Annotated in this window: 55 protein-coding genes and 3 tRNA genes (2 of these 58 cut by a window edge); 38 read left to right on the top strand and 20 right to left on the bottom strand. The window is 56.2% G+C overall.

All coding sequences use genetic code 11. The annotated features are described in order from the left end of the window. The 3 genes from mscM to rsgA form a co-directional block, all read right to left on the bottom strand. Positions 1-2,652, bottom strand: partial view of a miniconductance mechanosensitive channel MscM gene (mscM, locus tag APT89_RS21570; RefSeq protein ID WP_028015244.1) — the 5' portion only. Its footprint begins 672 nt before the window's first position; 2,652 of the gene's 3,324 nt are visible here — the first part of the coding sequence; its start codon is at positions 2,650-2,652; the stop codon falls past the left edge of the window. Positions 2,653-2,671: 19 nt separating this feature from the next. Continuing rightward, entirely contained in the window at positions 2,672-3,640 is a 969-nt protein-coding gene (gene asd, locus APT89_RS21565) for an archaetidylserine decarboxylase (protein ID WP_028015245.1), read from the bottom strand. Positions 3,641-3,737: 97 nt separating this feature from the next. Further along, positions 3,738-4,790 carry a small ribosomal subunit biogenesis GTPase RsgA gene (gene rsgA, locus APT89_RS21560; RefSeq protein WP_032644955.1) on the bottom strand — a complete coding sequence of 351 codons (1,053 nt, stop codon included), beginning with the start codon at positions 4,788-4,790 and terminating at the stop codon, positions 3,738-3,740. A 107-nt stretch (positions 4,791-4,897) separates the two neighbouring features. Here rsgA and orn point away from each other — a divergent pair, with 107 nt between their 5' ends. The 4 genes from orn to APT89_RS21540 all read left to right on the top strand — a co-directional run bounded on the left by orn (position 4,898) and on the right by APT89_RS21540 (position 5,939). After that, positions 4,898-5,443, top strand: a complete 546-nt coding sequence (orn, locus tag APT89_RS21555; RefSeq protein WP_028015247.1) for an oligoribonuclease — start codon at positions 4,898-4,900, stop codon at positions 5,441-5,443. A 196-nt stretch (positions 5,444-5,639) separates the two neighbouring features. Then, positions 5,640-5,715 (top strand) — tRNA-Gly (locus APT89_RS21550). Between the two features lie 36 nt (positions 5,716-5,751). Next, positions 5,752-5,827 (top strand) — tRNA-Gly (locus tag APT89_RS21545). A gap of 36 nt (positions 5,828-5,863) precedes the next feature. After that, positions 5,864-5,939: transfer RNA gene (locus APT89_RS21540), tRNA-Gly, on the top strand. A 270-nt stretch (positions 5,940-6,209) separates the two neighbouring features. Here APT89_RS21540 and queG read toward each other — a convergent pair. After that, entirely contained in the window at positions 6,210-7,349 is a 1,140-nt protein-coding gene (queG, locus tag APT89_RS21535) for a tRNA epoxyqueuosine(34) reductase QueG (RefSeq protein WP_028015248.1), read from the bottom strand. Between queG and nnr the strand changes: the two genes are divergently transcribed. The 14 genes from nnr to rlmB all read left to right on the top strand — a co-directional run bounded on the left by nnr (position 7,348) and on the right by rlmB (position 23,114). Then, the gene (gene nnr, locus APT89_RS21530; protein WP_048961000.1) at positions 7,348-8,871 is read left to right on the top strand and encodes a bifunctional ADP-dependent NAD(P)H-hydrate dehydratase/NAD(P)H-hydrate epimerase; all 1,524 of its coding nucleotides are present in this window, start codon (positions 7,348-7,350) and stop codon (positions 8,869-8,871) included. The genes queG and nnr overlap by 2 nt on opposite strands. Continuing rightward, the gene (gene tsaE, locus APT89_RS21525; RefSeq protein WP_028015250.1) at positions 8,864-9,325 is read left to right on the top strand and encodes a tRNA (adenosine(37)-N6)-threonylcarbamoyltransferase complex ATPase subunit type 1 TsaE; all 462 of its coding nucleotides are present in this window, start codon (positions 8,864-8,866) and stop codon (positions 9,323-9,325) included. The genes nnr and tsaE overlap by 8 nt, the downstream gene beginning before the upstream one ends. A 16-nt stretch (positions 9,326-9,341) precedes the next feature. Next, positions 9,342-10,676 carry an N-acetylmuramoyl-L-alanine amidase AmiB gene (amiB, locus tag APT89_RS21520; RefSeq protein WP_060573533.1) on the top strand — a complete coding sequence of 445 codons (1,335 nt, stop codon included), beginning with the start codon at positions 9,342-9,344 and terminating at the stop codon, positions 10,674-10,676. A gap of 9 nt (positions 10,677-10,685) precedes the next feature. Beyond that, positions 10,686-12,530: a DNA mismatch repair endonuclease MutL gene (gene mutL / locus APT89_RS21515; protein WP_047364110.1), complete on the top strand. Its 1,845-nt coding sequence runs from the start codon at positions 10,686-10,688 to the stop codon at positions 12,528-12,530. Continuing rightward, on the top strand, positions 12,523-13,473 hold the full coding sequence (gene miaA / locus APT89_RS21510; RefSeq protein ID WP_028015253.1) for a tRNA (adenosine(37)-N6)-dimethylallyltransferase MiaA: 951 nt from the start codon (positions 12,523-12,525) through the stop codon (positions 13,471-13,473). The genes mutL and miaA overlap by 8 nt, the downstream gene beginning before the upstream one ends. A gap of 85 nt (positions 13,474-13,558) precedes the next feature. After that, positions 13,559-13,870 (top strand): RNA chaperone Hfq, encoded by a 312-nt coding sequence (gene hfq, locus APT89_RS21505; RefSeq protein ID WP_013095287.1) that lies wholly within the window; start codon positions 13,559-13,561, stop codon positions 13,868-13,870. A gap of 73 nt (positions 13,871-13,943) precedes the next feature. Then, positions 13,944-15,224, top strand: coding sequence for a ribosome rescue GTPase HflX (gene hflX, locus APT89_RS21500; protein WP_023331851.1), 1,281 nt, complete (start codon positions 13,944-13,946; stop codon positions 15,222-15,224). A 56-nt stretch (positions 15,225-15,280) separates the two neighbouring features. After that, positions 15,281-16,540: an FtsH protease activity modulator HflK gene (gene hflK / locus APT89_RS21495; RefSeq protein ID WP_028015254.1), complete on the top strand. Its 1,260-nt coding sequence runs from the start codon at positions 15,281-15,283 to the stop codon at positions 16,538-16,540. Positions 16,541-16,542: 2 nt separating this feature from the next. Then, positions 16,543-17,547, top strand: a complete 1,005-nt coding sequence (gene hflC, locus APT89_RS21490; RefSeq protein ID WP_028015255.1) for a protease modulator HflC — start codon at positions 16,543-16,545, stop codon at positions 17,545-17,547. A 71-nt stretch (positions 17,548-17,618) separates the two neighbouring features. Further along, on the top strand, positions 17,619-17,816 hold the full coding sequence (locus APT89_RS21485) for a DUF2065 domain-containing protein (RefSeq protein WP_047364109.1): 198 nt from the start codon (positions 17,619-17,621) through the stop codon (positions 17,814-17,816). A 104-nt stretch (positions 17,817-17,920) separates the two neighbouring features. Beyond that, positions 17,921-19,219 carry an adenylosuccinate synthase gene (locus tag APT89_RS21480; RefSeq protein WP_006178975.1) on the top strand — a complete coding sequence of 433 codons (1,299 nt, stop codon included), beginning with the start codon at positions 17,921-17,923 and terminating at the stop codon, positions 19,217-19,219. Between the two features lie 192 nt (positions 19,220-19,411). Further along, positions 19,412-19,837 (top strand): nitric oxide-sensing transcriptional repressor NsrR, encoded by a 426-nt coding sequence (gene nsrR / locus APT89_RS21475; RefSeq protein WP_028015256.1) that lies wholly within the window; start codon positions 19,412-19,414, stop codon positions 19,835-19,837. A 38-nt stretch (positions 19,838-19,875) separates the two neighbouring features. Further along, entirely contained in the window at positions 19,876-22,317 is a 2,442-nt protein-coding gene (gene rnr, locus APT89_RS21470; RefSeq protein WP_060573530.1) for a ribonuclease R, read from the top strand. A 65-nt stretch (positions 22,318-22,382) separates the two neighbouring features. After that, positions 22,383-23,114 (top strand): 23S rRNA (guanosine(2251)-2'-O)-methyltransferase RlmB, encoded by a 732-nt coding sequence (rlmB, locus tag APT89_RS21465; RefSeq protein WP_060573529.1) that lies wholly within the window; start codon positions 22,383-22,385, stop codon positions 23,112-23,114. 91 nt (positions 23,115-23,205) lie between these two features. Here the strand turns inward: rlmB and APT89_RS21460 are convergent, their stop codons facing one another. Then, a complete protein-coding gene (locus APT89_RS21460; RefSeq protein ID WP_059354436.1) occupies positions 23,206-24,480 on the bottom strand; it encodes an MFS transporter in 1,275 nt (424 codons plus the stop codon). 194 nt (positions 24,481-24,674) lie between these two features. Here APT89_RS21460 and APT89_RS21455 point away from each other — a divergent pair, with 194 nt between their 5' ends. Next, a complete protein-coding gene (locus APT89_RS21455) occupies positions 24,675-26,297 on the top strand; it encodes an isovaleryl-CoA dehydrogenase (protein ID WP_060573527.1) in 1,623 nt (540 codons plus the stop codon). On the opposite strand, the gene APT89_RS21450 is transcribed toward APT89_RS21455, so the two are convergent. From APT89_RS21450 to bsmA, 3 genes are all read right to left on the bottom strand, one after another. Then, the gene (locus tag APT89_RS21450) at positions 26,294-28,225 is read right to left on the bottom strand and encodes a methyl-accepting chemotaxis protein (RefSeq protein ID WP_047364087.1); all 1,932 of its coding nucleotides are present in this window, start codon (positions 28,223-28,225) and stop codon (positions 26,294-26,296) included. The genes APT89_RS21455 and APT89_RS21450 overlap by 4 nt on opposite strands. Positions 28,226-28,396: 171 nt before the next feature. Continuing rightward, the gene (yjfN, locus tag APT89_RS21445; protein WP_032644956.1) at positions 28,397-28,684 is read right to left on the bottom strand and encodes a DUF1471 family protease activator YjfN; all 288 of its coding nucleotides are present in this window, start codon (positions 28,682-28,684) and stop codon (positions 28,397-28,399) included. A 136-nt stretch (positions 28,685-28,820) separates the two neighbouring features. Further along, positions 28,821-29,150, bottom strand: a complete 330-nt coding sequence (gene bsmA, locus APT89_RS21440) for a biofilm peroxide resistance protein BsmA (protein ID WP_028015263.1) — start codon at positions 29,148-29,150, stop codon at positions 28,821-28,823. Positions 29,151-29,287: 137 nt separating this feature from the next. On the opposite strand from bsmA, the gene yjfP reads away from it, so the two are divergent. Continuing rightward, positions 29,288-30,010, top strand: a complete 723-nt coding sequence (yjfP, locus tag APT89_RS21435; RefSeq protein WP_041911482.1) for an esterase — start codon at positions 29,288-29,290, stop codon at positions 30,008-30,010. Here the strand turns inward: yjfP and ulaR are convergent. Both ulaR and ulaG read right to left on the bottom strand, forming a co-directional pair. Next, complete coding sequence (ulaR, locus tag APT89_RS21430) at positions 30,007-30,762, bottom strand: HTH-type transcriptional regulator UlaR (protein WP_024907324.1); 756 nt, start codon at positions 30,760-30,762, stop codon at positions 30,007-30,009. The genes yjfP and ulaR overlap by 4 nt on opposite strands. A gap of 110 nt (positions 30,763-30,872) precedes the next feature. After that, positions 30,873-31,937 (bottom strand): L-ascorbate 6-phosphate lactonase, encoded by a 1,065-nt coding sequence (gene ulaG / locus APT89_RS21425; RefSeq protein ID WP_045631264.1) that lies wholly within the window; start codon positions 31,935-31,937, stop codon positions 30,873-30,875. 358 nt (positions 31,938-32,295) lie between these two features. Here ulaG and ulaA point away from each other — a divergent pair, with 358 nt between their 5' ends. Genes ulaA through APT89_RS21395 form a run of 6 tightly spaced genes read left to right on the top strand, consistent with a single transcriptional unit; the run spans position 32,296 to position 36,703 of the window. Further along, entirely contained in the window at positions 32,296-33,696 is a 1,401-nt protein-coding gene (gene ulaA, locus APT89_RS21420; protein WP_041911480.1) for a PTS ascorbate transporter subunit IIC, read from the top strand. A gap of 12 nt (positions 33,697-33,708) precedes the next feature. Beyond that, positions 33,709-34,014, top strand: coding sequence for a PTS ascorbate transporter subunit IIB (gene ulaB, locus APT89_RS21415; protein WP_003856022.1), 306 nt, complete (start codon positions 33,709-33,711; stop codon positions 34,012-34,014). A gap of 9 nt (positions 34,015-34,023) precedes the next feature. Further along, entirely contained in the window at positions 34,024-34,491 is a 468-nt protein-coding gene (gene ulaC, locus APT89_RS21410) for a PTS ascorbate transporter subunit IIA (RefSeq protein ID WP_045259633.1), read from the top strand. 12 nt (positions 34,492-34,503) lie between these two features. Continuing rightward, the gene (gene ulaD, locus APT89_RS21405; RefSeq protein WP_023334265.1) at positions 34,504-35,154 is read left to right on the top strand and encodes a 3-keto-L-gulonate-6-phosphate decarboxylase UlaD; all 651 of its coding nucleotides are present in this window, start codon (positions 34,504-34,506) and stop codon (positions 35,152-35,154) included. A 9-nt stretch (positions 35,155-35,163) separates the two neighbouring features. Beyond that, positions 35,164-36,024 (top strand): L-ribulose-5-phosphate 3-epimerase, encoded by an 861-nt coding sequence (locus APT89_RS21400; protein ID WP_048957683.1) that lies wholly within the window; start codon positions 35,164-35,166, stop codon positions 36,022-36,024. Further along, positions 36,017-36,703, top strand: a complete 687-nt coding sequence (locus APT89_RS21395; RefSeq protein ID WP_060573525.1) for an L-ribulose-5-phosphate 4-epimerase — start codon at positions 36,017-36,019, stop codon at positions 36,701-36,703. The genes APT89_RS21400 and APT89_RS21395 overlap by 8 nt, the downstream gene beginning before the upstream one ends. A gap of 139 nt (positions 36,704-36,842) precedes the next feature. On the opposite strand, the gene yjfY is transcribed toward APT89_RS21395, so the two are convergent. Continuing rightward, entirely contained in the window at positions 36,843-37,118 is a 276-nt protein-coding gene (gene yjfY / locus APT89_RS21390; RefSeq protein WP_041911476.1) for a DUF1471 family protein YjfY, read from the bottom strand. Between the two features lie 340 nt (positions 37,119-37,458). Here yjfY and rpsF point away from each other — a divergent pair, with 340 nt between their 5' ends. The 5 genes from rpsF to APT89_RS21365 all read left to right on the top strand — a co-directional run bounded on the left by rpsF (position 37,459) and on the right by APT89_RS21365 (position 39,980). Beyond that, positions 37,459-37,854, top strand: coding sequence for a 30S ribosomal protein S6 (rpsF, locus tag APT89_RS21385; protein WP_014068637.1), 396 nt, complete (start codon positions 37,459-37,461; stop codon positions 37,852-37,854). 6 nt (positions 37,855-37,860) lie between these two features. Continuing rightward, positions 37,861-38,175 (top strand): primosomal replication protein N, encoded by a 315-nt coding sequence (gene priB / locus APT89_RS21380; protein ID WP_028015270.1) that lies wholly within the window; start codon positions 37,861-37,863, stop codon positions 38,173-38,175. Between the two features lie 4 nt (positions 38,176-38,179). Continuing rightward, positions 38,180-38,407, top strand: a complete 228-nt coding sequence (rpsR, locus tag APT89_RS21375) for a 30S ribosomal protein S18 (RefSeq protein WP_000135199.1) — start codon at positions 38,180-38,182, stop codon at positions 38,405-38,407. A 41-nt stretch (positions 38,408-38,448) separates the two neighbouring features. After that, positions 38,449-38,898 (top strand): 50S ribosomal protein L9, encoded by a 450-nt coding sequence (rplI, locus tag APT89_RS21370; protein ID WP_006810372.1) that lies wholly within the window; start codon positions 38,449-38,451, stop codon positions 38,896-38,898. Positions 38,899-39,050: 152 nt separating this feature from the next. Next, positions 39,051-39,980, top strand: a complete 930-nt coding sequence (locus tag APT89_RS21365; RefSeq protein WP_041911475.1) for a DMT family transporter — start codon at positions 39,051-39,053, stop codon at positions 39,978-39,980. A gap of 46 nt (positions 39,981-40,026) precedes the next feature. Here the strand turns inward: APT89_RS21365 and APT89_RS21360 are convergent, their stop codons facing one another. After that, positions 40,027-40,665 (bottom strand): OapA family protein, encoded by a 639-nt coding sequence (locus tag APT89_RS21360; RefSeq protein WP_028015272.1) that lies wholly within the window; start codon positions 40,663-40,665, stop codon positions 40,027-40,029. Between the two features lie 233 nt (positions 40,666-40,898). Between APT89_RS21360 and fklB the strand changes: the two genes are divergently transcribed. Together fklB and cycA are read left to right on the top strand one after the other, a co-directional pair. Beyond that, positions 40,899-41,519, top strand: a complete 621-nt coding sequence (gene fklB, locus APT89_RS21355; RefSeq protein ID WP_008502892.1) for an FKBP-type peptidyl-prolyl cis-trans isomerase — start codon at positions 40,899-40,901, stop codon at positions 41,517-41,519. Between the two features lie 312 nt (positions 41,520-41,831). Further along, positions 41,832-43,241: a D-serine/D-alanine/glycine transporter gene (gene cycA / locus APT89_RS21350; protein ID WP_041911474.1), complete on the top strand. Its 1,410-nt coding sequence runs from the start codon at positions 41,832-41,834 to the stop codon at positions 43,239-43,241. An 86-nt stretch (positions 43,242-43,327) separates the two neighbouring features. Here cycA and ytfE read toward each other — a convergent pair whose 3' ends face one another. After that, positions 43,328-43,990 (bottom strand): iron-sulfur cluster repair protein YtfE, encoded by a 663-nt coding sequence (gene ytfE / locus APT89_RS21345; RefSeq protein WP_060573523.1) that lies wholly within the window; start codon positions 43,988-43,990, stop codon positions 43,328-43,330. A 244-nt stretch (positions 43,991-44,234) separates the two neighbouring features. Here ytfE and APT89_RS21340 point away from each other — a divergent pair, with 244 nt between their 5' ends. Then, positions 44,235-45,884 carry a methyl-accepting chemotaxis protein gene (locus tag APT89_RS21340; protein WP_045631259.1) on the top strand — a complete coding sequence of 550 codons (1,650 nt, stop codon included), beginning with the start codon at positions 44,235-44,237 and terminating at the stop codon, positions 45,882-45,884. 38 nt (positions 45,885-45,922) lie between these two features. On the opposite strand, the gene APT89_RS21335 is transcribed toward APT89_RS21340, so the two are convergent. The 3 genes from APT89_RS21335 to APT89_RS21325 form a co-directional block, all read right to left on the bottom strand. Then, the gene (locus APT89_RS21335) at positions 45,923-46,888 is read right to left on the bottom strand and encodes a DMT family transporter (RefSeq protein ID WP_060573522.1); all 966 of its coding nucleotides are present in this window, start codon (positions 46,886-46,888) and stop codon (positions 45,923-45,925) included. A 75-nt stretch (positions 46,889-46,963) separates the two neighbouring features. Further along, positions 46,964-47,788, bottom strand: coding sequence for an AraC family transcriptional regulator (locus tag APT89_RS21330; protein WP_060573520.1), 825 nt, complete (start codon positions 47,786-47,788; stop codon positions 46,964-46,966). Positions 47,789-47,869: 81 nt separating this feature from the next. Further along, complete coding sequence (locus APT89_RS21325; RefSeq protein ID WP_041911470.1) at positions 47,870-48,718, bottom strand: SDR family oxidoreductase; 849 nt, start codon at positions 48,716-48,718, stop codon at positions 47,870-47,872. Between the two features lie 84 nt (positions 48,719-48,802). Between APT89_RS21325 and APT89_RS21320 the strand changes: the two genes are divergently transcribed. Then, positions 48,803-49,189 carry a winged helix-turn-helix transcriptional regulator gene (locus tag APT89_RS21320; protein WP_028015279.1) on the top strand — a complete coding sequence of 129 codons (387 nt, stop codon included), beginning with the start codon at positions 48,803-48,805 and terminating at the stop codon, positions 49,187-49,189. Between the two features lie 40 nt (positions 49,190-49,229). On the opposite strand, the gene APT89_RS21315 is transcribed toward APT89_RS21320, so the two are convergent. Next, positions 49,230-51,173, bottom strand: coding sequence for a bifunctional 2',3'-cyclic-nucleotide 2'-phosphodiesterase/3'-nucleotidase (locus APT89_RS21315; protein ID WP_060573518.1), 1,944 nt, complete (start codon positions 51,171-51,173; stop codon positions 49,230-49,232). Between the two features lie 190 nt (positions 51,174-51,363). On the opposite strand from APT89_RS21315, the gene cysQ reads away from it, so the two are divergent. Further along, the gene (cysQ, locus tag APT89_RS21310; protein ID WP_028015281.1) at positions 51,364-52,104 is read left to right on the top strand and encodes a 3'(2'),5'-bisphosphate nucleotidase CysQ; all 741 of its coding nucleotides are present in this window, start codon (positions 51,364-51,366) and stop codon (positions 52,102-52,104) included. On the opposite strand, the gene APT89_RS21305 is transcribed toward cysQ, so the two are convergent. Next, the gene (locus APT89_RS21305) at positions 52,098-52,655 is read right to left on the bottom strand and encodes a YtfJ family protein (RefSeq protein WP_028015282.1); all 558 of its coding nucleotides are present in this window, start codon (positions 52,653-52,655) and stop codon (positions 52,098-52,100) included. The two genes, cysQ and APT89_RS21305, sit on opposite strands and share 7 nt — an antisense overlap. A 323-nt stretch (positions 52,656-52,978) precedes the next feature. Between APT89_RS21305 and APT89_RS21300 the strand changes: the two genes are divergently transcribed. Next, the gene (locus APT89_RS21300) at positions 52,979-53,185 is read left to right on the top strand and encodes a DUF1107 domain-containing protein (RefSeq protein WP_008501430.1); all 207 of its coding nucleotides are present in this window, start codon (positions 52,979-52,981) and stop codon (positions 53,183-53,185) included. Positions 53,186-53,260: 75 nt separating this feature from the next. Here APT89_RS21300 and APT89_RS21295 read toward each other — a convergent pair whose 3' ends face one another. Together APT89_RS21295 and msrA are read right to left on the bottom strand one after the other, a co-directional pair. Then, positions 53,261-54,598: a hemolysin family protein gene (locus APT89_RS21295; protein WP_028015283.1), complete on the bottom strand. Its 1,338-nt coding sequence runs from the start codon at positions 54,596-54,598 to the stop codon at positions 53,261-53,263. A gap of 211 nt (positions 54,599-54,809) precedes the next feature. Continuing rightward, positions 54,810-55,451: a peptide-methionine (S)-S-oxide reductase MsrA gene (gene msrA / locus APT89_RS21290; RefSeq protein ID WP_028015284.1), complete on the bottom strand. Its 642-nt coding sequence runs from the start codon at positions 55,449-55,451 to the stop codon at positions 54,810-54,812. Positions 55,452-55,674: 223 nt separating this feature from the next. Between msrA and tamA the strand changes: the two genes are divergently transcribed. After that, positions 55,675-56,137, top strand: the start of a protein-coding gene (gene tamA, locus APT89_RS21285; RefSeq protein ID WP_045631255.1) for an autotransporter assembly complex protein TamA. 1,271 nt of this gene lie beyond the right edge of the window; 463 of the gene's 1,734 nt are visible here — the first part of the coding sequence; its start codon is at positions 55,675-55,677; its stop codon lies off the right edge, out of view.

Raw genomic sequence — 56,137 nt, 5'->3', positions numbered from 1 at the left:
AAACAGCAGTATCAGGTATTTCGTAATGGTCGTAATGGCGTATCCCGTGCCGGGGGTTAAATCCAGATGCTGCAGCAGCGCCAGCTCCAGCAACGCCGGGAAGTTACGCACCAGCTGGGTGGTGATGATCAGCACCAGAATGGCAATCAGCACCGCGCCTAAGGTGATCGGCTCCAGGCTTTCAACGCCCTGCACCGTGGACGTCACGTCCCACAGAGAGATGTTCTCCAGGAAGCCAAACGCGGAGTGAATTTCCGACCACAGGAAGATCACCGACAGAAGGGCAATCAGCATCAGGAGGGAGCGCACCAGGCGCAGAGACTGGGTACTGATGGCATCCAGATCCAGTTCGACCTCGTCCGCATCCATCGTGCCTTCCGTGCTGTTGACATGGGTTGGCTCTTCCTCGCCACGGGCACGCTGAGCGAGGATCTCTGCCCGGCGATGCTTGGCGCGGTCAAAGGCCAGACGGCGGCGCTGGATCAGCATCCCGCGCCGGATCACGTGATACACCACCAGCAGCAGGAACCAGATCGCCACCGACGTTTCCAGTCGCGCCAGCAGCGCCTGCGAGGTTGCCAGGTAACCTACCGCCGCTGCCAGCATCGCAATCAGAGGAGCGCTCAGCAGCAGGTTCCAGAGCAGCCGGTTGAACATGTTGTCGCCGCTGCCGGATTTATCCAGATAGAGCGGTATCCCCGCGCGTTTCAGGCTGAGCGTGACGATGGCCAGCGCGCCGCAGATTAGCATAAAGCAGAGGCGGCCCAGCGAGCCTGAGAATTCCCGGTCGTTGAGATTATCAAACATGATCAGCGCCATTATCAGCGGCACAATCAGCCCGATGCTCATCAGGTAATAGCGCATGGCGCGCGCCACGCGATTACGAGGCCAGCCAAAATGGGCGATGAACAGGCCGTTAGGCCGCGCGAACGTCGCGCAAATCATCACCACCCACAGCAACGGTACCGTGGCGGTGACGCCATCGCCAATGGCGACCGCGAGCGGATAGGGCCAGGCTTCCCGCAGGCCATAGCCAAGCGTCATCCACAGCACCGGTAGCGGAGAGGCGACGAGAATCGACCAGAACACGGTGCGCAGCGTCAGCCAGAAGTGATCCTGAGTGACTTTCCCCACCCGCGCGCTGGAACGCTCCAGGAAGCGGGTGAAATGTCTGCGCGAATAAATGCTGAAGCCCACCAGAACCAACGCGCCCAGCAGCGGGAAAATCGTCTCTTTACTGGTCAGCATCATCACGCTGGCCTGTCCGAGCTGGCTAAAGGTGTCGAGCGAAATCAGGCGGCGCAGATCCTGAACAATCTCAATTGGCCACGAGAAGGTCATTGGACGTACGTCGGATGTCCAGAAGAGATAACGGTGCGTAGCCTCGTTCACCTCTTTCAGCGCGTCTTCCAGCTGGCTGTTAGAGACCTTGAGCTTAGTCAGTTCCAGAATCAGCGTATCCCCGCCCTGCAGCAGGGAGTTCAGCAGTTCGCGCTGGGTGCGCAGCTGGGCTTCCAGAATACGGTTTTGCTCGCTGGTCAGAGGTTGTCCGTCAGCCTGACGGATCTGGCGTATTTGCGGCTGCTTATTGAGAAGATCTTCAAAGTGCAGTCGCTGCACGCGCAGCTGGGCCATCTCGGTATCCAGCTGCTGCGGTTTCGGCATTTCCGGCAGGCGCGCGACCTGGGCGCGTAACGCTTCGCCCAGCAGGTTTGATGACCCGAGCCACTGGGACTGCTCGCGCAGGGTGTTGAGCGCCTGGCGCACCTGCAGGGTTTGATTCGTCGCCTGACGCTGCTGGGAGGCAACCAGATCCATACGCTGCGCCTGCTGATTCAGGGCGGCAGAAAGCTCGCGGTTGACCTTAAACTGATCGACGATACCTTCCGGCAGATTGGCGCTGTTTTCCGCCAGCAGCTCGGTGCTTTCAAGCGCTCGCTCGGCTTCGCGCTGGCGCTGGCTGTTAAGCAAATTACGCAGGGCCTGAAGGTACGCATCCAGCTGCTCGCTCTGCTTCTGAGCGAGTTCAGAGCGCATCCGCGCCAGCTCCTGGCGGTTGTTGGCGGAAAGCTGCGCCAGCTCCAGCTCATCCACAAGGGCCTTCAGACGGGCAGATTCCGCCTGCAGACCCAGATTTTGCGCCTGAGCCTGCGGCGTGTTGCCGCTTTGCGTACCCACGCGGCGCTCAACGTCGTTAAGCTGGCGGCGGGCGTCGGTTTGCTGCTGCGGAAGCTGGCTGAGGGAGTCGGCAATTTCACGCGCTCGCTCCTGCTCCTGCTGAGCCTGGCGGCTCTTTTCCAGGAGCTGGCTGCTGACCTGCAGGATTTCCTGATTCAGGGCGTCGGTGGTCATGCCTTCCGGCACTTCGCGCGGCTCATCGCGCAGATTAGCGAGTTGCGCGCGCAGCGTTTGCGAGAGTTTAGGGAAGTTGTCGATAACCTGCTGATACTGCTGAGCGCGCTCAAGCGAGCCTTTCCGCTCTTCAAGCGCGTTCAGTGCGGACTGGAGTGACTCAACGGTCTCTGGCTGAGCGGGTTTAGCCGCTTTCGCCTGCTCCAGCTCCTGGGTTATCTGTTTGGCGTCGGGGGCTGTCGCTGCGTACGCCCCCATGCTGAGGCACCAGGCCATCAGTAGAACGATAATCGGGCGCACGTCAGCGATCCTTCTTTTGTTAGCCTTCGTCTTTTTTGTCGTCAACCAGCGGGCTGGCGTCGTGCTCGGCGTCGATCTCTTCTTGCGGCAGCGGAGCAGGTTCTGCATCCGGCGTCACGAAGGTTTCGGTAGAGACCGCCAGCGGCTGACCCAGTTTGGTGACCGACAGGCTTTCGAGCTGCTCAGCCAGCTTCACTTTGCCCGGCGCAAACAGGTTGATGACGGTAGAGCCCAGCTTGAAGCGACCCATTTCCTGGCCTTTCAGCAGGGCGACTGAACCTTCTTCTTCACCGGCAGGCCACGTCCAGCGCTTGATCACGCCTTCACGCGGCGGGGTAATGGTGCCAGCCCAGACGGTTTCGATGCTGCCGACAATGGTCGCGCCCACCAGAATCTGCGCCATAGGGCCGAATTCAGTATCGAACAGGCAGATGACGCGTTCGTTACGGGCAAACAGGTTCGGTACGTTTTGCGCGGTCAGGTGGTTCACGGAGAACAGATCGCCCGGCACGTAGATCATCTCACGCAGGATACCGTTACACGGCATGTGTACGCGGTGGTAGTCGCGCGGTGACAGATAGGTGGTGGCAAAGGTGCCGTTGCGGAACAGGTCCGCCATCAGGTAATTGCCCGCCAGCAGCGCTTCCAGGCTGTAGTTGTGGCCCTTCGCCTGCAGAATTTTGTCGTCTTCGATGTTACCCAACTGGCTGATCACGCCGTCTGCTGGCATCACCAGGACGTTAGGGTCGGTGTTCAGCGGGCGCACTTCGTCGCGCAGCGGGCGCACGAAAAACTCGTTGAACGTGCGGTAGCTGGCGGTGTCCGGCTTCTGCGCTTCTTTCATGTCGACCTTGTAATACTTAACGAAAAGGTCGATGACCAGTTTGGTCAGCCAGCCCGCGCGTTTGCTTGCGCCCCAGCCCGCCAGGCGAGTGAGCCACAGTTTTGGCAGAATGTATTGAAGCGAAAGTTTAAATGCGTTTAACAAGGTAGCCTCCAGGCCATTGTTTTGTCGTTCCTGATCCGGCAGTAAGCCGCCGGAACCTGAAAAAAGGGGACGATTTTAGCGATGCTTAGCTTAGTTGTCAGTTATCAGAATCAGAAAAGTTTTTACGCGTTTTTACCTGATCCATGCTCTCAAGAATGCGGTGGTAATTCTCGAAGCGGGTCTCCGCGATTTCACCTTTCTCAACCGCTTCGCGGATAGCGCAGCCTGGATCGTTATCGTGTTTGCAGTCGCGGTATTTGCAAGCGCCTAAATAATCATGGAATTCGACAAATCCATTAAAGATTTGTTCCGGCTCAAGATGCCATAAACCGAATTCACGCACGCCCGGTGAGTCGATCACATCGCCGCCGTGAGGGAAATGATAGAGACGTGAGGCGGTGGTGGTGTGCTGGCCCAGACCCGAGACGTCAGACACATCGTTAGTGAGGATCTCCTGCTGGAGGCCGAGAAGGTTGTTTAGCAGGCTCGATTTCCCCACGCCGGACTGACCCGCAAAGATGCTGATGCGATCGGTAAGCGCCTCTTCCAGCGGTTTCAGTCCGTCTTTGGTGTAGCTGGACACCATCAGAACGCGGTAGCCAATCTTGCGGTAGATATCCATCTGCTCATTAACGAAAGCCATGCCTTCGTCATCCAGCAGATCGATTTTGTTCAGCACGATAATCGGTTCAACCTGCAGCGTTTCACAGGCGACAAGGTATCGGTCGATAATATTGAGCGAAAGTTCGGGCAAAATCGCCGATACGATGACAATCTGGTTAATGTTGGCGGCAATCGGCTTCACCCCGTCGTAAAAATCGGGACGGGTTAACACGGACGTACGCTCATGGACCGCTTCAACGATACCTTTTACCGTAACGCCCTCTGCCGCCTCTTTACCCGGTCGCCAGACGACGCGGTCGCCGGTCACCAGAGAACGAATGGTCCGGCGAATGTTACAGCGGTGGATTTCGCCATCGGCGGATTCCACGTCGGCGTGCATACCGAAACGGCTGATGACTACGCCTTCCGTTGGTTCGCCAAACAGGTTGTCGTCGTAATCGACCTTCTCCGAAGTGGTTTTAAGACGGCGCTGATGATTGGCATTCACGCGGCGCTGCTGCCCTTTGGAGAGTTTATTTTTACTCAATCGCACTGGCTCCTGGTCGCCCGTAAGGGGCAAAACCTCTATGATACACTCTAATTAATACTAGTTAACCTGCTACTGCCGGTTATGCGAGAAGGGTGGAAAATAACATGAGCGCGGATGAAAACAACCTGATTTGGATCGATCTCGAAATGACCGGGCTGGATCCCGAGCGCGATCGCATTATTGAGATTGCAACCCTGGTGACCGATGCCAACCTGAATATCCTTGCCGAAGGGCCAACGATTGCGGTGCATCAGTCCGACGACCAGCTTGCGCTGATGGATGAGTGGAACGTGCGTACCCACACCGGCAGCGGTCTTGTCGAGCGCGTGAAGGCGAGCACGCTGGGCGATCGCGAGGCGGAACTGGCGACGCTCGAATTTCTGAAGCAGTGGGTACCAGCGGGTAAATCGCCGATCTGCGGGAACAGCATCGGTCAGGATCGCCGTTTCCTCTTCAAGTACATGCCGGAGCTGGAGTCTTACTTCCATTACCGCTATCTGGACGTGAGCACCCTGAAAGAGCTGGCGCGCCGCTGGAAACCTGAAATTCTGGACGGCTTTAAAAAACAGGGTACGCACCAGGCGATGGACGATATCCGCGAGTCCGTGGCGGAACTCGCGTACTACCGCGAAAACTTTATTAAGCTGTGATTTTGAGATCCGGCACCTTGCGCGGCCGGGTTTTTGTCGTTAAATTGTTCAGCTTGCCGATTAAATAAGCACTTGAACTGAATTTCGAAAAAATCACTTTAAGGGGGGTTGCAGCTAAAAGGATTTCTCGTATAATGCGCCTCCCGTAACGACAGAGAATTACACGTTACGACAGCAACAAAAGCAGTACAGATTTGCGGGAATAGCTCAGTTGGTAGAGCACGACCTTGCCAAGGTCGGGGTCGCGAGTTCGAGTCTCGTTTCCCGCTCCAAAATTTGAAGGTGCTTCCACAGCACAGACTGCCCAAGCGGGAATAGCTCAGTTGGTAGAGCACGACCTTGCCAAGGTCGGGGTCGCGAGTTCGAGTCTCGTTTCCCGCTCCAAAATTTGAAAGTGCTTCTAAAGCACGGACCACCCAAGCGGGAATAGCTCAGTTGGTAGAGCACGACCTTGCCAAGGTCGGGGTCGCGAGTTCGAGTCTCGTTTCCCGCTCCAAATTCTTCTTCATCTATAAAATATCCACAGCGAAAAGACGCGCTGGGGACGTTTTCTATTGCATCTGAAATACTCTTGTAAACAGAGTTATCCACAGAATTCGCGCTTTACCCAAACCGTACAGAAAGTTAGCAGGGTGAATAATATCTTCCCAAGCCACTGTATTAATTGGATAAAATTTCATTTCAAAATGTTATTGAGATCACTTGACCTCTTCTCAAGTCCAGATGGCGCTTGAGTTTTTATTTTTATTCACAGGCTGTGAATATATCACGCATCCCGCGTAAGCCCTTTTTCAATCACCCTAACCAGCCGCTGTTTCTTAGGAAGCTGCACCTCGACCACGCAGGCATTTCGCTTCTCGATTTGCTGCGCAATCGCCCATTCTATGTGTTCATCAAGAAGTGGGTGCTCACCTCTACGGCTTTCGAGCGCCTGAATATTCGCTTCATCCCACGGGGCATTGCCCAGCGCGACGGCCACGTTTCGCAGCCAGCGCAGGTGGCCGATACGCCGAATAGCGGAACCTTCCGTCACCTTCAGGAACCAGGCTTCGGTCCAGGCGAACAGCTCAATAAGCTGTGGCGCATGCAGCGCCTTACGCGGGCTGAAGTCCTCTTCGTCCGTCAGCTGTGAATAGCGGTTCCACGGGCAAATCAGCTGGCAGTCGTCGCAGCCGTAGATCCGGTTGCCGATAAGCGGTCGGAACTCTTCCGGGATCGCCCCTTCAAGCTCTATCGTGAGATAGGAGATGCAGCGGCGGGCATCAACGGTGTAAGGCTCAACGATGGCGCCCGTCGGGCAGATGGTCATGCAGGCCACGCAGCGGCCACAGCCTTCCTCCACCGGGCCATCTACAGGCAGGGGTAAATCTATCAGCAGCTCACCGAGGAAGAAGAACGATCCGGCGTCGCGGCTCAGGATAAGTGAGTGCTTACCTGTCCAGCCAAGTCCGGCTTTTTCGGCGATCGGGCGCTCAAGAACAGGCGCGGAATCGACAAAGGGTCTAAAATTCAGCGAATCACAGTGCTGCTGAATGGTTTCCCCGAGTTTTTTTAAGCGGTTACGCAGAAGCTTATGGTAATCACGCCCCAGAGCGTACCGGCTGACGTAACCCAGGGAGGGATTTTTTAGCGTGCGCGCAAAGGCCGCGTTGGCAGGCAGGTAGTTCATGCGCACGCTGATGACGCGTAGTGTACCCGGTAAAAGTTCATGTGGACGGGCGCGCATCATGCCGTGACGCGCCATCCACTCCATTTCGCCGTGGTATTGTTTGTCCAGCCAGGCCTGCAGTTTTGGCTCGCTGGCAGAGAGGTCGGTATCGGTAATGCCTACCTTCTGGAAGCCAAGCTCAGCACCCCACTGTTTTATTTTTTGCGCTAATTCATTGAGATCGAGGGGCTGTGACATGACGGACCATACGGTGAAGAAAAACCCCGCAAGTATACCACATTCCATCTGGCATGCGGATGACCTCCGGCGCGCCGAAAAAGAGGCCGCAGACAGTCTCGGCATTACCCTTTATGAACTGATGCAGCGCGCGGGAGAGGCGGCGTTTAACGTTGCCCGCAGCGCGTACCCGCAGTCCACTCACTGGCTGATTTTGTGCGGGCACGGCAATAACGGCGGCGACGGCTACGTCGTTGCACGTCTTGCCGTTGCAGCCGGTCTCCGCGTTACCCTGCTGGCGCTGGAGAGTGATAAGCCCCTGCCGGAAGAGGCCTGCGCGGCGCGGGAGGCATGGCTGAACGCAGGCGGCGTGATTCATGCTCCTGATATCGTCTGGCCGGAAGATGTTGATCTGATTGTTGATGGTCTGCTGGGGACCGGGCTACGCAGCGCGCCTCGCGAAAACATTGCCGCGCTTATTGAACACGCTAACGGGTACTCTGCGCCGGTAGTCGCGTTGGATATTCCGTCGGGCCTGATCGCACAGACCGGCGCGACGCCTGGCGCCGTTATTCAGGCTGCGCACACCGTGACCTTTATCGCTCTGAAGCCGGGCCTGTTAACCGGAAAAGCGCGGGATGTGGTCGGCGTATTGCACCATAACGCGTTGGGGCTGGAGAGCTGGCTCGTTGGACAGGAAACGCTCCTGTCGCGCTTTGATTCCTCGCAGCTAAAAGAGTGGCTTCCGCCGCGCCGCCCAACGTCTCACAAGGGCGACAACGGCAGGCTGGTGATTATTGGTGGCGATCGCGGTACGGCAGGAGCGGTTCGCATGACCGGTGAGGCGGCACTTCGCAGCGGTGCCGGGTTAGTGCGAGTACTCACTCGCATTGAAAATATTGCGCCAATCATCACAGCCCGACCGGAACTGATGGTCCATGAGCTTACGCCCCAGACGCTGGAAGAAAGCCTCGAATGGGCGGATGTGGTGGTTATTGGTCCCGGGCTTGGGCAACAGACATGGGGTAAACAGGCCCTGCAAAAGGTCGAGAATTTTCGTAAACCGATGCTGTGGGATGCCGACGCGCTTAACCTTCTGGCAATAAATCCGGATAAGCGTCACAATCGCATTCTGACGCCACACCCCGGCGAAGCCGCACGCCTGCTTAACTGCAGCGTGGCAGAAATTGAAAGCGATCGCTTACTTTCTGCTCAGCGTCTGGTAAAACGTTACGGAGGTGTTGCCGTTTTGAAAGGGGCAGGCACCGTTGTCGCCAGTGACGAGACGCAGGGCATTATTGATGCCGGAAATGCGGGCATGGCGAGCGGCGGTATGGGCGATGTGCTTTCAGGCATCATCGGCGCATTGCTTGGACAGAAACTTCCCCTTTATGATGCAGCCTGTGCGGGCTGCGTGGCCCACGGCGCGGCAGCTGACAGGCTTGCTGCGCGGGAGGGGACACGCGGTATGCTGGCCACCGATCTCTTTTGCACGCTGCGGCGTGTTGTTAACCCGGATGTGATTGACGTAGAAAATGACTAATCGAGCGATTCCTTTACCTGATGAACAAGCCACTTTAGATCTCGGCAAGCGCGTGGCGCAGGCCTGTCAGGGGGCAACCGTCATTTATCTGTATGGCGATTTAGGTGCGGGTAAAACCACCTTCAGCCGGGGTTTTTTGCAGGCGTTAGGGCATAACGGGAACGTGAAAAGCCCTACCTACACGCTGGTCGAGCCGTACACCCTCGACAATCTTATGGTGTACCACTTTGATTTATACCGCCTTGCGGATCCTGAGGAGCTGGAATTTATGGGGATCCGTGATTATTTTGCCAACGACGCCATCTGCCTGGTGGAGTGGCCGCAACAAGGTGCGGGTGTGCTGCCTGACCCGGATGTCGAAATTCACTTAGATTACCAGGCTCAAGGGCGTGAGGCTCGCATCAGTGCGGTTTCCTCATCAGGGTGTTCCTTACTGGCGCGTCTCGCCGGTTAAGAGTAGGGATGACGGGATGATTAGTCGCGTTAAAGGTTGGGTGTTGGCTGCGACGGTGCTGCTGTGCGCGCAGGCCGGGGCGGCAAGCCTTTCGGATATTCAGGTGTCAAACGGCGAAAGCCAGGCGCGGATTACGTTCAGCTTTATGGGCGACCCTGAATACGCGTTTTCACAGCCAGACAGCCACAGCGTGGCGCTGGATATCAAACAGACAGGCGTGATCCAGGGATTACCGCTGCGGTTCAGCGGTAACAACCTGGTGAAAAGTATCCGCTCGGGTACCCCTCAGGACAGCCAGTCGCTGCGCCTGGTGGTCGATCTGACCGAAAAGGGCAAAACGAAGGCGGTGAAGCAGCAAAACGGGGCGAACTATACGGTGGTCTTCACCATCAATGCCGATGTTCCGCCGCCTCCGCAGCCACCGGTTGTCGCGAAACGCGTGGAAGAGCCGGTGTATACGCCTCGCCCATCGGAACCTGCGCGTAATCCGTTTAAATCGCAGAACGATCGCATCACCGCGGCAACCAGCAGTAACACGGTAACGCGTCCGGCGGTCAGCGCACGGCGTACGGTCAGCGGTGACAAAGTGATAATCGCCATTGATGCCGGGCACGGTGGACAGGATCCTGGAGCGATTGGCCCGGGCGGCACGCGAGAGAAAAATGTCACTATTGCGGTGGCCCGCAAGCTGCGGACGCTGTTAAACGATGATCCGATGTTTAAAGGCGTACTAACCCGCGACGGCGACTATTTTATCTCTGTGATGGGCCGCTCAGACGTGGCGCGTAAGCAAAACGCCAATTTCCTGGTCTCCATTCACGCGGATGCCGCGCCGAACCGTAACGCGACGGGCGCCTCGGTATGGGTTCTGTCGAACCGCCGGGCAAACAGCGAAATGGCCAACTGGCTGGAAGAGCATGAGAAACAGTCTGAACTGTTAGGCGGCGCGGGTGATGTGCTGGCAAACAGCCAGTCTGACCCATACCTCAGCCAGGCGGTGCTGGATTTACAGTTCGGTCATTCTCAGCGCGTCGGGTATGATGTCGCCACTAACGTATTGAACCAGTTGCAGGGCATCGGGGCATTGCATAAGCGCCGCCCTGAACATGCGAGCCTGGGCGTTCTGCGCTCGCCGGATATTCCGTCAATTCTGGTAGAGACGGGCTTTATCAGCAATAACAGTGAAGAGCGCCTGCTGGGCAGCGACAGCTATCAGCAGCAAATTGCCGAAGCGATTTATAACGGTTTACGTAAATATTTTGAGGCGCATCCTCTGCAGTCCGCGCCGCAGGGCGGAGTAGCCCAGACGGCCAGCGCCGCGCAGCCGGGTGGGTTGACCGCCACAAATTAAGGAGATTTCATGCCGATTCAGGTTCTGCCGCCGCAGCTCGCGAACCAAATCGCCGCCGGTGAGGTGGTGGAACGCCCTGCGTCGGTGGTGAAGGAGCTGGTTGAAAATAGCCTCGATGCGGGCGCCACCCGCATTGATATTGATATCGAACGCGGCGGCGCAAAGCTTATCCGCATTCGCGACAACGGCTGCGGCATCAAAAAAGAGGAGCTGGCGCTGGCGCTGGCGCGTCATGCCACCAGTAAAATTGCCTCTCTGGATGACCTGGAAGCGATTATCAGCCTCGGTTTTCGCGGCGAAGCGCTGGCCAGTATCAGCTCGGTTTCTCGTTTAACGCTGACCTCCCGCACCGCTGAACAGCAGGAAGCCTGGCAGGCCTACGCTGAAGGGCGGGATATGGACGTCACGGTCAAACCCGCGGCGCACCCTGTCGGTACTACGCTGGAAGTTCTGGACCTGTTCTACAATACTCCCGCCCGCCGCAAGTTTATGCGTACCGAAAAAACCGAGTTCGGCCATATCGACGAGATCATCCGCCGAATTGCGCTCGCCCGTTTCGACGTCACCATCAACCTCAGCCATAACGGCAAGGTGATGCGCCAGTACCGCGCGGTGGCTGAAGGTGGTCAGAAAGAGCGACGGTTAGGCGCTATCTGCGGGACGCCGTTCCTGGAGCAGGCGTTGGCTATCGAGTGGCAGCACGGCGATCTGGCTTTACGCGGCTGGGTGGCCGATCCGAACGCCAGTAGCGCGGCGTATTCTGAAATTCAGTATTGCTACGTGAATGGCCGCATGATGCGCGACCGCCTCATTAACCACGCCATTCGCCAGGCCTGCGAAGACAAGCTCGGGGCCGATCAGCAACCGGCCTTTGTGCTTTATCTGGAGATCGACCCGCATCAGGTGGATGTCAACGTCCATCCTGCCAAGCATGAAGTACGGTTCCATCAGTCGCGTCTGGTGCATGATTTTATCTACCAGGGCGTGCTGAGCGTGCTGCAACAGCAGCTTGAACCCACGCTGCCGCTGGAAAAAGAAGACTCCGCACCGCGCCCCATTCCGGAAAACCGTGTTGCTGCGGGCCGCAACCATTTTGCGGAGCCTGCCGTCGCGCGTGAACCAGACGCCCCGCGTTTTTCCTCTGCAGGAGCCGCGCCGCGTCCGACGGGCGTGAACTACCCGAACGCTCAGCCCGGCTATCAGAAGCAGCAGGGGGCGCTGTACCGTAAACTGCTGGAAACGCCCGCAGTCGAGCGCAAAGAGCACATTTCGGTGGCGACACCTTCCCTTGAAGGCCATAGCCAGAGTTTTGGCCGAGTGCTGACGATTATCGCACCGGATATGGCCCTGCTTGAGCGCGACGGCAAACTGCTGCTTCTGGCGCTTCCGGTTGCCGAACGCTGGCTCAAGCAGGCGCAACTGACGCCGGGGGAACATGCGGCCTGTGCGCAGCCGTTATTGATCCCGGTTCGCCTGAAAATATCCGCTGAAGAAACAAGGGTATTGCAGCGTGCAGAGGCCCAGCTGGCGCAAATGGGCATTGAAATTGTGCTCGAACCACAACATGTGACAATTCGCGCAGTGCCTTTACCCTTACGCCAACAAAATTTACAAAACTTGATTCCTGAACTGATAGGCTACCTGGCGCAGCAAACATCGTTGGAGGCTGCCAACACCGCGCAGTGGATCGCCCGTCATCTGGCCAGCGAACATTCACCGTGGAGTATGGCGCAGGCGATTACCGTGCTGGCGGAGGTGGAACGCCTCTGCCCACAGCTGGTGAAAGCGCCGCCGGGTGGGTTATTACAACCTGTTGATTTAAAAACGGCGATGACCGCCCTGAAACATGACTGACGTAAGCAAGGCGAGCCTGCCAAAGGCAATTTTTTTAATGGGCCCAACGGCCTCTGGCAAAACAGCGTTAGCCATTGAGTTACGTAAAGTTTTGCCTGTAGAGTTGATTAGCGTTGATTCCGCCCTCATCTATCGAGGGATGGACATCGGCACGGCGAAGCCCGGCGCAGACGAACTGCGTGCGGCACCGCACCGTTTGCTGGATATTCTCGACCCGGCAGAGGCTTACTCCGCAGCGGATTTCCGCCGGGATGCCTTAGCTGAGATGGCCGAGATAACGGCGGCGGGGCGTATACCGCTGTTGGTTGGCGGAACCATGCTCTACTTCAAGGCGCTGCTCGAAGGATTGTCACCCTTACCTTCTGCAGATCCTGAAATCAGAGCAAAGATTGAGCAGCAGGCGGCAGAGCAGGGGTGGGACGCATTGCATAAGCAACTGGCAGAGATTGACCCGGTTGCGGCGGCGCGAATCCATCCAAACGATCCGCAAAGGCTTTCCCGGGCACTGGAAGTTTTTTTCATTTCGGGTAAAACTTTAACGGAACTGACGCAAACGTCAGGAGACGCTCTGCCGTATCAGGTGCATCAGTTCGCCATCGCCCCGGCGAGCCGTGAACTGCTCCATCAACGAATTGAGCAGCGTTTTCATCAGATGTTGGCTTCAGATTTTGAAGCAGAAGTGCGGGCGCTATTTGCCCGTGGAGATTTGCATACGGATATGCCTTCCGTTCGTTGTGTGGGATACCGCCAGATGTGGTCGTATCTTGAAGGTGAGATTTCATACGATGAAATGGTTTATCGAGGTGTTTGCGCCACGAGACAGTTAGCGAAGCGCCAGATCACCTGGTTGCGCGGATGGGAGGGGGTTCACTGGTTAGACAGTGAAAAACCGCAACAGGCGTTAAACGATGTGATTGAGGTTGTTGGTGATATCGCCCACTGAATGTGTACAATTGAGACGTATCGTGCGCAATTTTTCAGAATCGCAAGGTTCTAAGTACAAAACAAGCATATAAGGAAAAGATAGAATGGCTAAGGGGCAATCTTTACAAGATCCGTTCCTGAACGCATTGCGTCGGGAACGTGTTCCAGTTTCTATTTATTTGGTGAATGGTATTAAGCTGCAAGGTCAGATTGAGTCTTTCGATCAGTTCGTGATCCTGTTGAAAAACACGGTCAGCCAGATGGTCTACAAGCACGCTATCTCTACTGTTGTTCCGTCCCGTCCGGTCTCTCATCACAGCAATAACGCTGGCGGCGGCACAGGCAGTAACTACCATCATGGCAGCAACGCGCAGGGTTCTTCTGCTCCTGCGCAGGACAGCGACGAGACCGAATAAGGTTTTAGCTGTTATCCACACGGGGAGCCAGGGATCCTGCGTTCCCCGCTGATCTTTTTAGAGAGGTTTACGCTTGTTTGACCGTTATGATGCCGGTGAGCAGGCGGTGCTGGTACACATCTATTTTTCGCAAGACAAAGATATGGAAGACCTCCAGGAGTTTGAATCTCTGGTCTCTTCCGCCGGTGTCGAAGCAATGCAGGTGATTACCGGTAGCCGTAAAGCGCCGCACCCAAAGTATTTTGTTGGTGAAGGTAAAGCAGTAGAAATTGCGGATGCCGTAAAAGCAACCGGCGCGTCAGTCGTGTTGTTTGATCATGCGCTGTCTCCAGCCCAGGAGCGCAACCTGGAAGCTCTCTGCGAGTGCCGTGTTATCGATCGCACGGGATTGATTTTAGATATTTTTGCTCAGCGTGCCCGTACCCACGAGGGGAAACTGCAGGTTGAGCTGGCGCAGTTGCGCCATCTGGCGACGCGTCTGGTGCGTGGCTGGACCCACCTTGAAAGACAAAAAGGCGGGATTGGTTTGCGCGGTCCGGGTGAAACCCAGCTCGAAACCGACCGCCGTTTGCTGCGTGGCCGTATTACCCAGATCCTCTCACGTCTGGAACGTGTCGAGAAACAGCGTGAACAGGGGCGTCGGGCGCGAACCAAAGCCGACATCCCCACGGTGTCGCTGGTGGGCTATACCAACGCCGGTAAATCCACCCTGTTTAACCAGATAACCGAGGCCCAGGTGTATGCCGCAGACCAGCTGTTTGCGACCCTGGACCCGACGCTGCGCCGCATTGACGTTGCTGACGTGGGTGAAACAGTGCTGGCGGATACCGTAGGGTTTATCCGCCATCTGCCGCACGATCTGGTGGCGGCGTTTAAGGCGACGTTGCAGGAGACGCGTCAGGCGACTCTGCTGCTGCACGTGATTGATGCGGCTGACGTACGCGTGCAGGAGAACATCGACGCGGTGAACGTGGTGCTGGAAGAAATTGACGCCCACGAAATTCCCACCCTGTTGGTGATGAATAAGATCGATATGCTGGAGGATTTCGAACCGCGTATCGACCGTGATGAAGAGAACAAACCGATTCGGGTCTGGCTTTCTGCTCAGGCCGGAATCGGTGTGCCACTGCTTTTCCAGGCTTTGACAGAACGTCTTTCCGGTGAGGTAGCTCAGCACACGCTGCGACTGCCGCCACAGGAAGGCAGGCTGCGCAGCCGGTTTTATCAGCTTCAGGCGATAGAAAAAGAGTGGATGGAGGATGACGGCAGCGTGGGGATGCAGGTGCGTATGCCGATCGTTGACTGGCGTCGCCTCTGTAAACAAGAACCTGCGCTGGCGGACTATATCGTCTGATCAGAAAGGGGAAGCCTGAAAAATTCGCCCTTGCATAACAAATATGGAGCATATACATGGCGTGGAATCAGCCCGGTAATAACGGACAAGACCGCGACCCGTGGGGAAGCAGCAATAATCAAGGCGGCAACTCTGGGGGAAATGGCAACAAAGGTGGTCGCGAGCAGGGGCCGCCGGATCTGGATGATATCTTCCGCAAGCTGAGCAAAAAGCTTGGTGGCCTTGGCGGAGGAAAAGGTTCTGGCTCGGGTGGCAGTTCCAGCCAGGGACCGCGCCCGCAATTAGGTGGCCGCCTGGTGGGCATCGTTGCTGCCGGGCTGGTGATCGTCTGGGCAGCCAGCGGGTTCTACACCATTAAAGAAGCAGAACGCGGCGTGGTCACCCGTTTCGGTAAGTTCAGCCACCTGGTTGAGCCGGGCCTGAACTGGAAACCGACCTTCATTGACGATGTGACTGCGGTAAACGTGGAGTCCGTCCGTGAACTGGCCGCCTCCGGCGTGATGCTGACCTCGGACGAAAACGTGGTGCGCGTTGAGATGAACGTGCAGTACCGCGTGACCGATCCTGAGCGTTATCTGTTTAGCGTGACCAGCGCCGATGACAGCCTGCGTCAGGCGACCGACAGCGCCCTGCGTGGTGTGATCGGCAAATACACCATGGACCGCATCCTGACCGAAGGTCGTACCGTTATTCGTAGCGATACCCAGCGCGAGCTGGAAGAGACGATTCGTCCGTACAACATGGGTATCACCCTGCTGGACGTCAACTTCCAGGCTGCACGTCCGCCGGAAGAGGTGAAGGCCGCGTTTGACGATGCGATTGCTGCCCGTGAAAACGAACAGCAGTACATCCGCGAAGCAGAAGCGTACACCAACGAAGTTCAGCCGCGTGCTAACGGTCAGGCGCAGCGTATTCTGGAAGAGGCGCGTGCGTATAAGACCCAGACCATCCTGGAAGCTCAGGGTGAAGTGGCTCGCTTCGCGCGCATCCTGCCGGAATACAAAGCCGCCCCGGAAATTACCCGTGAGCGTCTGTATATCGAGACTATGGAAAAAGTGCTGAGCCACACCCGCAAAGTGCTGGTTAACGACAGCAAAGGCGGAAACCTGATGGTTCTGCCGCTGGATCAGATGCTGAAAGGCGGTTCTGCACCGGCAGCGAAAGACACCAGCGGAGCGAACAACCTGCTGCGTCTGCCGCCAGCCTCATCAGGCAGCTCCAGCGCGAACACAACGCCTTCTTCGAACGATGGTGACATTATGGACCAACGCCGTGCTAACGCGCAGCGTAACGACTACCAGCGTCAGGGGGAATAAGGATGCGTAAGTCAGTTATTGCGATCATCGTCATCGTACTGGTCGTGCTGTATACCTCGATCTTTGTGGTGAAAGAGGGCGAGCGTGGGATCAAGTTCCAGTTCAGCAGCGTCGTGCGTGATGGCGACAAACGTCCGGTGATTTACGAGCCGGGCCTGCACTTCAAGGTGCCGTTCATTCAGTCTGTGAAAACGCTCGATGCGCGTATCCAGACCATGGATAACCAGGCTGACCGTTTCGTGACCAAAGAGAAGAAAGACCTGATCGTTGATTCCTACATCAAATGGCGTATCAGCGATTTCAGCCGCTACTTCCTGGCAACGGGCGGCGGTGACGTTTCTCAGGCAGAAGTGCTGCTGAAACGTAAGTTCTCTGACCGTCTGCGTTCTGAAATTGGTCGTCTTGATGTGAAAGACATCGTGACCGACTCCCGCGGTCGTCTGACCCTGGAAGTGCGCGATGCGCTGAACTCCGGTACAGCGGGCACCGAAGACGAAGTGGCGACGCCAGCAGCGGATGACGCGATTGCTAAAGCGGCCGAACGCGTTCAGGCTGAAACCAACGGTAAAGTGCCGGTGATCAACCCGAACAGTATGGCGGCGCTGGGTATCGAAGTGGTTGACGTGCGTATCAAGCAGATCAACCTGCCAGCGGAAGTGTCCGAGGCGATCTACAACCGTATGCGCGCCGAGCGTGAAGCGGTAGCCCGTCGTCACCGTTCACAGGGTCAGGAAGAGGCTGAAAAACTGCGTGCGGCAGCGGACTATGAAGTGACCAAGACGCTGGCGGAATCTGAACGTCAGGGCCGTATCCTGCGCGGTGAAGGCGATGCGGAAGCGGCGAAGCTGTTTGCCGATGCATTCAGCCAGGATCCAGACTTCTACGCCTTTATCCGTAGCCTGCGCGCTTACGAGAATAGCTTTAAGAGCAACCAGGATGTGATGGTGCTCAGCCCGGACAGCGATTTCTTCCGTTATATGAAGACGCCGACCAACGCAACGCGATAAACTCAGGCTCGTTTGAGTATTCAAACCACCGCTCCCAACGGAGCGGTGGTTTTCTTTTATAAGGGTGAAAAATGAATTCAACGATCTGGCTCGCGCTGGCCCTGGTTCTGGTGCTGGAAGGTCTCGGCCCGATGCTCTATCCGCGCGCGTGGCGTCGTATGATCGCGACCATGAGCCAGCTACCGGATAATATTTTGCGTCGTTTCGGCGGTGGTCTTGTGGTTGCCGGTATCGTTATCTACTACATGTTGAGGAAAACGATTAGCTGATCAAAAACTAGCCGCAATTGGCGTATTTTAAGGTCAAAAAGTGCTGTATATCTGAAAAAGCGATGGTAGAATCCATTTTTAAGCAAACGGTGATTTTGAAAAAAATGGGTAACAACGTCGTCGTACTGGGCACCCAATGGGGTGACGAAGGTAAAGGGAAGATTGTCGATCTTCTGACTGAACGGGCTAAATATGTTGTACGCTACCAGGGCGGTCACAACGCAGGCCATACTCTCGTAATCAACGGTGAAAAAACCGTCCTCCATCTTATTCCATCAGGCATTCTTCGCGAAAACGTCACCAGCATCATCGGTAACGGCGTTGTGCTGTCTCCTGCTGCGCTGATGAAAGAGATGAAAGGTCTGGAAGACCGTGGTATCCCTGTTCGTGAGCGTCTGCTGCTCTCCGAAGCCTGCCCGCTGATCCTGGACTATCACGTGGCGCTGGACGTGGCGCGTGAAAAAGCGCGTGGCGCGAAAGCGATCGGCACCACCGGTCGTGGTATCGGCCCGGCTTACGAAGATAAAGTTGCACGTCGCGGTCTGCGCGTCGGTGACCTCTTCGACAAAGCGACCTTCGCTGAAAAACTGAAAGAAGTGATGGAATATCACAACTTCCAGCTGGTGAACTTCTACAAAGCTGACGCTGTTGACTACCAGAAAGTGCTGGATGACGTCATGGCGATTGCAGACATTCTGACCGGTATGGTTGTTGATGTATCCGATCTGCTGGACCAGGCGCGCAAGCGTGGCGATTTCGTCATGTTCGAAGGTGCGCAGGGTACGCTGCTGGACATCGACCACGGTACCTATCCGTACGTTACTTCTTCTAACACCACCGCGGGTGGCGTGGCGACCGGCTCTGGCCTGGGTCCACGTTATGTGGATTACGTTCTGGGTATCATCAAAGCGTACTCTACTCGCGTAGGTGCGGGTCCATTCCCGACCGAACTGTTTGATGAAACCGGCGAGTTCCTGTGCAAGCAGGGTAACGAGTTTGGCGCGACCACCGGTCGTCGTCGTCGTACCGGCTGGCTGGATGCGGTTGCCGTGCGTCGCGCAGTGCAGATCAACTCCCTGTCTGGCTTCTGCCTGACCAAGCTGGACGTACTGGACGGCCTGAAAGAAGTGAAAATCTGCGTAGGCTACCGTATGCCAGATGGCCGCGAAGTGACCACCACTCCGCTGGCTGCTGACGACTGGGAAGGCATTGAGCCAATCTACGAAACTATGCCGGGCTGGTCTGAGACCACCTTTGGTGTGAAAGAGCGTAGCGGCCTGCCGCAGGCTGCGCTGGATTACATCAAGCGCATTGAAGAACTGACCGAAGTGCCGATCGATATTATTTCTACCGGCCCGGATCGTACTGAAACGATGATCCTGCGCGACCCGTTCGACGCATAATCTTCGTGACTGCTGGCCTGCGGGGAGACCCGTAGGCCGGATAAGCGTAGCGCCAACCGGCGACCGCTCCTGGATCTCCGCTTTTTCGCCCCGTCTGTCAAATAAATTAGCCGCTAACTATCTGGCTGGTTTATCATCATTAATGAATATCTCTGCGGTTTGACCGCGTTTTCCCTTTTTCCTGAGGTTGATGTGCAGTTAACAAGTTTCACCGATTACGGCTTACGCGCGCTGATTTACATGGCGTCGTTACCCGAAGGGAAGATGACCAGTATCTCTGAAGTCACAGAGGTATACGGTGTGTCCCGTAATCATATGGTCAAAATAATCAATCAACTTAGCCGTGCCGGATACGTTGCTGCCGTCCGCGGGAAGAATGGAGGGATCCGTCTTGGTAAACCGGCACAGAGTATTCGTATCGGGGATGTGGTACGCGAGCTGGAGCCCTTGTCTCTGGTTAACTGCAGCAGCGCGTTCTGCCACATTACGCCCGCTTGCCGCCTGAAACAGGCGCTTTCTAAGGCCGTGCAAAGTTTTCTCAAGGAACTGGATAACTATACGCTGGCCGATTTGGTTGAAGAGAATCAACCGCTTTATAAATTATTGCTGGTGGAATGAAGAAAATTTCCACCGGAGCTGACAACGGAGGAACCGACATGTCACAAGATCCTTTCCAGGAACGCGAAGCCGAAAAATACGCGAATCCTATCCCCAGCCGCGAGTTCATCATTGAACACTTAACAAAACGCGAAAAACCCGCCAATCGTGAAGAACTTGCCGTTGAATTAAATATTGAAGGTGAAGAGCAAATTGAAGCCCTTCGCCGCCGCCTGCGCGCGATGGAGCGTGACGGGCAACTGGTCTTTACCCGCCGCCAGTGCTACGCGCTGCCGGAACGCCTCGATCTGCTGAAAGGGACCGTCATTGGTCACCGCGATGGCTTTGGCTTCCTGCGCGTGGAAGGCCGTAAGGACGACCTTTACCTCTCATCCGAACAGATGAAAATGTGCATCCACGGCGACCAGATCCTGGCGCAGCCGCTGGGTGCAGACCGTAAAGGCCGCCGCGAAGCACGCGTGGTTCGCGTGCTGGTGCCAAAAACCAGCCAGATTGTGGGCCGCTACTTTACCGATGCGGGCGTAGGCTTCGTGGTGCCGGACGACAGCCGTTTGAGCTTCGATATTCTGATCCCACCTGAAGAGGTGATGGGCGCGCGTATGGGCTTTGTGGTGGTGGTTGAACTCACCCAACGTCCGACCCGTCGCACCAAAGCGGTCGGTAAAATCGTCGAAGTGCTGGGCGATAACATGGGCACCGGCATGGCCGTCGATATGGCGCTGCGTACCCATGAAATTCCGTACGTCTGGCCGAAAGCGGTCGAAGAGCAGATCGAAAACCTGCGCGAAGAAGTACCGGAAGAGTCCAAAGCGGGCCGTGTGGATCTCCGCAGTCTGCCGCTGGTCACCATTGATGGTGAAGACGCCCGCGACTTCGATGATGCCGTGTACTGCGAGAAAAAACGCGGCGGCGGCTGGCGTCTGTGGGTTGCTATCGCTGATGTAAGCTATTACGTTCGTCCGCACACGCCGCTGGATAACGAAGCGCGCAGCCGTGGTACGTCGGTCTACTTCCCGTCGCAGGTTGTACCGATGCTGCCGGAAGTGCTCTCCAACGGCCTGTGCTCCCTGAACCCGCAGGTTGACCGTCTCTGTATGGTATGTGAGATGACCATCTCCACCAAAGGGCGCTTAACGGGCTACAAATTCTACGAAGCGGTAATGAGCTCGCACGCGCGTCTGACCTATACCAAGGTCTGGCATATGCTGCAGGGCGACCAGGACCTTCGCGAGCAGTACGCGCCGCTGGTTAAACACATTGAAGAGCTGCATAACCTCTACAAAACGCTGGAGCAGGCGCGCGAAGAGCGCGGCGGGATCTCCTTTGAGAGCGAAGAAGCGAAGTTTATCTTCAACGCCGAGCGCCGCATTGAGCGTATCGAACAGACCCAGCGTAACGATGCGCACAAGCTGATCGAGGAGTGTATGATTCTGGCGAATATCTCGGCGGCACGCTTCGTTGAGAAAGCCAAAGAACCTGCGCTGTTCCGTATTCACGATAAGCCGACCACGGAAGCCATTTCGTCGTTCCGCTCCGTGCTGGCTGAGCTCGGCCTGGAGCTGCCGGGCGGTAACAAGCCTGAGCCACGCGATTACGCCGAACTGCTGGAATCCATCAGCGATCGTCCTGACGCGGAAATGCTGCAGACGATGCTGCTGCGCTCCATGAAGCAGGCGATTTACGATCCGGAAAACCGGGGGCACTTCGGCCTGGCGCTGCAGTCTTACGCGCACTTTACCTCGCCGATCCGTCGTTATCCTGACCTCTCTCTGCACCGTGCGATCAAGTATCTGCTGGCGCAGGAGCAGGGCCACAAAGGGAACACCACCGAAACCGGCGGCTATCACTACTCCATGGACGAAGTGCTGCAACTGGGTCAGCACTGTTCCATGACCGAGCGCCGTGCGGATGAAGCGACGCGCGACGTGGCGGACTGGCTGAAGTGTGACTTTATGCTGGATCAGGTGGGCAACGTCTTTAAGGGCGTGATTGCCAGCGTGACCGGCTTTGGTTTCTTCGTTCGTCTGGATGAGCTGTTTATCGACGGTCTGGTGCACGTCTCCAGCCTGGATAACGACTACTACCGCTTCGACCAGGTCGGCCAGCGTCTGATTGGCGAATCAGGCGGCCAGACCTACCGTCTGGGCGATCGCGTGGAAGTGAAGGTCGAAGCCGTGAATATGGACGACCGTAAAATCGACTTCAGCCTGATCTCCAGCGAGCGCGCGCCGCGTAATGTCGGTAAAACCGAGCGTGAAAGGGCGAAAAAAGGCGGAAACGGCAAAGCGAGCGGTAAACGTCGCCAGGCGGGCAAAAAGGTAAACTTCGAGCCGGACAGCGCCTTCCGCGGCGAGAAGAAACAGAAGCCAAAGGCGGCGAAGAAAGAGGCTCGCTCAGCGAAAAAGCCTTCCGCGAAGACGCAGAAAATCGCTGCCGCGACAAAAGCGAAGCGCGCAGCCAAGAAAAAGCAGGCGGAGTAATTCTCCCCTCACCCTGACCCTCTCCCCAACCGGGAGAGGGGAAATATTTATTACGAGAACCATCAATGAGTGAAATGATTTACGGCATCCACGCGGTGCAGGCCCTTCTCGAGCGCGCACCGGAGCGTTTTCAGGAAGTGTTTATTCTGAAAGGTCGTGAAGACAAACGTCTGATGCCGCTGATCCACGCGCTGGAAGCGCAGGGCGTGGTGATCCAGCTGGCGAACCGCCAGTTCCTGGATGAGAAAAGCGAAGGCGCGGTGCACCAGGGGATCATTGCCCGCGTGAAGCCGGGCCGTCAGTATCAGGAAAACGATCTGCCGGATCTGATTGCCGCGCTGGAAAACCCGTTCTTCCTGATTCTGGATGGCGTCACCGACCCACATAACCTCGGCGCGTGCCTGCGCAGCGCGGATGCGGCGGGCGTGCACGCGGTGATCGTACCGAAAGATCGCTCTGCCCAACTGAACGCGACGGCGAAGAAAGTGGCCTGCGGCGCGGCGGAAAACGTTCCGCTGATCCGCGTGACCAACCTGGCGCGCACCATGCGTCTGCTGCAGGAAGAGAATATCTGGATCGTCGGTACCGCGGGCGAAGCGGATCATACTCTGTATCAGAGCAAAATGACCGGCCGTCTGGCGCTGGTGATGGGGGCGGAAGGTGAAGGCATGCGTCGTCTGACGCGCGAGCACTGCGACGAGCTGATCAGCATCCCGATGGCGGGCAGCGTGTCGTCTCTGAACGTTTCCGTTGCAACGGGTATCTGCCTGTTTGAAGCGGTGCGCCAGCGCGGGTAGCCTGTTGTGCCGGGTGGCGGCTTCGCCTTACCCGGCCTACAAAAGCATGGTACCGTAGGCCCGGTAAGCGCAGCGCCACCGGGCAACAATCTCATTCCTCTAACGACCGTAAATGGTCATCCTTCCTGAGCGTCATCAGCGCGAAAATACTCACCACCGCCGTTGCCATCACGTAATAGGCCGGAATGTCCAGGTTGCCCGTCTGCTTTATCAGCCCGGTAATGATTAACCCCGCACAGCCCGAAAAAATCGCGTTCGATAACGAATAGGCCAGCCCCAGTCCCGTATAGCGCACGCGCGTCGGGAACATCTCAGACAGCATCGCCGGGCCCGGCCCCGCCAGCATGCCCACCAGACCGCCCGCAATCAGCACCACAATCGCTTTGACCGCCATCGTACTGGACTCCGCCTGCAAAATTTTCAGCAGCGGCAGGGCGAGGATCAGCAGGAGCACGGTGGCGATAATCATCACCGTTCGCCGCCCGATCCTGTCGCTCAGCATTCCCGACGGAATGATGGTGAGCGCAAACCCAATGTTAGAAATCACCGCTATCAGCAGCGCCTGATTAAACCCGGTGTGCAGCGCAGACTGCAGATAGGTCGGCATGATCACGAGGTAGGTATACCCCGCCGCGGACCAGACCATCACGCGGCCAATGCCCATCAGGATGGTTTTGAGCGTGGCGGAAGTACTGGCCTGAGCAATGACCGCTTTTTCCTTCTGCTGCACAAAGCTCGGCGTCTCTTCCATGCTCACCCGCAGCCACAGCGCGACCACGCCCATCGGCAGCGCCAGGAAGAAAGGAATGCGCCAGCCCCAGTCGTGCAGGGCTTCAGGCGTGAGGAGGGCAGAGAGCAGCGCGACAATACCTGCGCCTGCTAGCAGCCCGAGCGCCACGGTAAAGGACTGCCACGCGCCGTACAGACCGCGCTTGCCACGCGGGGCGAACTCCGTCATCAGTGAGACCGCACCGCCGTACTCGCCGCCCGCGAACAGACCCTGCAGGATGCGCAGCAGCGTAACGATCAGCGGTGCAGCAATGCCGATGCTGGCGTAGACGGGCACGATGCCGATGGCCGTGGTGGCGAGCGTCATTAGCACCAGCACAATAATCAGCGTCGGTTTTCGGCCTATCCTGTCACCAATGCGGCCAAATACCACCGCACCCAGCGGACGGAAGAAGAAGGCAATGGCAAACGAGGCCCAGGTGAGGATCAGACTGGTCAGTCCCGCCTCTCCTTCAAGCTGGAAGAAGTTCTTCGCAATCACGGTCGCCAGAAAACCGTAGACCGCAAACTCATACCACTCGATAAAGTTACCAATGGAGCCTGCAATTAATGCTCGCTTGTGCGCATCCTGTTGCATAACGATCCTCAAAAAGACGGGTTAAGAATAAATTATTCAACATAAGCTGAGTAATGAAATAGTTTATTCTTATGTTCTGTGAGCTATTTCACGAATGATATCAGCGGGATCGCCATCGTGTGACCTCACTCCCATGCAGCGTTCATACGGTCTGTCCATACTTACCTTCATTGCCACTGAAGGAGGGAGACAGCATGCACTGGCAGACCCATACCGTTTTTAATCAACCAGCCCCACTCTCTAACAGCAATCTTTTCCTCTCTGACTGCGCCCTGCGTGACGCGGTTGCGCGCGAGGGTGCCGAGTGGGATATGGAGCTTCTTGCCAGCATTGGACAGCAGTTAGGCACGGCGGAGTCGCTGGAGCTGGGCAGGCTGGCGAACGTGAATCCGCCGGAGCTATTACGCTACGACCCCACGGGAGAGCGGCTGGATGACGTCCGCTTTCATCCGGCATGGCACCTGCTGATGCAGGGGCTCTGCGCTAACCGGGTACATAATCTGGCATGGGAGGAAGAGGCACGAAAAGGTTCTTTCGTCGCCAGGGCCGCGCGCTTCGTGCTCCATGCTCAGGTAGAAGCGGGGACGTTATGCCCGGTGACCATGACCTTCGCCGCCACGCCGCTGTTGCAGCAGTCGCTGCCCAAACCGTTTCATGAATGGTTAACGCCGCTGATGAGCGACCGTTACGATCCCCATCTCGCGCCGGGTGGGCAAAAGCGCGGCCTGCTGATCGGCATGGGAATGACGGAAAAGCAGGGCGGCTCGGACGTGCTCAGCAACACCACCAGAGCGGAAAAATGCAGCGACGGCAGCTACCGTCTGGTGGGCCACAAGTGGTTTTTCTCCGTGCCGCAGAGCGATGCGCATCTGGTGCTGGCGCAGGCGAAAGGCGGTTTGTCCTGCTTCTTTGTCCCGCGTTTCTTACCCGACGGACAGCGCAACGCCGTACGGCTGGAACGTCTGAAAGACAAGCTCGGCAACCGTTCGAACGCCAGCAGCGAGGCGGAGTTCCTCGATGCCTCTGGCTGGCTGCTGGGTGAAGAGGGAGAAGGCGTGCGGCAAATCCTGAAGATGGGCGGGCTGACGCGCTTCGACTGCGCGCTGGGCAGCCACGGGCTAATGCGCCGGGCGCTTTCCGTGGCGCTGTACCACGCCCATCAGCGTCAGACCTTCGGCAAAAATCTTATCGATCAGCCGCTAATGCGTGAAGTGCTAAGCCGTATGGCGCTGGTGCTGGAGGGGCACACGGCGCTGCTGTTCCGTCTGGCCCGGGCGTGGGATAACCGCACCGACCCGCAGGAGGCCGCCTGGGCGCGGCTTTTTACCCCGGCCGCAAAATTCAGCGTGTGCAAAGGGGGCATTCCGTTCGTGGCGGAGGCGATGGAGGCACTCGGTGGCGTCGGGTACTGCGAGGAGAGTGAACTTCCACGCCTGTATCGTGAGATGCCGGTGAACAGCATCTGGGAAGGATCGGGCAATATCATGTGCCTGGACGTGCTGCGTGTGCTGGCGAAGCAGTCAGGTATCCACGACCTGCTTGCCGACGAGTTTGCTCAGGTCAAAGGACAGGACAGACACTTTGACCGCAGCTGGCGGCAGCTTCAGCAAAAGCTGCGTAAACCGCAGGAGGCGCAGGGGAGGGAGATAGCTCAGCAGCTCTTTTTGCTGGGGGCCGGCAGCCAGATGCTGCGGCACGCATCGCCGCCCGTGGCGCAGGCGTGGTGCCGCATGATGCTGGATACCCGTGGCGGTACGCTCATGAATGAGCAGGTGCAAAGCGATCTGCTGCTGCGCGCCACGGGCAGGGTTGGCTAGCGTTTAAGCTGGAACAGGCTGACCAGTTGGGTAAGGTGTGACCCTTTCTCGCGCAGCGTGCGTGCGGTTTGCTCGCTGCGTGAGATGCGATCGGCATTGATATGCGACGCTTCGCCAATGTGGGTCATGGCAAGATTGACCTGGCCGATCCCCGCGGACTGCTCGCGTGACGCGTGGTTAATCTCCGTGACCAGCTGGCTGATGTTGTCGATATGAACGATGATGGAATCCATCGCCAGACGCGTCTGTTCAGACAGCGCGTGGCCTTCGCCCACTTTTCGCAGGGTATCGCCAATCAGATGTTCAATCTCCTTCACCGCGTTGGCGCTTCGACCTGCCAGGGCGCGAACTTCCTGCGCGACCACAGCAAAACCTTTTCCATGCTCGCCTGCGCGTGCCGCTTCTACCGCCGCATTCAGCGCCAGAATATTAGTCTGGAACGCGATGGACTCGATCACGCGGGTGATGTCTTCGATACGTTTTGACGCTTCGCGAATGTCGTCCATGGTGGCAACCGCATGGGTCACCGTTTCACCACCCTGATGAACCGCGCGCGAGGTTTCACCTACCAGCTGCTGCGTTTGCTCCATGTTGGCGGCATTTTGCTGCACGGTCGCGGCCAGTTGCTCCATGCTGGCGGAGGTCTCTTCAACGCTGCTGGCCTGCTTGTTGATCTGCTCGGAGATGTCTCCGGTATCGGAGGCCAGCGCATTGGTGCCCAGATGGATCTCGCCCGCGGCCTCGCGGACCTGCAGGACAATTTTTTGTAGCCCATCACCGATACCGTTAATGGCTTCAACCAGCTGGCCAACCTCATCCTGGCGGGTCACGGGCAGGCTGGAGCGTAAATCGCCCGCGGCATACTGGCGGGCAAGGTCAATCACGTTACGCAGCGGACGGGTCAGCATCCGGCGAATAAGCACCACAAACAGGCCCGCGAAGAGGACAGACAACGCTACGCCGGCCAGCAGGAAACGGTCGCGCATAGCGTTAACGCTTGAGAGCAGGACTGATTTATCCACTTCACCGACGATGGTCCAGTTCCAGCCGGGCAGCGGCGTATAGGCCATTTTCAGCGTGCGACCGTCGTCGCTTACGCGTTCCAGCGTGCCTGAGGAATCGCTCAACAGCTGCTGTTGGGTGGCGCTATCCCACTTCGGCAGTTTTCCCTCTTCGCTGGCGTGGAACAGATACTGACCGCGCGTTTTGCCGTTGCTGCGGTCCAGCACGAAGAAGTGCCCGCTCTCGCCCAGGCGGCGGTTGAGGATTTTCTCGCGCATGACATTCCAGGAGTGAGTGATATCCACCCCAACGAAGATGATCCCGATAACCTGACCTTCACTGTTCTTCACGGGCTGGTACTGGGTTATGTAGCGCTTGCCAAACAGGAGCGCCAGGCCGCGGTACACCTCGCCTTTCGTGACGGAGGCAAACGCCGGGCTGCTCGTGTCCAGAACCGTTCCCATAGCGCGATCGCCATTCTCTTTGCGCAGGGAGGTGGCAACGCGAATGAAGTCGTTACCGCTGCGAACAAACAGCGTTGAGATCGCTCCCGTACGGCTCAGGAAATCATCAGAAAACGTTGTATTTTCATGGAGTTCAGCGTCGCCCCCTTTCAGCAGGGGAACGGCGAGCCCGTTTATGGTCCGGGTCTGCTGAGTATCGACGCTAAACGGCTGAGGCAGAAATGTCGTAAACAGTCTGGTGTAGCTTTCGACTTCTTCGCTCAGGCTGGTATTAAACATCTGCACCATGTCGACCATACCGGTGGACTGATTATGCAGATCTTCTACCGCGAGGGCTTCAAGCTGCTGGCTGGCTTTTTGGCTGAGCAGGAAAGTGAAAAGCAGAAACAGCGTGGCGACACTGACGCCCGTCAGCAGCGACAGCTTTGTTCCAAGGCCCGCACGGCGGAAAACATTGATCATAAATTGCTCATCATTGAAAAGGTATGGTTCTTCAACGGCAGAGCGGAGATTACGTTTACTGAATTAATGTAACAAAATGTTATTTTATTGTTTTAGAATGGTTTTAAATTAGATAAAAAATTTGCAAAAACGAAAAGCCACTAAAAATAAGTGGCTTTTATCAGGAAGGATTTATACGTAGAGAATGGCCTGTACCCGCCACTGGTCGATATGGTTATCTTCCTGCATCTGGATGATGCGATACCATGACGCGCCCTGTTCATCGGCCTTTAATGCCACGATACGTTCAACGTCTTGCGGGCTCCCCGGAATGTTATTGACGGAGATCTGGCCTATTTCATTCAGACCTGTTACGCAATCCGCACTGGCGAATTCTGCTGACTGCGCGGTGGTGCTCACCAGGCCTGCAGAGAGCAACAGAGAGGTCAAAGCAAGAGTTCGTTTCATCGTCAGCTCCATTTCACATATTTCCGGTATCCGCCGGGCAATCCTTCGCGAATAAACTCCCATTCCTTGTCGCTGGCATGGAGTTTATTGTGGACAGGAAAATGTCTATGGACGCAAAGCAGTGTAAATGTCGTTCAAAGGTAAACCATTATTTCCGGTACAAAATGGCTTGTGAATACCACTGTCCCGTTATGATGGTTTCGTCGATCATAATAATGACGTAATAATCTGCTTTGGCAGCGACTGCTTGTGCCTTTATTGCGTCTTCTGCGTCATCCGGCGAACCGCGAACGAGCGCGGAGACGGTGCCCATTCGCTGTAATCCTTCCGTCTGATTACGACGAATCTCCTGCGGATGATCGGCAACCGGGGGAGCGGGTTGCGGTGTACCCTGCAGTGCGCTACAGCCGCTGAGCAGAAACACCAGCAATAAAGCAGCAAACCTGTGCATAACCATATCTCGTTTCCTGTTAGCCATAGTGTAGTTGTCTGCGAATTTAGTTTTGGGGGAATGTTCCCGAAGTGTTATCTGGGACGTAATTTTCGAATGAAAATAGCGTCAAACCGTAATCCAGTTCTCAACATTATGAATCATTCATTCGTACAGGGTCGACAATGATTGAAATTGAAATACGCCATCTCGGCGACCATGAAATTTTACACGCTGTGCCGGCAGGGAAACGTGATAAATCGCTGCCTGTTGTGGTTTTTTATCATGGGTTTACCTCATCGAAACTGGTTTACAGTTATTTTGCAGTGGCGCTGGCTCAGGCGGGTTTTCGCGTGGTAATGCCGGATGCGCCTGACCACGGCGCGCGCTTTACGGGCAATGAGCGGGCGCGACTGGGGCAGTTCTGGCACATTCTGCACGGCAGCCTGACCGAGTTTGCCGGGTTGCGCGATGCGCTCTATGAGGCAGGGCTGGTGGCCGATAATCGGCTAGCGGTGGCCGGGGCGTCGATGGGCGGCATGACGGCGCTGGGAATTATGACGCATCATCCTGACGTGCGGTCTGTTGCCTGTCTGATGGGCTCGGGCTATTTTACCTCGCTGGCGAAGACGCTTTTCCCCCCTCAGGATTTAACGGAAATTACGCCGATGCTGGCAGAGTGGGAAGTGACCCGGGCATTGCCGCGCCTGGCCGATCGCCCGCTGCTGCTATGGCACGGTGATGCGGACGATGTTGTCCCGCCCGATGGAACCTTCCGCCTGCAGCAGGCGTTAAAGAATGAAGGACTGGACGCTAATCTGACCTGTTTGTGGGAATCAGGCGTCCGCCACCGCATCACGCCAGCGGCGCTGGACGCCACGGTGGCGTTTTTCCGCAAGCATCTTTAAACGCGCAGGACTTTCACTCCTTGATCTTCCAGCTTCTGGAGGATCTCGGGGTTCGCCCCTTTGCCGGTGATCACCATGTCGATCTGTTCTGCGCGGCTGAACAGCATGCCTGCGCGTTCACCGACTTTGCTGCTGTCGACCAGCACAACGAGCTTGCCCACCACGTTGAGCATGTTTTGTTCCGCCATCGCGGTCAGCATATCGGTTTTATACAGGCCGTCAGCGGTCAGGCCTTTGCCGCTGGTAAACATCCAGTGCCCGGCGTAGAGACTGTTTTCGCTGTCCTGCGGGCTGAGCGTGATGGACTGGCTTTTGTTGTACTGGCCGCCCATGATCACCACGCTTTCATGTTCCTGATCGATCAGGTAGTTAGCCAGCGGCAAATAGTTGGTAATGATTTGCACCGGCTTGCCGCACATTTCACGGCCCAGCAAAAACGCCGTGGAGCCGCAGTTGATAACGACGCTCTCACCGGGGTTCACCAGCTGCGACGCCGCTCTGGCAATCCGTACTTTTTCATCGTGATTCTGCGCCTGATGAATATTCATCGGCGACCAGCGTGGACGCTGCTGGCTGATGGCTTCTGCGCCGTTGCGGACTTTTTTCAACTTGCCGCTCTCATCCAGCTTGTTGATGTCTCGCCGCGCGGTGGCGGGGGAGATCCCTAAACGTTCGATCACTTTCTCGACGGTGATAAACCCTGTTTGCGCCAGGAGTTCCAGTAAAATTTGATGCCGTTGCGCTTCCGTCATGAGCTATTCCGATAAGAATTGATTTGAAAAGATGATATTTGAAATAGCGTGAAATTACTAAAATAAATATGAAATCGCCAGACACAGGGTCTGGCGATGTGGCCTCACAATCAGAGGAAGGATTTAAACGGGAGATCCGGCTCAATGGTGAAGCAATCATCGAAGCCGCGCGGGTAGTGATACTCGAGATTGTCTTTGTCCAGCGGCCAGGTGAACTTGCCGCCTACCTGCCAGATAAAGGGCTTGAAGCCGTACTTCAGGCGGTCTTTTTTCATCTCCCACAGCACGCGGATCTCTTGCGGATCGGCCTGGAAGTTTGACCAGATATCGTGGTGGAACGGGATCACTACTTTGGTGTTGAGCGCTTCCGCCATGCGCAGCATATCGGCGCTGGTCATTTTGTCCGTAATACCGCGCGGGTTTTCCCCGTACGAGCCCAGCGCCACGTCAATCTGATATTCGTTGCCGTGCTTCGCGTAATAGTTAGAGTAGTGGGAATCACCGCTGTGATACAGGGAGCCGCCCGGCGTCTTGAACAGGTAATTCACCGCACGTTCGTCCATGCCGTCTGGCAGTACCCCAGCAGCCTTCTGGTCGGCCGGCAGGGTAATCAGCGCGGTACGGTCAAAGGCATCCAGCGCGTGGATTTCAATGTCTTTAATTTTCACCACGTCGCCAGGCTTCATCACGATGCAGCGCTCTTTAGGCACGCCCCAGCCAATCCAGAGATCTACGCAGGTTTGCGGCCCGATAAACGGTACGTCGTCCGCGCAGTTTTGCATCACCGCTGCCGCCACGTTCACGTCGATATGGTCGTTGTGATCGTGAGTAGAAAGCACGGCATCGATCTGGCGAATGGCAAAAGGATCAAGCACAAACGGCGTGGTGCGCAGGTTCGGCTGGAGCTTTTCCACGCCGGCCATACGCTGCATCTGGTGGCCTTTTTTCATCAGCGGGTTACCGTGGCTCTGTTTGCCGGTGCCGCACCAGAAATCGACGCAGATATTGGCGCCGCCTTCAGATTTCAGCCAGATACCGGTGCAGCCCAGCCACCACATTGCAAACGTGCCAGGAGCAACCTGTTCCTGCTCGATCTCTTCGTTCAGCCAGCTACCCCACTCCGGAAAGGTGCTCAGAATCCATGATTCACGGGTAATGGTTTTCACTTTACTCATCGTTTTAACTCCTGGTTTAATCAAAAGTAATCACATGGTGATTCGTTATGATTTATGCTGGCACTATTTGACGTGCTTTGCAATGGTGAAAATGCGGAATTTTATCTGCGCGACTTCACGGACTCTCCACTCTTTACTTGTTAGACTATCCTGCATTAAACATTAATTTGATGAATTATAAGGATTAATTTATTTTTGTGATGCGGTAGTGAAAATCATTACTAACAGCATGGAAATAAATTGCGTGATGCGTCACAAATAATCAAATGCAATCTTGTGGTGATTATTTGTGATTAATAGAGTGATGGCACCAACCGCACAGGGATTGCCCCTCGTGTTCTCATTTCTGGAGAGAGTTATGGAGATCCTCTACAACGTCTTTACCGTTTTCTTTAATCAGGTAATGACCAACGCCCCGCTGTTGCTGGGTATCGTGACGTGCCTGGGGTACATCCTGCTGCGCAAAAGCGTCAGCGTGATTATTAAAGGCACCATCAAAACCATTATCGGCTTCATGCTGTTGCAGGCGGGGTCAGGCATTCTGACCAGCACGTTTAAGCCGGTCGTCGCCAAAATGTCGGAAGTGTATGGCATCAACGGCGCTATCTCTGATACCTACGCCTCAATGATGGCGACCATCGATCGCATGGGTGATGCCTATAGCTGGGTGGGGTATGCGGTGCTGCTCGCGCTGGCGCTGAACATCATTTACGTGCTCCTGCGCCGCATTACCGGCATTCGCACCATCATGCTCACCGGGCACATCATGTTCCAGCAGGCGGGGCTGATCGCGGTTTCTCTCTATATCTTCGGTTACTCCATGTGGACCACGATTATCTGCACCGCGGTGCTGGTCTCGCTCTACTGGGGTATCACCTCCAACATGATGTACAAGCCAACCCAGGAAGTGACTGACGGCTGTGGCTTCTCCATCGGCCACCAACAGCAGTTCGCCTCCTGGATTGCCTATAAAGTTGCGCCGTACCTGGGCAAAAAAGAGGAGAGTGTCGAAGACCTCAAACTGCCTGGCTGGTTGAATATCTTCCACGACAACATCGTCTCCACCGCGATTGTGATGACCATCTTCTTCGGCGCCATTCTGCTCTCTTTCGGCATTGACGTCGTGCAGGCGATGGCGGGTAAAACCCACTGGACGGTCTATATCCTGCAGACCGGTTTCTCCTTCGCGGTAGCGATTTTCATCATCACTCAGGGCGTGCGTATGTTCGTCGCCGAGCTGTCGGAGGCCTTTAACGGCATCTCTCAGCGCCTGATCCCTGGTGCGGTACTGGCGATTGACTGTGCGGCTATCTATAGCTTTGCGCCAAACGCCGTCGTCTGGGGCTTTATGTGGGGCACCATCGGCCAGCTGATTGCGGTGGGCATCCTGGTGGGCTGCGGCTCCTCAATCCTGATCATTCCTGGCTTTATCCCGATGTTCTTCTCCAACGCCACCATTGGTGTGTTTGCTAACCACTTCGGCGGCTGGCGCGCGGCGCTCAAGATCTGCCTGGTGATGGGCATGGTGGAAATCTTCGGTTGCGTGTGGGCGGTCAAGCTCACCGGTATGAGCGCCTGGATGGGCATGGCGGACTGGTCAATTCTGGCCCCACCGATGATGCAGGGCTTTGCCTCCGTCGGTCTGGCCTTTATGGCCGTCATCATCCTGATTGCTCTGGCTTATATGTTCTTCGCTGGCCGTTCGCTGCGAGCTGAAGAAGATGCGGAAAAACAAACAGCAGAAGTGTCTGCTCATTAAGGAGTTTCGATTATGACCGTACGTATCCTGGCTGTGTGTGGCAATGGGCAAGGTAGCTCCATGATCATGAAGATGAAAGTGGACCAGTTTTTGACCCAGTCAAACATCGACCACACGGTGAACAGCTGCGCAGTGGGTGAATACAAAAGTGAACTGAACGGCGCGGACATCATCATCGCTTCAACTCATATTGCCGGTGAGATTAGCGTGTCGGGCAACAAATATGTGGTAGGCGTGCGCAACATGCTCTCGCCTGCGGATTTCGGGCCAAAACTGCTGGAAGTGATCAAAGAACACTTCCCACAAGACGTGAAGTAAGGACGCCACATGAAACTACGTGATTCGCTGGCAGAGAATAACGCCATCCTTTTACAGGCCGACGCCAGCACCTGGCAGGAAGCGGTGAAGCTGAGTGTGGATCTGCTGGTTAAAGCGGACGTTGTCGAGCCGCGCTATTACCAGGCCATTCTGGATGGCGTGGCGCAGCACGGCCCCTATTTCGTGATTGCGCCGGGCCTGGCCATGCCGCACGGCCGCCCGGAAGAGGGCGTCAAGAAAACCGGTTTTGCGCTGGTGACCCTGAAAACGCCGCTGGTGTTCAACCACGAAGATAACGACCCGGTCGACATTCTCATCACCATGGCGGCCGTTGATGCCAACACCCACCAGGAGGTGGGCATCATGCAGATCGTCAATCTGTTTGATGACGAAGCCAATTTTGACCGTTTACGCGCCTGCCGCACCGCGCAGGAAGTGCTGGATTTAATTGATAACGCCACTGCGGCGGCCGTTTAAGAGGAATTGAACATGTCATTACCAATGTTGCAAGTTGCGCTGGATAACCAGACGCTGTCTCACGCTTACGAAACCACCCGCCTGATTGCGGAAGAGGTGGATATCATCGAAGTGGGGACCATTCTGTGCGTGGGCGAAGGCGTGCGCGCCGTTCGTGACCTGAAAGCGCTCTATCCGCACAAAATCGTGCTGGCGGATGCCAAGATTGCTGACGCAGGCAAAATCCTTTCCCGCATGTGCTTTGAAGCCAACGCCGACTGGGTCACCGTGATCTGCTGTGCGGATATCAACACCGCCAAAGGCGCGCTGGACGTGGCAAAAGAGTTTAACGGCGACGTGCAGATTGAACTGACCGGCTTCTGGACCTGGGAGCAGGCGCAGGAGTGGCGCGATGCGGGCATCCAGCAGGTGGTGTATCACCGCAGCCGCGATGCGCAAGCCGCAGGCGTGGCGTGGGGTGAAGCGGATATCAGCGCGATTAAGCGTCTGGCGGATATGGGCTTCAAAGTCACCGTCACCGGTGGCCTGGCGCTGGAAGATCTGCCGCTGTTCCAGGGCATCCCTATTCACGTCTTTATCGCTGGCCGCAGCATTCGCGACGCGGCATCTCCGGTGGAAGCGGCGCGTCAGTTCAAACGCTCAATCGCTCAGCTTTGGGGTTAAGGAGCGGGTATGTTGTCAAAACAGGTCCCGCTTGGCATCTATGAAAAGGCACTCCCTGCAGGGGAGTGCTGGCTGGAGCGGTTACGGCTGGCAAAACAGCTGGGTTTCGATTTTGTCGAAATGTCCGTGGATGAGACGGATGAGCGCCTTTCTCGCCTGGACTGGCGTCGCGAGCAGCGCCTGGCGCTGGTGAGCGCCATTGCCGAAACCGGCGTGCGCGTGCCGTCCATGTGTCTGAGCGCCCACCGCCGTTTTCCGCTCGGCAGTGAAGACGATGCCGTGCGCGCTGAAGGGCTGGAGATCATGCGCAAAGCCATTCGTTTTGCGCAGGATGTCGGCATCCGCGTGATCCAGCTGGCGGGTTACGACGTTTACTATCAGGAAGCCAACGACGAAACGCGCCGTCGTTTCCGTGACGGCCTGAAAGAGAGCGTTGAGATGGCAAGCCGCGCGCAGGTCACGCTGGCGATGGAGATCATGGACTACCCGTTGATGAACTCCATCAGCAAGGCGCTGGGCTATGCACACTATCTGAATAACCCCTGGTTCCAGCTTTATCCGGATATCGGCAATCTGTCGGCCTGGGATAACGACGTGCAGATGGAGCTGCAGGCGGGCATCGGGCATATCGTGGCGGTGCACGTCAAAGATACCCGCCCTGGCGTGTTTAAAAACGTACCGTTCGGCACCGGGGTGGTGGATTTCGAACGGTGCTTCGAGACGCTCAAACAGACAGGGTATTGCGGGCCTTATCTGATTGAGATGTGGAGCGAAACGTCAGACGATCCGGCTGCGGAAGTGGCAAAAGCGCGGGACTGGGTGCGCGAGCGTATGGCGCGCGCGGGGTTACTGGAGGCTGAACATGCTTAAGCTGAAACAGCAGGTCTTTGAGGCCAATATGGATCTGCCGCGCTATGGCCTGGTAACGTTCACCTGGGGCAACGTGAGCGCCATCGACCGTGAACAAGGTCTGGTGGTGATCAAGCCGAGCGGCGTGGCGTATGAAACCATGAAAGCGGACGATATGGTGGTGGTCGACCTCGAAGGAAACGTCGTTGAGGGCAAATGGCGTCCTTCTTCTGATACGGCGACCCATCTGGCGCTGTACCAGCGTTATCCATCGCTGGGTGGCGTTGTGCATACCCACTCCACGCACGCCACCGCCTGGGCACAGGCGGGGCTGGCGATTCCGGCGCTGGGAACAACGCATGCGGACTACTTCTTTGGCGACATCCCCTGCACGCGCGCATTAACGCAGGCTGAAGTGGAAGGCGAATACGAGCTCAACACCGGGAAGGTCATCATCGAAACGTTGGGTGAAAGCGAACCGCTGCATACGCCGGGGATTGTGGTGTATCAGCACGGTCCGTTCTCCTGGGGAAAAGATGCCCACGACGCCGTTCATAATGCGGTTGTCATGGAGGAAGTGGCGCGCATGGCGTGGATTGCCCGCGGCATTAATCCACAGCTTCAGGGCATTGACGATTACCTGATGAACAAGCATTTCATGCGCAAGCACGGCCCGAATGCCTACTACGGGCAGAAGTGAATAAGTGCTCTGGAATACCGAAAACAGTTGTAACCGGTGGTATTCCGGAGCCATTCACAAAAAAAAGCCCCCGGACAGGGGGCAACGTCAACTATGGCTATGTTCTCGTTGTTGGCTTTCCTGGTGCTAGCGTTAAGGGTTACCGGTAGATATCTGCACTGGCGTGCATATTGCCGTTGCTGCCGGGCTCACGGGTTAACATCACGTGGTAATAGGTTGCGCCCTGGGCATCGGTCTCTTCATTTAGTGCCCGATCTGCTTCGCTTTCAGTGGCGAAATTATGATTGATATAGATTACGCCTAAGCTATGCACATCATCCATGTTTCTGGCCTGCCGGCCGTCTATTTTGATGGCTGCCATCGCATTTGCACTGAGCAAAAGCGCCGCCATTATGGCTACTGCGATTTTTTTCATGATATGCGCTCCACGACTGCGTGCTGTGTGAGGGGAATACTCCTTCTTTAATTCAGCTGATCTCTGATTAAAGTGTAATCATTCCTCCGGCGGGGATGCGTGACCATTTCTGATGCAGTTGTTCAAAAAAACAACGCTTCCTGATGCGATTAATTTTAAATCACCCACTTAGACCAGCTTTACGCTTTGTGCGAATTATTTGTGCAATCAGCTTGAGTTTCCTGGGGGGGGCAAGTATTATGACGCGTCAATTTTTCAGCCGACCTTTAACACGTTCCTTGCCTCCCCGGGCCTCGGCTGACCCAGACAGGAGGCTGAATAATCCGTAAGGAGCAATTCGATGCGTCATTACGAAATCGTTTTTATGGTCCATCCTGACCAGAGCGAACAGGTTCCGGGTATGATCGAGCGTTACTCTGCTGCCATCACTGGTGCAGAAGGTACGATCCACCGTCTGGAAGACTGGGGCCGCCGTCAGCTGGCTTACCCGATCAACAAACTGCACAAAGCACACTACGTTCTGATGAACGTTGAAGCGCCGCAGGAAGTGATCGATGAGCTGGAAACTACCTTCCGCTTCAACGATGCCGTTATCCGCAGCATGGTTATGCGTACCAAAAACGCAGTTACCGAAGCATCTCCGATGGTTAAAGCGAAAGACGAGCGCCGTGAGCGTCGCGATGATTTCGCAAACGAAACCGCAGATGATTCTGATGCTGGGGATTCTGAAGAGTAATTTCTGATGACCAACCGTCTGGCGTTGTCCGGCATCGTATGCAGGGCTCCCCTTCGAAAGGTCAGTCCATCAGGAATTCCGCATTGCCAGTTCGTGCTTGAGCATCGTTCTGTGCAAGAGGAAGCCGGGTTTCACCGGCAGGCGTGGTGCCAAATGCCCGTTATTATTAGCGGACACGAAAACCAGGCCATTACTCACAGTTTAACGGTCGGTAGCGCAGTAATCGTTCAGGGGTTCATCTCTTGCCACAAGGCAAAGAACGGCCTGAGCAAAATGGTTCTGCATGCCGAGCAGATTGATTTGATAGATACTGGAGACTAGCCATATGGCACGTTATTTCCGTCGTCGCAAGTTCTGCCGTTTCACCGCGGAAGGCGTTCAAGAGATCGACTATAAAGATATCGCAACGCTGAAAAACTACATCACCGAAAGCGGTAAGATTGTCCCAAGCCGTATCACCGGTACTCGTGCAAAATATCAGCGTCAGCTGGCTCGCGCTATCAAACGCGCTCGCTACCTGTCCCTGCTGCCGTACACTGATCGTCATCAGTAATCGGGCACGGTCCATTAATACGACTTTAAGAGGATAAGGTAATGCAAGTTATTCTGCTTGATAAAGTAGCAAACCTGGGCAGCCTGGGTGATCAGGTTAACGTTAAAGCGGGCTACGCTCGTAACTTCCTGGTTCCACAGGGTAAAGCTGTTCCAGCTACTAAGAAAAACGTAGAGTTTTTCGAAGCACGTCGCGCTGAACTGGAAGCCAAACTGGCTGACGTTCTGGCGGCTGCTAACGCTCGCGCTGAAGCAATCAACGCACTGGGCACTGTTACCATCGCTTCCAAAGCTGGCGACGAAGGTAAACTGTTCGGTTCCATCGGTACCCGCGATATCGCTGATGCAGTTACTGCAGCAGGCGTTAAAGTGGCTAAGAGCGAAGTTCGCATGCCGAACGGCGTTCTGCGTACCACTGGTGAGCACGAAGTTGACTTCCAGGTTCACAGCGAAGTGTTCGCTAAACTGGTTGTTAACGTTGTAGCTGAGTAATTTTTTACTCTGCTCGCGTCGAAGCGCCGGCCTTGTGCCGGCGTTTTGCTATTTAAAGCTACCGGAAATTCTCTTTTTATCTCGTATGGTAGCTATTCCTGACGCATTCTCTGATAATAAATTGAAACGCAATTTTATTTATGAGATTTGTCATGGATACCGCTCTGCCCACGCCCGTCTTTGCCCGTCGACATGTGGCCTACGCCTGCGCCACGCTCTGCTGCCTGCTTTGGGGGAGCTCGTACCCGGCCATTAAAAATGGCTACGAACTCTTTCAGATCGCGACCGATGATATTCCCTCCAAAGTCGTTTTTGCCGGATACCGTTTTCTGTTTGCCGGTGCCTTGCTGCTGCTGTTTGCGCTGGCCCAGCGCAAACCGATTGGCAGGCTCACGCCCGCGCAGTTTGGCCAGCTCACGATCCTCGGGCTGACCCAGACCACCATTCAGTACACTTTCTTCTATATAGGACTGGCCTACACGACGGGGGTAAACGGCTCAATCATGAACGCCACCGGGACTTTCTTCAGCGTACTGCTGGCGCACTTTATCTACCACAATGACAAACTCAGCTATAACAAAACGCTGGGCTGTATTCTTGGGTTTGCCGGGGTGATGCTGGTGAATTTTCACAGTGGGTTGAGCGATTTCCAGTTTATCTGGAAAGGCGACGGCTTTGTGGTGCTGGCGGCTTTTATTCTCTCTGCCGCCACGCTTTACGGGAAACGTATTTCCCAGACCGTCGACCCAACGGTGATGACCGGCTGGCAGCTGGCGATAGGCGGGACTGCGCTGGTTGCGGGAGGTTATGCCACGGGCGGAACGCTGGAAGTGCACAGCATGAAGGCCGTTGCGGTGCTGGGGTATCTGACGCTGCTCTCATCGGTGGCGTTCGCCCTGTGGAGCGCGCTGCTGAAAGTGAACCGGGTAAGCATGATTGCTCCGTTCAACTTTGTCATTCCTGTTGCAGGGACGGTGCTTTCCGCCATTTTCCTCGGCGAAAACATTCTGGATATCAAATACGCGATTGCGCTGGTGCTGGTCTGCTCGGGGATCTGGTGGGTGAATAAACGGAGTGCCTGAGAACAAAAGTGCCGGGTGGCGGCTTCGCCTTACCCGGCATACGCCATTAACGTGCTCTGATGAAACTGCCGTCCGGCTGGCGGGTAAACAGCACCTGCTGCCCATTTCCGGTATCAATGGTCAGCCCGGTGACCACCCCGCTGGCGTTCTGGCGAATCTGCACCATCTGGCCGTTCTGTAAGTTACTCAGCGGTTTACCTGCGCCTTCCACTTTTGCCATGGCATACACGTCGGTCGGCGGCAGGTTGTGGTCGCGGAAAAGCTGTGCCAGGGTTTTGCCCGGCTCCACGCGATAGGAACGCCACTGCTGCTCGATGCCGGTCGGCTGCTGGGTTTGCGGCTCAGACGGCGCTGCGGCCTGCTCCTGTTCATCCTGAACGGGTTCGGGTTCAACAGGCGCGACCTGACCCGGATCGTTAGACGGGGTTACCAGCTGCGTCTGCATCGGCTGCGCGTCAGGCTGCGGCCGCGTTTGCGACTGAAGATCCAGCTGCGCATTGCGGGTGACCGGCGCGGTATCAACATCATCACCGCCGGAAGGAAGCAGGAAGCCCACGATCACCATCAGCGCACCAATGATGATCCCCCTGCGGTGCAGAGGAGGCAGCGGGTCCATAATGCGAAAATTGTCCGGCGCCTGCCAGATTTTCGCCAGGGTAGGTTTCAGTTCAAATCGCCCGGGCATGGCTCTCCTCCTGCTCCGCGTCTTTTATATCCTGTGCTTCGAAGTATAGTTCGCTAACTGCCTGAACGACGTAGCAAACCGGACATCCGTGACATCAGTTCGGGATTAATCCTGGTTGTCTCTATTGTTTCTGTTTCGTCGCGGTTTGTCACCTTAACTTCAGACAAAGTTTTACCCATAAGGGCATGGCTGATATGCTGCCCGCTACTTTAAATGTGATGGAAGGAAAACCCATGACCACCCCGACTTTTGACACTATCGAAGCGCAGGCAAGTTACGGTATCGGCTTGCAGGTAGGACAGCAGCTGAGCGAATCCGGCCTGGAAGGTCTGTTACCTGAAGCGCTGGTGGCGGGTATCGCTGATGCGCTGGAAGGCAAACAGCCTGCCGTTCCGGTTGACGTTGTGCATCGTGCGCTGCGTGAAATCCACGAACGTGCTGACGCCGTGCGTCGCGCGCGCTTCGAAGAGATGGCAGCCGAAGGCGTGAAATATCTGGAAGAGAACCGCGAGCGCGAAGGCGTGAACAGCACCGAATCCGGCCTGCAGTTCCGCGTGATCAACCAGGGCGACGGCGCTATCCCGGCGCGTACCGACCACGTTCGCGTGCACTATACCGGTAAGCTGATCGACGGTACCGTGTTCGACAGCTCCGTGGCGCGCGGCGAACCGGCTGAGTTCCCGGTCAACGGCGTTATCGCGGGCTGGATCGAAGCCCTGACCCTGATGCCAGTGGGTTCCAAATGGGAACTGACCATCCCGCACAACCTGGCTTACGGCGAGCGTGGCGCTGGCGCGTCCATCCCGCCATTCAGCACCCTGGTCTTTGAAGTCGAGCTGCTGGAAATCCTGTAATCGACTTTTCTTATTTCCTCTCTCCGCCCGGGGAGAGGAAAATAGTGATAAAACCCATAGTTACGACGGAATCAACATTTTATCTTGCAAACGAAACTGTTGCGTGTATTTTTGTGAGCTGTTTCGCGCTGTATGAGTGATATGACACTCACTTTCAACATATTATTAACATAATATCTAAATCATAGTATTCATCCCGCCGATTCTTACCTAATATCGATAAACCCTTACGAAGGGACCGTCATTTATTTGACGTTTTTAAAGGCCAGAAGAGCCTTAACAACACAGACAGGCATAAACAGGAAAAATTACATGGTAGATCAGGTCAAAGTCGCCGCTGCAGAAGAGGCGACGTCTGAACAGTCGCTACGGCGCAATCTCACAAACCGTCATATACAGCTTATCGCTATCGGTGGTGCCATCGGCACCGGGCTGTTTATGGGGTCGGGCAAAACCATCAGTCTTGCCGGGCCGTCGATCATCTTCGTTTATATGATCATCGGTTTTATGCTCTTCTTCGTGATGCGCGCAATGGGTGAATTGCTGCTCTCGAACCTCGAATACAAATCCTTCAGCGACTTCGCGTCGGACCTGCTCGGCCCGTGGGCGGGCTACTTTACCGGCTGGACCTACTGGTTCTGCTGGGTGGTCACCGGCATGGCGGACGTCGTGGCGATTACCGCTTATGCGCAGTTCTGGTTCCCGGGGCTGTCGGACTGGGTCGCCTCGCTGGCGGTGATTATTCTGCTGCTGAGCCTCAACCTCGCCACCGTGAAAATGTTCGGTGAGATGGAGTTCTGGTTCGCGATGATCAAGATTGTCGCTATCGTGGGGCTGATTGTGGTGGGCCTGGTGATGGTCCTGACGCACTTCCAGTCGCCAACGGGCGTTCAGGCGTCCTTCACCCATCTGTGGAATGACGGCGGCTGGTTCCCGAAAGGCATCAGCGGCTTCTTTGCGGGCTTCCAGATTGCGGTGTTTGCGTTTGTGGGGATTGAGCTTGTCGGAACGACCGCTGCGGAAACCAAAGATCCGGAGAAGTCCCTGCCGCGCGCCATCAACTCCATACCGGTGCGTATCATCATGTTCTACGTCTTCGCGCTGATCATCATCATGTCCGTGACGCCGTGGAGCTCCGTGGTGCCCAGCAAGAGCCCGTTCGTTGAGCTGTTCGTGCTGGTAGGGCTGCCTGCTGCGGCGAGCCTGATTAACTTCGTGGTGCTGACCTCTGCGGCCTCTTCCGCGAACAGCGGCGTGTTCTCAACCAGCCGTATGCTGTTTGGTCTGGCGCAGGAGGGCGTGGCGCCGAGCGCCTTTGCGAAACTCTCTAAACGTGCGGTACCGGCGAAAGGGCTGACCTTCTCCTGCATGTGCCTGCTGGGTGGTGTGGTGATGCTCTACGTGAACCCAAGCGTAATTGGCGCGTTTACCATGATCACCACCGTGTCGGCGATCCTGTTCATGTTCGTCTGGACCATTATCCTGTGCTCGTACCTGGTGTACCGCAAACAGCGTCCGCACCTGCATGAGAAGTCGATCTACAAGATGCCGTTGGGCAAGCTGATGTGCTGGGTGTGCATGGCGTTCTTCGTGTTCGTGCTGGTGCTGCTGACGCTCGAAGATGACACCCGTCAGGCGCTGATCGTCACGCCGCTGTGGTTTATCGCGCTGGGGCTGGGCTGGCTGTTTATCGGTAAGAAACGTATGGCAGGCATGCGTTAAGCATGCTGCCGGGTGGCGCTGACGCTTACCCGGCCTATGTTCGAGGACGTTGTAGGCCCGGTAAGCGCTAGCGCCACCGGGCTTTTTTATTCCCCCGACAATGCCCGCGGGAACAGCACGTTATTCTCAAGACTGATGTGCTCCATCAGGTCGTCAATCATCTCGTTAATGCCGTTGTACATCGCTTTCCAGGTGGTGCACGCTTCCGGCGGCGGCGTGACGTTGTTAGTGGTGTGTTTGATCACATCCAGCAGTTCGCCCGCGTCATCGTGCTCGCTTTCCATTACGCTGATAGGCCCCATCGCCTGGCTTCCCATTCCCTGTTTAATCATCGGGAAGAGGATCTGCTCTTCTTTCATCATGTGGCTGGAAAGCTCTTCATGCAGCATGGTCAGGTATTTTGCCAGACCGCGCGGCACGGAAGGCTTGTCGGCATGTACGCGCTCAACTTTCGTTGCCTGCAGGATCAGCTCAGGCAGCTGTTCACGGTGGCGGTCGTGGTAACGCACGATGATATGGTCGATGATTTCCGTGAGCGGGGCGGTGCGCCAGTCTTTTTCAACAGGCTGTTCAGCCAGCAGCGCCAGCTCCGCTTCGATAGCCTCCACGTCCAGTTCCTTGCGCGAGGCCGCTCGCGCCAGCGTTTGCTTACCGCCGCAGCAGTAATCCATATCGTATTTACGGAACAGCGCGGAAGCGCGAGGGATGGAGAGCGCCAGCTCGCCGAGGGGTTGGTCGCGAAAGGCCATAGCAGTTACCTCGTCATTAAAAATATAAGATGCATATTAAATGCATCTTTAAGGCGGCGCTATAACCCTTTAGAGGGAAGGGGGAAAGTGCGACACGGATCACAAAAAAATGTCCCGTTTAACTCCCTGAATGGATTTAGGAAAGTGGTTTAGAAAGTTTTTAAAGGTGGAGAAACAGTAAACAACCCGCCGCGCGTGCCGATAGATACACGTCAGACAAACCTGCATATAACAAAGGCAACGTATGTTTAAACGTATTAAAGTCATTACTCTTCTTATTTCGGTGCTGCTTGTGCTCGGCATCATGCAAGTGATTTCCGCGGGTATCTTTATCAACGCGCTGAATAACGATAAAGACAACTTCACCGTGTCGCAGCTTTCCAGCCAGAACGTGGCGGAATTTACCGACGCCTGGATCAGCCTGAACCAGGCGCGCGTCACGCTAAACCGCGGGATGCTGCGTCTGCAAAGCAGCATGGCCTCTCAGATTAACGGCGGACAGCTGAACGAGCTGGTTAACACCGCGAAAAATCTGCTGGCCAATGCGCAGGTCCATTACGACAAATACTACGCCCTGCCGAATACCCCGGGTCTGGATGAGAACCTGGCCGATCGGCTGGAAGAGCAGTACCGCATCTACTCCGCCACGTTGACGCAAATGAACGTTCTGCTGGGCCAGGGCAACCTGGAAGATATGTTCAAGCAGAATGCCGAACAGAAGCAGACGGCAATGCAAAAGGTCTATCGCGAGTGGCGCGAGGCGCAGGCTGCGCTCACCAGTAAAGGCATTCAGGATAACGAAAGCGACTACAAGCGCATCCTGTGGATCCTTTCTGCCGTCATGATCCTCGTCATTGCGGTGATTATCTCCAGCTGGATCGCCATGCGCCGGGTGCTGCTGCTGCCGCTGGAAGAGGTGATCAACCATATCCGCGCCATCGCGGCAGGGGATTTAACCCAGCCGATTCAGGCTGAAGGCAAAAACGAAATGGCTATCCTGGCGCGCAACGTGCAGGAGATGCAAACCTCGCTGGCGAACACTGTGGGCGTGGTGCGTGAAGGCGCAGACACCATCTATACCGGTGCGGGTGAAATCTCGGCGGGCAGCAACGACCTCTCTTCCCGTACCGAGCAGCAGGCCGCGTCTCTGGAAGAGACGGCAGCCAGCATGGAACAGCTGACCGCCACCGTGAAGCAGAACGCGGATAACGCGCGTCAGGCGTCTCGTCTGGCGCTGGATGCCTCCTCAACCGCGAAGAAGGGCGGTAACGTGGTGGAAGGGGTGGTGCGCACCATGGACGAGATCGCCACCAGCTCCAGCAAAATCGCGCAAATTACTAACGTTATCGACGGCATTGCCTTCCAGACCAACATTCTGGCGCTGAACGCGGCGGTGGAAGCGGCGCGCGCGGGCGAGCAGGGCCGTGGCTTTGCGGTGGTTGCAGGAGAAGTACGCACGCTTGCCCAGCGCAGCGCCCAGGCGGCGAAAGAGATTAAGGCGCTGATCGATGATTCCGGCGAGCGCGTGAACGCGGGCTCGCAGCTGGTGAACGAAGCGGGCGCGACGATGGCGGAAATCGTTAACGCGGTTACCCGCGTGACCGACATCATGGGCGAAATTGCCTCTGCCTCTGACGAGCAGAGCCGCGGTATCGACCAGGTGGGCCAGGCGGTAGCCGAGATGGACCGCGTGACCCAGCAGAACGCCTCGCTGGTGGAGGAGTCTGCGGCGGCAGCGGCGGCGCTGGAAGATCAGGCCGCACGCCTGAACGAAGCGGTAGCAGTGTTCAAAATAACGCGTAATCAGGCGGTCAAAGCGGCACCGGTGAAAACCTATGTGCCAAAAGCGCAGCCAGCAGCGACGGCGCCTGAAGCGAACTGGGAAACGTTTTAACATCATGCCGGGTAAGGCGTAGCCGCCACCCGGCAAAATCACACCTCCGAAGCCGGAACGACCCTCGGTTTTTCCGGCTTCGCTCTTACCGCCATCACCACTCCCACCACCAGCAGCGCGATCCCGCAGGCCGTTAACAGCGGCGGCACGCTCTGGCGCATCAGGAAGGTGTACAGCAGCCCGGCCAGGGTTTCGAACACAATCAGCGGCCCTAAGATCACCGTCGGCAGCTTCTGGCTGGCAATGTTCCAGCACAGCGCGCCCACCCAGGAGCACAGCACCGCAATCGCAACCATTAAACCAATAAAGACCCAGGGTCTTGGCCCGAAGGGCTGCGCAAATTCCGGCTGCTGATGACCCAGCCAGAGGCATGCGCCGGCATACCCCACTAACGAGACGGGGAGCGTGACCAGCGCCTGCGCCGTTGCCCACATCATCGGGTGTTTGTCCGGGTTCTCCCGCAGCCAGCGCGCATTGCGCAGGGCGTACCAGGCCCAGCACGCGACCGAGATGAACGCTAAAACGATCCCCGAACCGTAACGCCATAAGCTGAAGTCTGCCAGGCCGTGGCGCAGCTCGGCGATATTGACGCACACCAGCCCCACGGCGGTGCAGGCCAGGGCGGGTATCATTTTCGACCACGCCAGCTTGCCGTCCCGATGGCTATAAAGCAGATTCGCGAAGATGGGGATGACCACCGGCAGCGTGCCGATAATCATGGTCGACACCGGCGCTCCGGTTCGCTGAATGGCGCTTGCCAGGCAGACGTAATAGATGAGATTGCCCATCATGGTCAGCCCCAGCGCGGTGCCCCAGTCCTGACGGCTGAGCTGTCGCAAGCGCGTACGCCCCAGCCATGCCAGAGGAAGGGCAATCAGCCCGAGCGCCAGATAACGTCCGGTAGACTGCAATATCGCCGGGTATTCCGGCACGATCAGAGGGCCGACAAAGATCAGCCCCCACATCAGACCTGCAAGCAGGGCATACAACACGCCGCTAATCATTTTTCCATCCACATTGATTTACTCTGCACTCAGTCTAGAAGGGGGAAACGCGCGCGTATTGTATGAGATTGCGCATTAGCGCCGGGTGACCTGTTTCTGGTAGCGCACGGGCGTAATGCCGTAGCGGCGGGTGAAGGCGCGGGTTAAATGCGACTGGTCGGTCAGCCCCGTTGCGGCGGCGACTTCGGCGGCGGGCATACCGTGGGTGAGAAACGCCTTGGCGCGCCACAGGCGGATGGCCATCAACATCTGGTGCGGCGTAACGTGAAAATGGGCTTTGAACTGTCGCTGGAAATGGTACGGGCTGAGCGAGACAACGTTCGCCAGTTCGTCCAGCGTCAGGGCGTGCATATAGTTGTCGTGCAAATACTCGCGCACGCGCTCGAACCGGTGTGCGCCTTCCTGAACCTTCGGCGCGTGATGGGCTAGCGGCTGAAAGGTCTCGATCAGATCCAGCAATAAGCCTTTTTGCGCCAGCGGATCGTCCGTATGCCACAGGCCGTAAATTAGCCTGCCGATCTGCTGAGAGCGCTGCGGGTCGTAACGGGTTACGTCGCTGAACCACCAGTGGCGCAGGCCGGTTACCTCTTCCAGAAGATCGGGTTCGATGTAGACCATCCGGTAGCGCCAGCCGTCTTCGGTCGCGGACTCCCCGGTATGGATCTCGTCCGGGTTCATGGTAACAACGGATTTTTCAGGTGCGAGATGCTGGGTGCCGCGATAGCGAAAGCGTTCGGCGCCGGTTTCGATGGTGCCGATGCCGAAGGCTTCATGGGTGTGGGGCTCAAAGGCGTAGTCCGAGATATGCGCGTGATAGAGTTCAAGGCCCGGCAGCTGCGCCAGATGGCGAAAGCGCGCGCTGTCTCTCTCGTCAGTAAACTGTTCCGGTACGCCTTGCACGATGAGCCTCCTCATGGGTCATCACTACATTATCAGAGATGACCCGAGGGGATGCCACAAAAAATAACCAATCCGTAACAATTACAGAATGGCTTTGACGCTCTCCGCCAGCGGTGTAGTCGGGCGGCCAATCAGCTTGCTCAGGGTACGGCTGTCGTCAAACAGGCCGCCTTTGGACGCGCCCACGTCGGAGTCCGCCAGCATATCCGCCAGCCCAGCGGGTAAACCCACGCTCTTCAATGCGGCTGCAAAGTCCGCTTCGCTCAGGTTTTGATACGCCACAGGTTTACCGCTCTGCTTGCTCAGTTCCGCCGCCAGCTCGCTCAATGTCCAGCCGTGGTCGCCTGCCAGTTCGTATACCTTGCCCGCATGACCCTCTTCAGCGATCACTTTGGCTGCCGCCGCGGCATAGTCTGCGCGGGTGGCGGAGGCAATTTTTCCTTCGCCTGCGGCACCAATGAATACGCCGTGTTCCAGCGCAGGCGGCGCGCTCGCCAGGTAGTTTTCGGTGTACCAGCCGTTGCGCAGCAGGGCGTATGGCACGCCAGATTCTGCCAGCGCTTTCTCGGTTTCGACATGTTCAACGTGCAGACCCAGCGGTGATTTATCCGCGTGCAGCAGGCTGGTGTAGGCGATAAATTTCACGCCTGCCGCTTTGGCGGCGTTGATCACGTTCTGGTGCTGGGTCGCGCGCTGGCCCACTTCGCTGGAGGAGATGAGCAGCAGCTTTTCCACGCCGCTCAGCGCGGCAGTAAAGGCGGCCTTATCGGTGTAATCCGCCTGACGAACCACAATACCCTGGTTGCTTAACGCTTCAGCTTTCGCCGGGTTACGAACAATGGCAACAATCTGGTTTGCTGGAACGGTTTTCAGCAGTTCTTCAATAACGTGCTGGCCAAGCTGGCCGGTAGCGCCGGTAATCGCGATCATGATAAATCTCCTTCGTGTTTGTCTGGTGTTGTGGCACACTATCACCATAGCTAACTTTTAGTAAGTACGTACAAAAAGGTAAGTATGAAAAAAACGATCCCAACGCTCAGCGAGCAAATGCGCGATGGCAATCTCTTCGCGGAACAGTGCCCTTCACGGGAGGTGCTTAAACACGTTACCAGCCGATGGGGCGTGCTGATCCTGCTGGCTCTGCGCGGAGGAACGCACCGTTTTAGCGAGCTGCGCCATAAAATGGGCGGGGTGAGCGAAAAGATGCTGTCCCAGTCGCTTCAGGCGCTGGAGCAGGACGGGTTTGTCGATCGCGTGTCGTATCCGGTCGTGCCGCCGCACGTCGAGTATAGCCTGACACCGATGGGCATCGAGGTGAGCGAGAAAGTCGCCGCGCTGGCGGACTGGATTGAAGTCAATACGCCGAAGGTGATGGCGAATCGGGATGAGCGTGCGGCGTAAAAGCCGGGTGGCGGTTTCGCCTTACCCGGCACAATCACCGCTACCTGCTCAAATCCACCTGATAAATCGCGAACCCGATATCATCCGTCGCAACCTTTTTCATCGGATACTGCGCCTTATCCTTAATAAACGCGGCTGCTTTATCGGACGGTGACGTTTCAAAGCGGATATCCAGTTTCGCATCGCTGTGGATTGGCGCAAGACGCCAGTTGTTATCCACCGCCGGGTGAATTTCGCCCGCCTTCTTCGACTCCGCGCCGATCCACGCCGCCAGCACCGAGCGGTTTTCGTCCGGCGAGGCAAAAGCGATGTGGCTATCGCCCGTACCGGCAAACTTACCGCCGTAGGCACGGTAGTTATTGGTTACCACCAGGAAGGTGGCATTCGGGTCGATCGCCTTGCCGTTGAAGGTCAGGTTTTTGATGCGTTCGGCCTGCGGGTTAATCGCCTGGCACTCGCCGTCATATTTCGCTGGCTGGGTGACGTCAATCTGGTAATTTACGCCGTCGATCACGTCGAAGTTGTAGGTGCGGAAGCCGTCCCAGTTAATCAGCGACTGCGGCTTGCTGTTGTGCGGGTCAATCTGGTTAAACTGTCCGGCAGAACACTCCAGCCACTCCTTCACCTCTTTCCCCGAGGCTTTAACCACCACCAGCGTATTCGGGTAGAGATAGAGATCGGCGGCGTTACGGAAGGTGAGCTGGCCTTTTTCGACCTCAACATAGCTTGCCGGGTCGTTCTTGCGTCCGCCCACTTTGAATGGCGCAGCGGCAGACAGCACCGGCAGTTTTGCCAGATCCGGATCGCCCTGAACAAAGTGTTCGGCATAGGCTTTCTGGGCCATGTTGACCACCTGAACGGTCGGATCGTCCTGCACCAGCGCCAGGAAGCTGTACATATTGTCGGCGGATTTGCCGATCGGCTTGCTGACGAATTCGCGGGTGGCGTCGTGGTCGTGCTTCAGCACGTCGACCAGCTTTTTATCTTCCGCGGCCAGGGATTTTTTAGCCGCCGCGTCGTAAATCGGGCGCGCTTCGGCTTTTGACTGCGTCACCTTCCAGCTGCCGCTGTCGTTATTTAGCACCAGATCCACCACGCCAAGGTGGTCGCCCCACATGCCCGGCATCACCGACGGCACGCCGTTGAGCGTCCCTTTCTCGATATCCGCCCCTTGAATGCTGGCAAAATCTTTGCCCGGGAAAACGGCGTGAGCGTGGCCGAACAGGATCGCGTCAACGCCCGGGACTTCGCTCAGATAATAAACGGAGTTCTCCGCCATGGCCTGGTACGGGTCGGCTGACAGGCCTGAGTGAGCCACCACGACAACGACATCCGCGCCTTTCGCACGCATTTCCGGCACATACTTGCGCGCGGTTTCGGTAATGTCATTAACGGTCACTTTGCCGTCGAGGTTGGCTTTATCCCAGGTCATGATCTGCGGCGGTACGAAGCCGATATAGCCGATTTTCAGCGTCTGCTTTTTACCGTCCCGATCGACAACTTCACTCTCTTTAATCAGGTAAGGGGTAAAGAGCGGCTTTTGCGTCTTAACGTCGATGATATTGGCGTTAACGTAGGGGAACTTCGCGCCGGCCAGCGCATCGTGCAGGTATTTCAGGCCGTAGTTGAATTCATGGTTGCCCAGGTTGCCAACGGCATAGTCCAGCGTGTTCATCGCTTTATAAACGGGATGGATCTCGCCTTTCTTCAGACCTTTCGCCGCCATGTAGTCGCCAAGCGGGCTGCCCTGAATGAGATCGCCGTTGTCCACCAGCACGCTATTTTTGACTTCACCCCGCGCGGCGTTGATCAAACTTGCTGTACGTACCAGTCCGAATTTTTCCGTAGGGGTATCTTTGTAGTAATCGAAGTCCATCATATTGCTGTGCAGATCGGTCGTTTCCAGAATACGCAGATCTACCGTCGCCGCCTGCACGCTCGCTGCAATCAGCATCGCCAGAAGCGTTGCACTAAACTTAATCATCAGAGGAGTCCTTTTTTCGATCCGTTCCACAAAAGAGTATGTATCTATCGTTTGTTGCTTACAGAAATGTGAATCCTGACAGAAAAAAGCGACCTGAAACCGGAATTGCTTCACAGATAGCGGAATTGTTCACATTACGATATAACTAAAACAAAGAGTTAACCTCACTGCGTTAACAAAGAGGTGGAAAATGCTAGATAAGATTTGTCAGCTCGCACGGGATGCGGGAGATGCCATCATGCAGGTGTATGACGGTGTAAAACCGATGGAGGTCGTCAGCAAGGCGGACGACTCCCCGGTCACGGCGGCCGATATCGCGGCGCATAAGGTGATCCTGCAAGGTCTGCAGGCCTTAACGCCGGATATCCCTGTTCTGTCTGAAGAAGCGCCGCAAAGCTGGGACGAGCGCCAGCACTGGCAGCGCTATTGGCTGGTCGATCCGCTGGACGGGACAAAAGAGTTCATCAAGCGCAACGGTGAGTTCACCGTCAATATTGCCCTGATTGAGAAGGGTAAAGCGGTGCTCGGCGTGGTCTACGCGCCGGTAATGAAGGTGATGTACAGCGCTGCAGAAGGGAAGGCCTGGAAGGAGGAGTGCGGCGTACGCAAGCAGATCCAGGTGCGCGATGCCCGTCCACCGCTGGTGGTGATTAGCCGCTCGCACAGCGACAGCGAGCTGGAGGAATACCTGCAACAGCTGGGTGAACACCAGACCACCTCGATTGGCTCGTCGCTGAAATTCTGCCTGGTGGCGGAAGGTCAGGCGCAGCTGTATCCGCGCTTTGGGCCAACCAACGTCTGGGATACCGCGGCAGGCCATGCCGTTGCCGCGGCCGCCGGGGCGCATGTCCATGACTGGCAGGGCAAGCCGCTGGACTACACCCCGCGCGAATCCTTCCTCAACCCCGGCTTCCGCGTCTCTCTTTACTGAGCCAGCAGTTTGTGCAGCAGGGCGACAACCTGCTGCACCTCTTCCTGGGTCAGCGCCCCGTCTTTCACCCACTGCACGCGGCCGTCCTTATCCAGCACGACAATCGCGGAGCTCTCTTCCTCAAGCTGCCAGGCCTTACGCGTCACGCCGTTGCTGTCGACGATAAACTGCGACCACGGGTAGAGCTTTTTATTGCTCTCAAGGCTTGAGCGCACAAACATCCCGGAGCCAGGGATGGCATCATCGGTGTTCACAATCGTGGTGGTCTGGTAGCGGTCATGAGGGAATTTTGCGGCCTTGATCGCCTCCACCAGGCTGGCATTCTTCTCTTTTGCGGATGTACGACCGGCAATATGTTGTACAACTCTCACTTTGCCCGCGAGCTGCGCGCTATTCCAGGCTTTATAGCTAAACTTATCATTGTCGAGAATCAATTCTCCCCGGTCAGCAATGCCGACTGGCGGTACACGTTGTCCTTTTTCAATGCTGTGAGCGGAAGCCCACAGGGGCAGCAGCAGGCAGGCTGCCGCAAGGATGTTACGTAGGGTCATGGCGTTTCCTTATTGTTTGCAGGTGATCCGACCACTTGGTCATACGTTTTAATCATAAGTGCGATCAATGTGGTTTTCCCGCAATCCGAGTGCCAGTTTGCGGGTGAACGCACATATCCATGAAAAAACGACGGCTTATACTGCTCTCTATCACGCTTTGCAAAGATTATTCTGAATAATTGTAATCAAACGGTAAATAAACTTATGCACACTGGGTAACACCGTAGTTCTGGTCTATAGTCATTGGGCATCAAAATTTGCGCTCAGGACAGTCGGGCCGATTGTGGCACCGCAAGAGCGTATGATTCGCAGGAGATACAAGAATGAAAATTTTCCAACGCTACAACCCGCTTCAGGTGGCGAAGTACGTGAAGATCCTGTTCCGTGGACGGTTGTACATCAAGGATGTTGGCGCTTTTGAGTTTGATAAGGGCAAGATCCTTGTCCCAAAAGTGAAGGACAAACAGCACCTGTCTGTGATGTCCGAAGTCAACCGTCAGGTTATGCGTCTGCAAACTGAGATGGCTTAACCAACGTGCTATGCAGTAGGTAGTTAAAAAGACGGCTCCCGATGGGAGCCGTTGATGTTTGTGGGGGCAGGAACGTTACGCCGACACCTTCTCTTCCGCGTCCGGCAGCTTCGGCACCAGTACGGTCGGCTTGTTGTCAATACGCGTCACCAGCAGCTGGTCGATGCGATAGTTATCAATATCCACCACCTCAAACTTGTAGCCGGAGAACTTCACCGAGTCGGTGCGTTTCGGGATTTTACGCAGCATAAACATCATAAAGCCGCCGATGGTTTCGTAGTTACCGGACTGCGGGAACTCGTCGATATCCAGCACGCGCATGACGTCTTCAATCGGCGTACCGCCGTCGATCAGCCATGAATTATCGTCACGCTGAACAATCTGCTCTTCCAGTCCCTGGCCAACCAGGTCTCCCATCAGCGTGGTCATCACGTCGTTCAGCGTGATGATACCCACCACCAGCGCGTATTCATTCATGATCACCGCGAAGTCTTCCCCGGCGGTTTTGAAACTTTCCAGCGCTTCGGAGAGCGTCAGGGTGTCCGGCACAATCAGGGTATTGCGGATCTGCACGCCGCTGTTGAGCGCCAGGCTCTGGTTTGCCAGCACGCGGTTCAGCAGGTCTTTGGAGTCGACGTAACCGATGATGTGGTCGATATCTTCATTACAGACCAGGAACTTGGAGTGAGGATGCTGCGCCACTTTGTTCTTCAGGCTCTGCTCATCTTCATGTAAATCGAACCAGATAATGTTTTCACGGCCCGTCATGGAAGAGGGCACAGTACGGGATTCCAGTTCAAATACGTTCTCAATCAGCTCGTGTTCCTGCTTACGCAGCACCCCGGCTAGCGCGCCGGCTTCCACCACCGCATAAATGTCGTCAGAGGTGATGTCGTCTTTACGCACCATTGGCAGCTTAAAGATGCGGAAAATCACGTTCGCCAGGCCGTTGAAGAACCACACCAGCGGACGAAACACGTACAGACAGAAGCGCATCGGGTTGATGATACGCAAAGCTACAGCTTCTGGCGCAATCATACCGATGCGTTTCGGGGTCAGGTCTGCAAAGAGGATGAACAGGCCGGTTACCAGCGAGAAGGAGAGAATAAAGCTCAGCTGTTCGGCAAGCTCAGCGGACATGTATTTGACAAAGAGGCTATAAAACGCTGGAGAAAAGGCCGCATCGCCCACGATACCGCCGAGAATGGCGACCGCGTTAAGGCCAATCTGCACCACGGTGAAGAACATGCCGGGGTTTTCCTGCATTTTCAGGATGCGGGTGGCATTGATGTTGCCCTCGTCGGCAAGCAGCTTAAGTTTGATTTTACGGGACGCGGCCAGCGAGATCTCAGATATCGAGAAAAATGCACTGACGGCAATAAGACAAAGTATTACTAAAATACTGTTTAACATAGTTTATCCGGCTTCTCGCCAGATCCTCAGAAGGGGAGTTGATACCATTTGTGTGAAAACACGTAGAACGTCAGCTCGTAGCGTTGAGCCGATTATTTCAGCGGTAGTATAGCGTAAAGAGATGTAAATCTGCCAGAGGTCACATTTTTGGCATAAAACAGACCGGACAGCGTGCGCTGTCCGGTACGGGTGACGATTTAACGGTTAATAATCAGGCAAGCTGTGGCGGCAGGCAAACGCCGATGCCTCCGATGCCGCAGTAGCCGTACGGGTTTTTATGCAGATACTGCTGGTGATCGTCCTCGGCGTAGTAGAACGGTTTCGCCGTCGCGATTTCCGTGGTCACCTCGCGCGTATCGCCTGCTTCACGCATGGCCTGCTGGAAACGCTCAAGGCTGGCGCGCGCGGCGGCGTCCTGCTCAGGCGTGAGCGGATAAATGGCCGAGCGATACTGTGTGCCGTGGTCGTTGCCCTGACGCATGCCCTGCGCCGGGTCGTGGTTTTCCCAGAAGACCTGCAGGAGCTGTTCGTAGCTGATGACCGTCGGGTCATATACCACGCGTACCGCTTCCGCATGGCCGGTTTCGCCGGAGCAGACTTCGCGGTAGGTTGGATTCGGCGTATAGCCGCCCGTGTAGCCGGCCGCGGTGCTGTAGACGCCGGGCAGCTGCCAGAAGAGGCGCTCAACGCCCCAGAAGCAGCCCATGGCGAACAGGGCGATTTCCATTCCATCAGGAACGTTGGTCATTGAATGGTTATTGACGGCGTGTAAGGTCGCCACAGGCATAGGGGTGTTGCGTCCCGGTAATGCATCAGCTTGTGAAACCAGATGCTTCTTGTCGAATAAACTCACGATGGGGCCTCCCGGGGTGCGATGTTTCGGTTAAGGTTGTCACGAAGCGTTTAATTGAACACAATAAATGCGCTGAATGAGACTAGATTTAATCATAAGAAATATTTGGGTGTTACACCCGTTTTCAACCCACGATTTGGGTTTTTGGCTTCCGGGCCGTATTTTGCCGCACGGCGGCGCTTCATTTGCTTCCAGGGTGGAAAAGGGATATTCAGGAGAAAACGTGACAAAAATCCGCCAGTTATGTTTAGTCAGTGTATTGCTGACAAGCGGGGTTGCCAGCGCGGCGAATGTCCGTTTGCAGGTTGAGGGGTTATCCGGGACGCTGGAAAAAAACGTGCGTGCGCAGCTGTCGACCATCCAGAGCGATGAGGTGACGCCGGACCGGCGTTTTCGCGCGCGCGTGGATGACGCGATCCGTGAAGGGCTAAAAGCGCTGGGGTATTACGAACCCACCATTGATTTCGATCTCCGCCCGCCGCCAAAGAAGGGGCGTCAGGTGCTTATTGCCCGCGTCTCGCCGGGCGAGCCGGTGCTGATTGGCGGCACGAACGTCATCCTGCGCGGCGGCGCGCGTACCGACCGCGACTACCTGGACCTGCTCAGCACGCGGCCGAAAATCGGCACCGTGCTCAACCACGGTGACTACGACCACTTCAAAAAAGAGCTGACGAGCGTCTCTCTGC

Origin of the sequence: Enterobacter sp. 50588862, from assembly GCF_001462935.1 — a bacterium.
Lineage (GTDB): Bacteria > Pseudomonadota > Gammaproteobacteria > Enterobacterales > Enterobacteriaceae > Enterobacter > Enterobacter bugandensis.
This window is presented reverse-complemented; position numbering and strand designations above follow the sequence as displayed.

Excerpts from the sequence above, each read along its gene's own strand:
- orn (WP_028015247.1), top strand. The coding sequence starts at position 4,898 with ATGAGCGCGGATGAAAACAACCTGATTTGGATCGATCTCGAAATGACC.
- nnr (WP_048961000.1), top strand. The coding sequence starts at position 7,348 with ATGACGGACCATACGGTGAAGAAAAACCCCGCAAGTATACCACATTCC.
- queG (WP_028015248.1), bottom strand. The coding sequence starts at position 7,349 with ATGTCACAGCCCCTCGATCTCAATGAATTAGCGCAAAAAATAAAACAG.
- tsaE (WP_028015250.1), top strand. The coding sequence starts at position 8,864 with ATGACTAATCGAGCGATTCCTTTACCTGATGAACAAGCCACTTTAGAT.
- amiB (WP_060573533.1), top strand. The coding sequence starts at position 9,342 with ATGATTAGTCGCGTTAAAGGTTGGGTGTTGGCTGCGACGGTGCTGCTG.
- mutL (WP_047364110.1), top strand. The coding sequence starts at position 10,686 with ATGCCGATTCAGGTTCTGCCGCCGCAGCTCGCGAACCAAATCGCCGCC.
- miaA (WP_028015253.1), top strand. The coding sequence starts at position 12,523 with ATGACTGACGTAAGCAAGGCGAGCCTGCCAAAGGCAATTTTTTTAATG.
- hfq (WP_013095287.1), top strand. The coding sequence starts at position 13,559 with ATGGCTAAGGGGCAATCTTTACAAGATCCGTTCCTGAACGCATTGCGT.
- hflK (WP_028015254.1), top strand. The coding sequence starts at position 15,281 with ATGGCGTGGAATCAGCCCGGTAATAACGGACAAGACCGCGACCCGTGG.
- hflC (WP_028015255.1), top strand. The coding sequence starts at position 16,543 with ATGCGTAAGTCAGTTATTGCGATCATCGTCATCGTACTGGTCGTGCTG.
- APT89_RS21485 (WP_047364109.1), top strand. The coding sequence starts at position 17,619 with ATGAATTCAACGATCTGGCTCGCGCTGGCCCTGGTTCTGGTGCTGGAA.
- APT89_RS21480 (WP_006178975.1), top strand. The coding sequence starts at position 17,921 with ATGGGTAACAACGTCGTCGTACTGGGCACCCAATGGGGTGACGAAGGT.
- rnr (WP_060573530.1), top strand. The coding sequence starts at position 19,876 with ATGTCACAAGATCCTTTCCAGGAACGCGAAGCCGAAAAATACGCGAAT.
- rlmB (WP_060573529.1), top strand. The coding sequence starts at position 22,383 with ATGAGTGAAATGATTTACGGCATCCACGCGGTGCAGGCCCTTCTCGAG.
- APT89_RS21460 (WP_059354436.1), bottom strand. The coding sequence starts at position 24,480 with ATGCAACAGGATGCGCACAAGCGAGCATTAATTGCAGGCTCCATTGGT.
- APT89_RS21455 (WP_060573527.1), top strand. The coding sequence starts at position 24,675 with ATGCACTGGCAGACCCATACCGTTTTTAATCAACCAGCCCCACTCTCT.
- APT89_RS21450 (WP_047364087.1), bottom strand. The coding sequence starts at position 28,225 with ATGATCAATGTTTTCCGCCGTGCGGGCCTTGGAACAAAGCTGTCGCTG.
- yjfN (WP_032644956.1), bottom strand. The coding sequence starts at position 28,684 with ATGGAGCTGACGATGAAACGAACTCTTGCTTTGACCTCTCTGTTGCTC.
- bsmA (WP_028015263.1), bottom strand. The coding sequence starts at position 29,150 with ATGGCTAACAGGAAACGAGATATGGTTATGCACAGGTTTGCTGCTTTA.
- yjfP (WP_041911482.1), top strand. The coding sequence starts at position 29,288 with ATGATTGAAATTGAAATACGCCATCTCGGCGACCATGAAATTTTACAC.
- ulaR (WP_024907324.1), bottom strand. The coding sequence starts at position 30,762 with ATGACGGAAGCGCAACGGCATCAAATTTTACTGGAACTCCTGGCGCAA.
- ulaG (WP_045631264.1), bottom strand. The coding sequence starts at position 31,937 with ATGAGTAAAGTGAAAACCATTACCCGTGAATCATGGATTCTGAGCACC.
- ulaA (WP_041911480.1), top strand. The coding sequence starts at position 32,296 with ATGGAGATCCTCTACAACGTCTTTACCGTTTTCTTTAATCAGGTAATG.
- ulaB (WP_003856022.1), top strand. The coding sequence starts at position 33,709 with ATGACCGTACGTATCCTGGCTGTGTGTGGCAATGGGCAAGGTAGCTCC.
- ulaC (WP_045259633.1), top strand. The coding sequence starts at position 34,024 with ATGAAACTACGTGATTCGCTGGCAGAGAATAACGCCATCCTTTTACAG.
- ulaD (WP_023334265.1), top strand. The coding sequence starts at position 34,504 with ATGTCATTACCAATGTTGCAAGTTGCGCTGGATAACCAGACGCTGTCT.
- APT89_RS21400 (WP_048957683.1), top strand. The coding sequence starts at position 35,164 with ATGTTGTCAAAACAGGTCCCGCTTGGCATCTATGAAAAGGCACTCCCT.
- APT89_RS21395 (WP_060573525.1), top strand. The coding sequence starts at position 36,017 with ATGCTTAAGCTGAAACAGCAGGTCTTTGAGGCCAATATGGATCTGCCG.
- yjfY (WP_041911476.1), bottom strand. The coding sequence starts at position 37,118 with ATGAAAAAAATCGCAGTAGCCATAATGGCGGCGCTTTTGCTCAGTGCA.
- rpsF (WP_014068637.1), top strand. The coding sequence starts at position 37,459 with ATGCGTCATTACGAAATCGTTTTTATGGTCCATCCTGACCAGAGCGAA.
- priB (WP_028015270.1), top strand. The coding sequence starts at position 37,861 with ATGACCAACCGTCTGGCGTTGTCCGGCATCGTATGCAGGGCTCCCCTT.
- rpsR (WP_000135199.1), top strand. The coding sequence starts at position 38,180 with ATGGCACGTTATTTCCGTCGTCGCAAGTTCTGCCGTTTCACCGCGGAA.
- rplI (WP_006810372.1), top strand. The coding sequence starts at position 38,449 with ATGCAAGTTATTCTGCTTGATAAAGTAGCAAACCTGGGCAGCCTGGGT.
- APT89_RS21365 (WP_041911475.1), top strand. The coding sequence starts at position 39,051 with ATGGATACCGCTCTGCCCACGCCCGTCTTTGCCCGTCGACATGTGGCC.
- APT89_RS21360 (WP_028015272.1), bottom strand. The coding sequence starts at position 40,665 with ATGCCCGGGCGATTTGAACTGAAACCTACCCTGGCGAAAATCTGGCAG.
- fklB (WP_008502892.1), top strand. The coding sequence starts at position 40,899 with ATGACCACCCCGACTTTTGACACTATCGAAGCGCAGGCAAGTTACGGT.
- cycA (WP_041911474.1), top strand. The coding sequence starts at position 41,832 with ATGGTAGATCAGGTCAAAGTCGCCGCTGCAGAAGAGGCGACGTCTGAA.
- ytfE (WP_060573523.1), bottom strand. The coding sequence starts at position 43,990 with ATGGCCTTTCGCGACCAACCCCTCGGCGAGCTGGCGCTCTCCATCCCT.
- APT89_RS21340 (WP_045631259.1), top strand. The coding sequence starts at position 44,235 with ATGTTTAAACGTATTAAAGTCATTACTCTTCTTATTTCGGTGCTGCTT.
- APT89_RS21335 (WP_060573522.1), bottom strand. The coding sequence starts at position 46,888 with ATGATTAGCGGCGTGTTGTATGCCCTGCTTGCAGGTCTGATGTGGGGG.
- APT89_RS21325 (WP_041911470.1), bottom strand. The coding sequence starts at position 48,718 with ATGATCGCGATTACCGGCGCTACCGGCCAGCTTGGCCAGCACGTTATT.
- APT89_RS21320 (WP_028015279.1), top strand. The coding sequence starts at position 48,803 with ATGAAAAAAACGATCCCAACGCTCAGCGAGCAAATGCGCGATGGCAAT.
- APT89_RS21315 (WP_060573518.1), bottom strand. The coding sequence starts at position 51,173 with ATGATTAAGTTTAGTGCAACGCTTCTGGCGATGCTGATTGCAGCGAGC.
- cysQ (WP_028015281.1), top strand. The coding sequence starts at position 51,364 with ATGCTAGATAAGATTTGTCAGCTCGCACGGGATGCGGGAGATGCCATC.
- APT89_RS21305 (WP_028015282.1), bottom strand. The coding sequence starts at position 52,655 with ATGACCCTACGTAACATCCTTGCGGCAGCCTGCCTGCTGCTGCCCCTG.
- APT89_RS21300 (WP_008501430.1), top strand. The coding sequence starts at position 52,979 with ATGAAAATTTTCCAACGCTACAACCCGCTTCAGGTGGCGAAGTACGTG.
- APT89_RS21295 (WP_028015283.1), bottom strand. The coding sequence starts at position 54,598 with ATGTTAAACAGTATTTTAGTAATACTTTGTCTTATTGCCGTCAGTGCA.